This window comes from Flavobacterium sp. 1, assembly GCF_002797935.1.
Lineage (GTDB): Bacteria > Bacteroidota > Bacteroidia > Flavobacteriales > Flavobacteriaceae > Flavobacterium.
Map to the genome: position 1 here is coordinate 2,249,182 of NZ_PGER01000001.1, position 57,671 is coordinate 2,306,852.

Sequence of the window (57,671 nt, forward strand, 5' to 3'; positions counted from 1 at the left end):
AGGCTTTAAAATCTGAAAAAGCTTCCCTTGAGCCTCCCCGCCAGCAGTATCTGCCACAAGGTCAATATCCCGAGCAATATTGGTCAGGTCCTGTAACTTATAATCAATCACTAAATCAGCACCAAGTTTTTCTGCCAAAGCCACGCCATCACCAGATGCAGTTGCAATAACGTATGCGCCTGCGGCTTTTGCCATTTGCACCATAATACCGCCAACAGCGCCGGCGCCTCCCTGGATTAAAACTTTTTGGCCTTTTTCTAGTTTCCCCTCTGTGAATAGCACCGATTGTGCAGTTCCTATAGTGACAACAATTGATGCTGCCTTCTCGAAGGACAGACCTTGGGGTTTTGGCAAAACAAGATTTTGGTTTACACTCACATATTGGGCATAAGCGTTTTTCCTTGTTAGGGCGATGACCTGGTCACCTACCTTAAATTTGGTTACACCTGCGCCAACGGCAGCAATTATTCCAGCGGCTTCACCGCCCGGTATAAAAGGCAGTTCTACAGGACGGGTCTCTTTCATAATTCCCATTCGTATTTTCATATCGATCGGATTTATGCCTGCTGCCTTAACTTTGATTAAGACTTCATTTTCACTCTGGATTGATGGAATTGGAACTTCAACCTGTTCTATTACATCTGAACTTCCATAAGTTCTGTATTGGATTGCTTTCATTATTTTAAAGTATAAATTGAATAATCAGTTTAGTATTGTTCATCCGGAGAATACAATGAGTTGCAGTTAAAATGATTAAGGAGAATATTTTTTTCGATACAGCTAACAAAGTCCCTTCTGATTATGGAGGGCCATCACCCAGATTATTTTTTGATTTTAAGAAGCCTTTCTAAAAGGAGTAATAACTTTTTCATTTTTTCATGCTTAATTACATGGACAAATTTAAAAGCTATTTAATAGGTAAAATAACCGAAAAAGACACAAGAATAGTCCTATCCGACAAACAAGATTAAAAGTAGAGAAAAAAAATTATGCAGTATAAGAATACTTCTTGGGTGTAATACCATACTGCTTCTGAAATAGCCTGCTGAAGTGGCTAAGATTTGAAAATCCCAATTCATAGCCTACCTCAGAAACGGAGTGTTTGGCCTGCTTCAATAAAAAGGCGGCTTCTTCCATTCTTGCTTTCTGATAATAGTTATAAATGGTATCTCCAAATGTCTGCTTGAAGAGCTGTTTGAGTTTGGTTTCGCTCATCGAAGCAATAACAGCTAATTCACCCAAAACAGGCGGTGTGCTCAGGTCACTCAGAATTTCGTTCCGAATAACTAAAAGTTTTTCTGCATCATTACTATTTATATTTTTAAAAGTTGTATTCTCTCTCAGTGACAGCTTGCTAAAAAGCAGGTACATCAATTCCTGAACCTTAATTTGTACATAGAAATTATTCATGGAGTTGTTCATATCCACCGATACAATATTTTTAAGAAGCAATTGCATTTCTGTATCTAAACTTTCGAAAAAGAGAAATGAAGCGTTTTCCCCTGTGATGGTTTTAATTGTACTATTAGGGTTTTCAATGGAAAGAATCGAGCGCAGTCTATCGACAGCAACTGCAACTACAACATATTGGATACTAATGTTGGCAAGAAAACGGATTTCTGTCCTTAAGTCATTTGTAGATAAGAGTATGGAAGCATCATTTTTTTGAGAAAATGGTATATTCTCTTCATTCTCATATTTTAATTCAAGATCCTGTTTGGTATTATAAAAGAAAAAAGTGCGTACACTGCTGGTCTCTGGGGAAGGATTGCGTTTGATAATTAAATCTTCTTTCAATGTATAGCGATGTATCGTTAATTTAAAATCACTTCCAAAGCCAACTTTACGAACATAGCCTTCTCCCAATGAATTTGGGATTTCCATGAAATTATCTCTTACAGGAGCATTGATATGTCTTGCAAAAAATGTAATAAAGTCAAATCCAGGGGCTGTCGTAAATTCGAAGATCATTTCAGTAAAATATATTTAAATCACTAAATTACTTCAAAACTGCAATAAAAAGATTCATGGATCTGCTTTTTATACAATTAATTAAAAAAATACTTTTACTAACGGCACTGATAAAGCAGTTGGGAGAAAAGAATGCCATTGCCAATCTGCGAAAAATAATACTGCTAAGTAGTGCTTTTACCGAACAGATAGTATTTTGAATTGACAAGCTCATTAATCTTTAATGATTTTACCATTACTTAGGTGATGAAGATATTACCGATCTCTCTTACCCATTGATTTTGCAACCAAATCATAAGAATTTTTAACCATTAACTTTATTTCATCATCTGAGATATCCTCATTAAACTTAACACTGACCCAATGCTTATGGCTGAGATTGAATGGCTTGCTAATGGCACTATAGTTTTGCTTTAATTCTCCAATTTTCGAACTATCGCTTTTTATAGTGATACTATCAAATGAATCAATATCTAAAAGACAGAAAATTTTGTTTTTTACATAGAATACAAGAATGGATTTTGAATTTCTAAAAAATCCTGCAAAGGGCATTTTTTCGGATGTCTGTTCAAACGAAAGACAATAGTCACGAAATTGTTCAATATTCATTTTTAAACATTTTTCTTACTGCTGGGAGTGGTATCTTCCAAATCCTGCTTTTCCTTCATAGTTAGTGTAGCCACCACTAGGTCATAAGATTTTCTAACCAGATCTTTAATGAGCTTATCGGGAACTTTGCCATTAAACCCCAAACTTATCCAGTGCTTTTTATTCATATGGTAGCCAGGAGTAATCTCCTCATATTTTGCCTGCAGCTCCTGAGATTCCTGAGGATCACACTTTAAATTGCAAAAGTCAAAAACTTCTATATTAGCAAACGCAAACCATTTTTCAGCTACTGAAAAGACAAGTAAATCCTTGTCATATTCTGAATTTGAGTTTTTAAAAGTAAGTTTGTCATGGGCGCCTTTCAGAGATAGGCAATATTCCCTAAAGTCTTCAACATTCATATTAATTTACTATTTTAATTATATAACAGAATACTTGTGATCATTAACATAATTCCTAAGCTATTCTCTAGAAAGCTACAGATTTCATTTCAGATTGGTTTCTGAAATAAAATCTGTGCTATGATCACTATACAATTTCTTTCTCAGGATCAAATACAATATCCATCGGACGCATAAACGCCCAGTGAGAGTGTAGTATTTTCCAATTGTTTTCCGAAGTTAGTCGAAAAACCTCAGTCGAATTCCATTTGTTTATATCTGATCCTACGTGGGCAATAATGTTGCAGCAGAATACTGCTGTGTTATCAAAGATCTGAACACTTGGATCAACAATTGAGTAGTCCGTTGAATATATGACTCCTTTTATTGTGTCATAAAATGCCTTAATATTATTAAAACCATCCAATCTTGCAGTTTTTGACGGATCAAAGTACGAATAATTATCCTGATCATATAATTCTAAATATCCATAAGGGTCTCCTTTATACCATCTTGCTAAAGCTCCTTCAACAAGGCTCAATAGCAGGTTCGCAATCTCTTGCTGTTTATCTGCATCTAAATTACCTGTAATTTTCATATCTGTAAAATTTCTTTATTTATACAAAATTAATAATACAAAACAGTAATTTTACAATGCAAAACAGTGTAAAAATGTCACTTTCTAGCTATCTTGTTATTTTGTTTGTTTATTTCCCTCAATACTTAGATTCCATAAAATTCATTAATACTAGACCTTAATATGAGTAAGTCAATACATCTTTTCAAATTTTTTAAGGCTAAGTATGGAAAAGAATTGTTAATAGATATTGTCGCTATTGATGAAATGAGACGCTATATACATAAGCGGCCTGTTCATCAGCTTTCCTATTACGACCTCACACTAATAACAGATGGGGAAGAGCGAATATCATTAAATGGTAAAACATTACTTGTCAAGAAAGGTGATTTGATATGTTCAATTCCTGGAGATGTTTGGAAATGGCAAGAAAATAGTTCTTTGAAAGGATTTGCGATTGTATTTGATGAAGAATTTTTACTTTCCTTTTTCAATGACCATCTTTTTCTGGAAAAATTCACCTACTTAAGCCGGCATCGAAGTTCCCCATTCCTAAGACTCAATGATAATCTCTTTCAGGAAATTATAATGCTGCTCTTAAAGATAAGGGAAGAAATTGGAACTTACATTGAAAAGAATGACCATGTATTACGAGCGTTGATATATTTAGTGCTTGGTCTGCTGGAAAGGGCGCAAACAATTATTCTAGAAGATGAAATCCTAACAGCCACCTCAATAAACCGACATGCAGAAAGATTCGTAGAATTGGTAGAATCAAATTATAGAACCATACAGAACGTAAATTATTATGCTGAACGCCTATTTATCACCCCTAACTATTTAAATAAAGTGGTTAGGCAATCACTAGGAAGCAGTGCAAAGGCTTACATAATGAAAATAGTATTGCAGGAAGCTAAAAATTTAATCTCATATACTACAATGTCTGTGGAAGAAATCAGCCGCGAACTGAAATTCAATACTTCCTCTTATTTTATACGGATGTTCCAAAAAGAGACAGGCACTACCCCTAGAAAATACAGGGAGTTGGGCAAATAGCAGCCATATTCGTTGATAATTTTAAAATAGTCCGTCAGCTTGTTGTCAAATGACAGCACTTTTTATTTTCATGTGTAATATTTTAAAAACTGTTAGCGTTGCAAATTCACTTCATTAAATAAAATTGTATTCTCACTATGATTGATTGAAAAGTATCATTTCTCTCCGATTTTGTGATACATTTCAAAACTTCTCTCTTCCTAACTTTGCAACAGAAATCAACAGAATATTTTGATGCTCTGTTCTTCTTCTTTATTGTACACCGTTTAATAAAAAGTTATAAAAATGAAACACGAAGTAGTATTTGCACCTTCTTTCGAACTTTTAAGTGAGAAAGAAAAAATTGAAGGAAATAAAATTGTTGATCTTCTTGGTATAGCGATGGACGAATATTATGAGGGTAATCCCTTTGCATTTCTTAAAATCTACAGCCCAGATAATTTTACATATTTGGATTCAGGAACTGTCAAGAGACGCAACTCTGTACAGGAAATGTCCGAATTTTTCGAAAAGATAAATGGAAAAATCATTGCAGAAAAAGAATATATTTTTAAAGATGTAGCGATCCAGTTTACAAAAGATGTGGCTGTGGTCTCTTTCCAGATGTTTGTAAAAGCTTTAGATTTTGACTTTGAATGGAATGTTTCAGAGATCTTTCAAAAAACTGAAAACGGAGATTGGCTTGTGATCCATTCTCACTATTCATTTGTAAGACCGATGGATATAGGATTTAACCCCGGTCAATTTCCAATTATTTAACTTAGAAAAGGGCTTTGTATTTTTGCAAGCCCTTTCTATTTTAATATTTCACATTTGTTATTCAGCTTCAGTCATGCGCTGTATGCTTTTTGGATAGATGTAAACCCTCAGCTTTTTAAATTCCATACATTATCTATGCCTTAGATTAAGTGTCAACGCATTGAATAGTTGGAAAAAATTATTACATTTGAAATCAATGTCATTTTTTACTTATAATGTTCCACATACTACGAAAAATTATTTTAATTAGTTTTTTATCTTTTTCCTACATTTTAATAGCACAAGAAAAAGATAAAAGTTCCAATCATAGATTAAAGACGAATACTCTTGAACTTCAGGAAAAAAAAATTACGGACGAAGCGTTTAATTTACTCAATCATAACGAGGACAAAAAAGCATACAAAACCGCACACCTGCTTTTAAATAAATCTAAAATAAAACGTACTTTAATTAATGCCAACTTAATTTTAGCTCATTATTTTAATAATAAATCCAGCATTGATTCCTCTCTTTTTTATACCAATCAAGCCTTAAAATTTAATGTCATTGACAATGATTCTCTTCGGAATCGACTGTATGCCGTGGGGTATAATTTATTGGCAATCAACAACCGAAAAAAAGGACTTTTGGACGAATCCAAAAAATGGCATCTCAAAGGAATTGAAGCCTCCCAAAAACACAAAGAAACCGAATTGTATTATACCCATTTGCACGGTTTAGCACTAATTTATAGTGATTTGGGCGACTATACAAATGCACTCAAACTGTTTAAACAATGTCTGGACTATAAGAAGCAGGATCCTGAAATAATTCTGGGAAGTTACATCAATATTAGCGATATTTATAGCGAATGGAAGGAATTTGATAAATCAAATTCCTATTTGCATAAAGCAAAAATACTAAGCGAAAAAAATAATAACTACCAAGGAAAAGCAGTTGTATGCATTAGTTTGGCAACCAATTATCAATTGCAAAACAAAATAAAAGAAGCCATTCCTTTATTTAATGAAACCATCAAAATTGCCGACAAAAACGAATTGCCTCAAATAGCCATTATCGCGCGGTTGAATTTAGGCAAAATACTTTTGGATCAAAACAAATTAGATGAAGCCAAAATTATTTTTACCAGCGCATTAGATGATACCGTCAAATTAGGTTATTTAAATGAACAAAATCAGATTTATAATTACCTGAAAGACATTTCTATTGCCCAAAATGATTATAAAACCGCATATCATTTTACCAATAAATCCTCTGAAATAAAAGATTCAATTGCTCATCTTCAAAAGGATAAAGAAATTAATGAGTTGGAAATCAAATACAAAACATGGCAAAATGAAAAAGAAATAAAAGTATTGCAGGTCGAAAATAAAGCCAAAATATTGGAACTGAAAAATAATGAAGAAACGTTGGCTTACCTAAACCTTCAAAAAGAAATTAATCAAAAGAAGAACGAAAATAAAATTTTAAGTCTGCATAATATTTCGCAAAAGAAAGCCAGTGAAATTACTTCACTCAAAAAAGATCAACTGCTGAAAACAGCTGAAATTAATTCGGAAAAACAAACTAAAAAAATAACTTTTATTTCTTTTACGGCTCTTTTAATTCCGATTATTGGGTTGCTTTTTTTATACTATCAAAGACTAAAAACCCAACGATTGCTTAACCAAAATGAGAAAGAAATTAGCGAACAAAAAATAATTTCGCTCGTAAAAGACCAAGAATTAAAGTTAATAAAAGCAGCCGTAAAAGGGCAGGACAAAGCACGAACTAAAATTGCCAAGGAACTGCACGATAGCATCGGCGGTAATCTCGCCGCTATAAAATTACAGCTCAACTCCATTTCTACCAAACCCGATACCGTTGAAAACATACAAAAACAATTGGACGAAACCTATCAGCAAGTTCGGGATTTGTCTCATAATTTGATTCCGGAAAAATTCAGTCAAAATAATTTTTCTAATCTATTGGAAGAATATCTAAAAAATCTGGCGGGAATCAACAACTTAAAAACTTCCTTCTCCGCTTATCCAAAAACGAAGATTGATTTGATAGCCGATAATCTGCAAATGGAAATTTACAAAATCATTCAAGAATTGGTAACCAATACGCTCAAACATGCCAAGGCAACCACTATTGATTTGCAACTGAACTATATAGAAGACAACCTCAATATTTTATTTGAAGATAACGGAATTGGATTTGATTCGCAAAAAAAAGAGGGCGGAATTGGTTTCAAAAACATCCATAGCCGATTGAGTACTATTTCTAGTTCGATGGAAATTGACTCGATGCTAAAACGGGGAACTATTATAAACATTGATATTCCGTTAAATAACTCCCATTTTAAGACCAACACATAAAACATGGAAAAAATTAAAATCATTATTGCCGATGATCATACCATGTTTCTTCAAGGTATCGTTTCATTATTAGAAAATGAAGAAAACATTACCATTTTGGGGAAAGCGGAAAACGGGAAAGCGGTTTTCAAAATAATAGAAAATTCCATTCCTGATATTATATTGCTGGACATAAGCATGCCCGAAATGGACGGAATTGAAGTGACCAAAATTATAAAACAAAAATTCCCTTCCATCAAAATATTGATTGTAAGCACACACAGCAACATACAAATGATTGCCAAACTCATACGTATGGGAGTGGATGGTTATTTGCTAAAAAATGCTGAAAAACAAGAACTCCTCCACGCTATTGAAACTATTCAAAACGGAGCCACTTATTTTTGTAAGGAAGTCACAGAAAAAAATGACGATAACAATTCTAAAATAAAAAGTGAAACCCTCCAAATAACTGAATTGAGCAATAGAGAAAAAGAAATCCTTATTCTTATTGCCCAAGAGTTTACGGGTAATGAAATTGCAGAAAAAACTTTTATTAGCCTTAATACAGTCAATACCCACCGTCGGAATTTAATTTCGAAACTCAATGTAAAAAACACGGCAGGATTAGTAAAATATGCTATAGAATACGGGTTGCTGGATTGAACCAAACTACCTTTCAAATCCTTTTCCAAGACGATAGTTTAAAACAAGACTATGTGTGTTATTAATAGTAGCACTTTCTAATGAATAGTTGTACGAATACATAATTCTCCAGTGATCGAATAAATAAAAACCAGCAAGGAAATTCAAGGCTGAACTGCTTCTGTAACCTGCTCCGACTTCGACTATGTTTTTATAATTAACCATTAAATTAAAATCGACTTGAAGCGGAGCTCCAGAGACGCATTTTATCAAAGTGCTTGGGTTAATCAGTACTTCTTCAAATTGATTGGTAAAAAAACGATAGCCCAGATACCCATAATAATTGTTTTTTATATTTAGATTCGTCTCATTAGATAAAGAAGAACCAAATAGATTGGGAGCAGAGAGACCTAAATAAATATGGTCTTTATTATACAAAAAACCAACGCCCATATTGGGTATTAACGTATGAATGTTTTCTTGAAAATTAGGGTCATTTTCAATTCCTAATTCCAGTAAATTTTCATCATATATGGAGGCTCCTGCGGTAATTCCAAAAGAAATAATATTAGGATCATAAGCCCACCATTTGCCTTGAGCATATTCGGAATCAAAAAAAATCTTATAGGAGTAAGCGCCAAAAAAATTGGTGACACTCGAAACTCCTATTTGATCTCTAGACACTCCAGCAGCTAGCCCCACATGTTTGGATCTTAAGGGAGCGTTCACTGTTAATTGCGTATCTCTTGCGCCACCCTCAACGGAATAAAAATTACCAGTACTTATTAATGTAATGTCAATATCTTCATAATAGCCCGCATGGGCAGGATTAATGACGACTGTATTGTAATTATAATTTGCAAAAATTGGCGTTTGCTGTCCTTGAATGCTATTGGAAACTATTCCAAATGCAATCAGAATAGTTAGCTTAAAATAATTTGGATTCATTAATTATCGTTTTAAAACAAGGTAACCCTTGTGCTTTTTTAAATGAGATGCTGCTTCGGTTTTTATTTCAAAAAAGTAAGTTCCTTCTGGAAGCAAATCGGCTCCAAGGTTTCTTTTCCTGTTAGCAACACCGGTAAAAACGTTGGTGGTATTGTTATATCCTTTTATTTGGAATACTAAGTCTCCCCATCGATTGTAAATGGAGACTTCATTTTTTGGAAACTGGTCGATTGTATCGATGTACCAAAAATCATTTATTCCGTCGTTATCTGGTGAAAAACCATATTTTGTGTCGTCTTTTTGTCGCTGTTCTACATAAATGGTAATAGCATCTTCAGCTGTACAGCCCTCAATATTTTTGAAAATAACGGTATATGTAGTCGTTTCTAATGGACTGGCAATAGGATTACTGATTGATGAATTATTCAATCCTGTCATTGAATTCCAATTAAAACTTCCTTCGGTAGTTGCAACTGCCTGGAGATAAACTTGTTCTCCTTCTTGAATATAAACATCGCTGCCTGCATTTACCGAAACTGAATTTTCGAATAATTTGAAACTGCACTTTGAATTATTTTTACTGGCATCTGTTGCCGTTATCGTAACTGTCATCCCAACTGTAAAAGGACTTCCTGCCAGTGGACTTTGTGTAACAATAGGATTGGCGTCTTGATTGTCTTTAACTGTTACTAACGTTGTATAATCAGGAATTTTTGTTATCGAGCAAGCTATGTATTGGTCAGACAAACATGTTATTTTTGGAGATTCCATATCTGCTATTTCATTTACGACCAAAGAGCAAGAGCCTATATTTCCCGAAGCATCTTTGGCCGAAATCACGACCGTCATTCCATTTGTAAAAGGACTACCGGCTACTGGACTTTGAGTAATTATTGGTAAAGCATCACAATTATCGCTAACTGTAACGGTAGAAATATAACTTGGCAGCACTGCTCCTGAAATGAGGATTTTGTTTCCCGAGCAAGTAATGTTAGGCTTTATAATATCTGCGGAAGCATTAATAATAAAACTACAATTAGAACTATTATTTGAAGCATCTTTGGCGGTCATTGTAATTGTCATTCCATCCACAAAAGGGCTTCCTGCGATTGGACTTTGAGTGATTATTGGCGAAGGGTCGCAATTATCGGTGGCAATGATTAATGGGATATAATTTGGAATTGTTGCACCGCAGGATAATATTTGATTTCCAATGCAGGTGATGACTGGCTTTGTAACATCTGCGGAAGCGATAACCAAAAAACTACACACTTCTGAATTATTCGAAACATCTTTGGCGGTCATTGTAATTTTCATTCCAGGCACAAAAGGACTTCCAGCTATTGGATTCTGCGTGATTATTGGCGAAGGGTCGCAATTATCAGTGGCAATGATTAATGGAATATAATTTGGAACTGTTGCACCGCAGGATAATATTTGATTTCCAATACAAGTGATGACTGGCTTCGTAACATCTGCGGATGCGTTAACCAAAAAGCTACAAGTTTGGGTGTTATTTGAAGCATCTTTGGCGGTCATTGTAATTGTCATTCCATCCACAAAAGGGCTTCCAGCGATTGGACTTTGAGTGATTGTTGGCGAAGCATCGCAATTATCAGTGGCAGTGATTAATGGGATATAATTTGGAATTGTTGCACCGCAGGATAATATTTGATTTCCAATGCAGGTGATGACTGGCTTTGTAACATCTGCGGAAGCGTTAATCAAAAAGCTACAAGTTTGAGTGTTATTTGAAGCATCTTTGGCGGTCATTGTAATTGTCATTCCAGACACAAAAGGACTTCCTGCTATTGGACTTTGAGTGATTGTTGGCGAAGCATCGCAATTGTCTGTGGCTGTAATTAATGGAATATAATTTGGAACTGTTGCACCGCAAGATAATGTTTGGTTGCCAATACAAGTGATGACTGGCTTAGTCACATCTGCGGAAGCGTTAACTAAAAAACTGCAGGTTTGGGTGTTCTTTGAAGCGTCTTTGGCGGTCATTGTAATTGTCATTCCAGACACAAAAGGGCTTCCAGCAATTGGATTCTGCGTGATTATTGGCGAAGCATCGCAATTATCAGTGGCAATGATTAATGGAATATAATTTGGAACTGTTGCACCGCAACTTAATGTTTGGTTGCCAATGCAAGTGATGACTGGCTTTGTAACATCTGCGGAAGCGTTAATCAAAAAGCTACAAGTTTGGGTGTTATTCGAAGCGTCTTTGGCGGTCATTGTAATTGTCATTCCAGACACAAAAGGACTTCCTGCTGCTGGACTTTGCGTGATTGTCGGAGAAGCGTCGCAATTATCAGTGGCAGTGATTGATGGAATGTAATTTGGAATTGTTGAACCGCAACTTAATGTTTGGTTGCCAATGCAAGTGATGACTGGCTTAGTCACATCTGCGGAAGCATTAATCAAAAAGCTACAAGTTTGGGTGTTATTCGAAACATCTTTGGCAGTCATTGTAATTGTCATTCCATCCACAAAAGGGCTTCCTGCTATGGGACTTTGAGTGATTGTTGGTGAAGCATCGCAATTATCGGTCACGGTGATTAATGGAATGTAACTTGGAATTGTTGTACCGCAAGATAATGTTTGGTTGCCAATGCAGGTGATGACTGGCTTAGTCACATCTGCGGAAGCGTTAATCAAAAAGCTACAAGTTTGGGTGTTATTCGAAGCGTCTTTGGCGGTCATTGTAATTGTCATTCCAGACACAAAAGGACTTCCTGCTGCGGGACTTTGAGTGATTGTTGGTGAAGGGTCTGTGTTGTCAGAAACCGTTACCATGCTTATATAATTTGGGATTGTTGCGCTTCCGCAAGCTAGTAGCTGATTGGAAGGACATATTATCGTTGGTGCTTGTGTATCTCCAACGGATGAAATGGTAAAACTGCAAGTAGAAAAATTAGATTTAGCATCAGTAGCGGTAAGCGTTATGGTTTGTAAACCGCCTGCAAAAATAGTTCCTGCTACTGGATCTTGTGTAACTACAGGACTGCTGTCACAATTGTCCGTAACTGTGATGTCTGTTTTGTAATTTGGTATTGCTGAGCCAACAGCCAAAACCTTATTATTTGGACAATCGGTTATTACTGGTTTTTCCGTGTCTGGAGCAATTTGTTTTCCAAAAACTACATAGGCAAAACCAGGTGATCTATTAATTCGCAGCCAACTTCCATAAGAATCAATACTATTTCCTATAATTATATCGCTTATACCATCATTATTTACATCTCCAGCATAATTTACGGAGTAATTAGCCGAAGAACCATCAGAACTTATTATAAGCACATCTTTAGCACCAAGCGTAGCACGGTTAACTATTGGAGTCCAGATATTTTTCCCAAATAATATATTAAAATCAGGACCATTTTGAAAAACATAATCTCCAAATCCATCTTTATTAAAATCTCCCGCAGTACCAAATGAATCTCCCCAATAAATGTTAGTGATTTTAAAACCATTAGTCCCATTCAAATTTTTTAGATCCATTAATGCAGGAATAGTTGTGCCACCAAAAAGGATATAATCTCTGGCAACTGCTATATCATTATATCCATCGCCATTGATATCTCCTGCCTTTGAAATACCAAGATAAGAAGCCAAAGGATTACTGCTGTTTTCCAGAACAAACCCGTTGCTGCCATTTAGCGTAGATAGATCAAATACCGCTGGAAAATTTGAAGAACGTCCATAAATGACAAATTTGCGAATCTGACCACTTCCGTTATAACCGCCTAGTCCCATATCCGAAATTCCATCTCCATTTATATCTCCTAAGCCCGAAATGGCATCTCCAACCGCACCAGCAGTAGCATCACCTTGTATTGAAAAACCGTTAGTCCCATTAATTTGATTGGTTCTTAATACTGCAGGAAATGTAGAATGCGAACCATAGACAACAAAACATTTTCCGTTTACTGCACTAGAACCACCAGTAATTGCAGCTATATCTTGTATTCCGTCGCCATTTATATCTCCTATTTTATCTGTATTAATCCCCACAGCTTCAGAGTCATCTGATCCAATAAGTGAAAACCCATTGGTGCCATCCAAAGTGGACAAAAAGAATTCTGCTGGGAAACCACCTGCTTTTCCAAAAACAATATAAGTGTAACCGACTTGGGAACCCGTATTATATTGATCTCGAAAAGGATCACTAATCATAAAATCTCCAATTCCATCTCCATTTATATCTCCCGCACTCCCTACTTTATGACCTGTTGCGGTGGAATATAGGAATGGATTGTCATTTCGAATAGCAAACCCGTTTGTGCCATTGAGCAATCCTAAATCTACATTGGGAGGAAAACCAGCCGAAGTGCCATAAACTACATAAGCTGCTCCTTTGACAATTCGAAATTCATTGAAATATTTGCCATAGCTAGCGTTATAATTTCCGGGAGCTCCAATAATAAAATCATCAATTCCATCTCCGTTGACATCTCCAGCTGAATTCACACTGAAACCAACTTCTCTACTGGCTATTTCTCCGTAAATTCTAAAACCATTGTTGCCATTAAGATCACTTATATCAAGAGTAGTGGTTTTACAATTAATTTCGACCATATCAGTTCTTACCTTTATCAAAAAAGTACAGGAGTTAGTATTTCCCGATTTATCTGCAACTGTAATAGTCACATTGGTATCAGCTGTAAACAAAGTACCTTGTGGTGGATTTTGAGTGAAAATCAAATCCATATTGTCTGTACAATTATCATATACATTATCTAAAAAAGAAACATAATTGGGTAATGTTGAATTTACATATAATAATCTTTCACTTTGAGGACTACTTATAGTGGGAACTTCGTTATCGATACGGTTAAGTTTTTCACCATAAAAAACATAAGCGTTCCCGTTTACCAAAGGCGAATAGGATTTTGGTATAGAACCAACTATAAAATCATTGGTTCCATCCTTATTAAAATCGCCGATTCCTCCTGCATCTTGACCAAAATAATCCGTACTATAATACTTATCATCATTAAATACCTGATAACCTTTAGTGCCAAAAATCATATTTTCATTTAGGATTCCTGTAGCAGTTGTACCGCCGAAAACAACAAAAACGGCACCATTAAGAGCCAATCCACCTTTGCGTGAAGCTATGATTACATCGTCTTTACCATCATTGTTGACATCTTTCAAACTATTAACGACAGTTCCCAATTCGCCAAAGGCTTTTTTCCCTTGAAACACAACTCCTGTACTTGCATTTAAACTGCTGGTGGGAAAAGTGGCTGGAAAAGGAGTGTTTCTGCCAAAAACAATATAGGCTTCGCCAACTGAACTCAACCCATTAATCTTTTTGCCCGGTGCTCCAACAACAACATCATCTATACCGTCATTATTAAAATCTCCTGCAGACGCTACTGATGTTCCGAGCGCTTCATAATCAAAAGCTCCGTCATTTGTTATAACTGTACCATCTGTTGCGGTCATGGTGCCTAATCCATATAATGGAGCAAAAGCCGTACTTTTTCCGTACCAAATTATAGCTCTTCCAGAATATTGAACACTTCCTTCATTGTAATGTGAAATTCCTAAAATTAAATCATCAACACCATCATTGTTAATATCCCCTGCATTTCTTCCTATTGAAGACCATCCTGAATAATAGATTTGATATCCATCGATACGAAACCCATTAGTACCATTTAAAGAGTTGCTATTCAAACTTGAAATTCCAGATTTACCAAAAACAATAAAATACTGTCCATACGATCCTGTACCCACATTTATGATAACATCATTAATTCCGTCCTTATTGACATCTCCAGCAGTACTCACATCAATAACATAGGTATTTGCAACAAAATTTGCAGTAAAAACAACACTATTGGAAGCATTCAAATCAGATCTATTATACAATGGTAGAAAAGCTGCAGCTGAGCCAAATAAAACAAATGCCGTTCCCTGTGTGGCAAAATTATCTCCTACAATAATATCATCAATACCATCATTATTAAGGTCTCCCGCAGTACTTATTGTAGTTCCTAATTTCTCATTAGCAACAACTCCCCGAATCACAAAGCCATTGGTTCCGTCAAGGGCTGTAACATCAAAATTGTTTATTGAAAGACCTGCTTTTCCATATATAACATAAATTTCCCCAACATTATTTAATCCTCCAAAATCGGCGCCAGGAGCACCAATCATAATATCTGGAATTCCATCGTGGTTGATGTCTCCTGCACTTTTTGTAGTCGTTCCAAGTTCATCTGCAGAAGCTTTTCCTTCAATAGAGAAACCATTGGTTCCGTTTAGAATGGATTTTGGGACTTCGGGACAGCCTTGGCTATAGGAAACCAGACTATTAGCTAACAAAAAAAGAATCGTGATTACATAAAATATTCGTGATTTCTGAACTGAAATGACATTGTTTCTCATTGTGAAATTTTCCTTTTAATTTAAAAAGCAAAACTAAAAGTTGAAAAAATCATATCCATCACTATAAATGATGATTTTGTATTTTGAAAAGAAGATTATTCAGAGTAATTTATATCTTCATTATGCTGCAAGATACTAAAAAGCTCTTATAGCACGTATTCTGTTTGAATTTGATTTTGATGTAGAAACAATAGATCCTCCGCCAAAATAAAAAGCTTCTGCAATGCTAGCCAAAAGTTCGGTACTACTCCAATAAGTCGAAGTACCGTCTATTGGCAATAAGGTGTTGCCCGCTGATCGTAATGTTTTTTGAACATAAAAACGATGTTGATACAACAAACTTAATTCATCAATGCTAGGCAAATACCAACCAGTTCCCAGAGTAGCAATATAGGTTGGTATTGTTCCTGCTGTAATTAAAGAAGTATTATAAGCACCATCTTCAGTACGGTCGGCACCAAACCAATAACCTCCAGCACCATTTAGCCAAACTCCTGTTGTCTCTGTGTTGGCAACTATTAACCCGTGTTCCAAACCATCGCTTCCTCGGTAAATTTCAAAAATAATGCCTCCATTAAAAGGTTCACCAAGATAATGGGCAAAACCAGACACTGTACTGCTCGAATTTTTAGCATACAAAGCATAAGGAACACTCAACAATTGGCTCGATCCAGAAATAGTATATGAACTGCCTCCTGCTGGGTCAGTTTCTGTTTTTATAAAATAAGATCCTGCTCCCCAGTTTATAGCAGCAAACGTACCTGACGTTACTGTTCCAGTACCTATTTCAACACTAACCAAACCATTTGCGTTTGTGGTTGCAGTTTGTGTTTCTACATACACTGGAGTTCCTGTGTCCGAGGTACGCAGAATGCTTATTCGCATTCCTATTGTTTGATTGCTAATTAGCGAATTATTTGCATTACGAATTACGGCTTGGTAACTCATTTTATTTGGTGCTTGGGCAAAAGAAACTGTACTTATTAGTACTATTATTGCTATAATGATCAGTATTTTTTTCATAATATTAGACGCTAATTTTTAATAATTTTAAATGTTTTCATTATTTTATTATTTTGATTTACGTTTAACAAATAACTTGCTCGGCTAAATCCTGACATTTCAACTTCAGTCTTTTCATTTTGAATTTTACCCTCTAAAAGTAATCTTCCGAATAAATCATATAATTGATACGTTAAACCTATAATTTCGGTATTTTCTATAACTATGTTTAACACATCGGTAGTTGGATTAGGATATATTTTTCCCTCTAACTTTATATCAAACTCCTGGTTTCCCAATACAACTTGAATTTCAAGAGGCTGTTGTACTCCAGTAACCACAGATTCTTTAATACCGATAATGTTAGCATACACCATTTGCCCCACAGAATAACTTACACTCCCACCTGTACCCAAAATATTCTTACCCGAAGCCGTTGTATTGCTTTGTGCATTTGCGGTTGCAATTCCCAATCCAAGCTGCAGTAAGGGAATAAAAAATCTATTTTTCATAATGCTTAAATATTTATATTACAATCTATCCGTTTTTTTTCAGCAAATCTAAAAGCATTGCATTTTTATAAAGTCAAATTTTCTTTTTTCAAAAAAATAGATATTGAGTTTTTTTTTGTTATAGTAGATTTTCAATAGCCGTTTTTATTCTCTCTTTCTCTTTAGATTCAAGAATTGATAAAGGCGAAAGGATTTCCAGCAGTAATGTTTGCTCGTTTAGTATAGTAGTATTGGTTGTTCCAATAGTAATTTGAATATTTTTAATGGCGTTTTGAACCAGTTTTTTACCCAATTCATCTGCAGTGAGGGTTTCAAAAATTATGGGAAGATATCCAATGGCGCGCAATACATCACCACGTGAGCTTTCGGGAAAAGAATCAACATCTAAAAGTAATTGGGTTTTCTCTCCGATGATTTTTTCCAATTCGGTTTCACTATTTTTGATGGCTCGTTTCAGTTCCAAACTTCCAACGATAGCTGTGTTTTCGGGAGCGGCAAAAAACTTTAAATAATGACTAGGTTCGACGAGTGTAAGAGCTACAACTTGGCTACTAGAGACCAAAGTAATTTCGGATTTTGAATAGGAATCGGGAATTCCCAAAATCATCAATAAATGCTCGTTAGCCGTTTTTCTGGAATGAATAATACTGCCACGAAGCGTGTTTCCTGTATGCAACAATAATTCCAGTTTGGGTAAACTGGAATTATCTTCTGTATTTTGAGCCAAATCAGCAAGTTCTGTAAACCAACTGGAGAAGTCTTTGAACAGATTTTTTTTGTAAGAGGCAATCATAATTACAATAAAGCTTCTACATAGTTGGCAATTTGAGAATCGGTTTGAGAACTAAAAGATCCTTGTACTAATTGAACTGTCAATGCTAATGTTTTGTCTTTCAATTCCATTTTTACATCATCATTATTATCTGAATTGGTTAATTGAATGGTTGACATTTTGTCCTGTAAAGCCTCTTTCCCCATATCATCAGAACATATTTTTTTTACGAATGACTCTAAATCATCAAAAACAATATCTAATCTTGTAAGTGGATATTGATCATAAGCGGTAAATGTATCCCAGTTGATATCAACTTTAATATCATAACCTGCTTTGTCTTTTAGTTTTGCTTCAAAAGCTGGAAGTTTTTCTGTTTTAATTGATTCTGCTGTACGTTTTTCTGCTAATCCCATAGGTTAAATTTTTTATTATTAGTTAATTGTTAAACTTTTATAATGCAAATCTAATCTTGTGTTTTTTAGAAACACTCACTATTTATAGTGATTTTGTACTGGAGGTTTTAGCCTAAACTTAAATTATTTTTTTTTGCTAAAGCCCATTCCTATTGCTATTTTACTAAAAAACTTTCAAAATTTAAGTAACAGGACTCATCAACTCTTCCTGAAGTTTTATTGGCAGTGAGTTGAAATGTTTTTCCGTCATATCCGATGGTATATCCTCCGATGGATTCTTATTTGTAGCGGGACGCACCACAAACACACCGCCACCCAAACGGTTGTCGCCACAATCTTGTACTGATTCCATAAATACTAGCGAATTCTTAGTGCGGATAGTTGCAGGCAATTGAAAAGTACGAAGCCCTAAATTATAGACAGGTCCAAATTTTTCGACATTTAAAATCTTGATTCTAAAAGTCTCGCCTTTTGTTTTAAAACGTACATAAGTCGTACTCCAAGCTTCTATAAGTACATTATTTGGAATTCCATTCCTACTAGAAGAAATACCGATGTGTTTTTTGATTTGAAACTCCCGAAATAAACCTGTTCGACAATGCACAAAAGGATTCGCATCGCTAGTTTCGAGCGAAATCATTTCTGTCGAAGGCTCTGATTGTGGGAAGGTTTCTTTTTTTGAAATATCGGGCAGATAATAATCCTCCCGATTATTAGTCGTTCTATTTTCTTGAGAACAACAAATCATGCGACTGTCTCTTACTCCCGAAAGCAAAATTTCTAGTTTGCCTTGGCGTTTAAAAACCACACCCGCTTCATGAATTTGGTCTCCCATAACCCGAAGATTTATAAACTCTATATATTCGGCTGAAGTGTATAATTGTATAAAAAGTTTTTCGAAATCTCTTGCGCCCAAATCCAATTTTGAGTTGTGTATTTGATTGTAAGGAAGAGCATCTTTTTTTCCTGTTTCTAATAATGGGATGTATGAAGTTGGTCCATAGAAACAACCACTTCGGCTGGAAAAGGACAGGGGCGTTTCGAATGTAACAATATTGTTTCCGTTTTCATCCAGTAGCGAGTAGGCTTTCCCATAAGGCTTGGTTTCCTTTTCATATACTCTAAAAGGTCCCGTTCCATCCAGATCCGAATAAACTATATATTGTTTTACGGACGGAATATAAAAGTAGCGCGGATAATACACACGCCCACGAAGCACTGGTGCCAATTCATACTTTTTCGATTTACTTAATATCGTATTACGAAACATAAATTTATATTTTGAGGAATTCACGGTTTTCGGTAACAAAAAAAAGACAAAAAGAAAAATAGGAATTAGTATGTAAAGGTTGATTGTTTCAATCATCGGTATGAATAGGGATGTCGGGTTGCTTTTCTTTCAAAATATCAAGAGCAAGCTGAATGAGTTCTTTTAAGACCAAATCTGAATTTATTGAAATATTATTCCTCCAGCTGCTGAATCTCTTCAAAAAAAATATCTTCATATTTTGCTTTTAGATACCTGTATATAGGCTCAGTAACCAGAATATAGCCTGGGTCTTCCTTTATCAAAAACATGTTCAGGTGTTCGGGTACTTTATTGGCATAAATTCCTACTTCGTAGTCATTAAGTGTTTTGGTACAATCAATTCGCCCCAGAATATTTAAAAAAAGGTAATTGTCTATGATTACCTCATTTTTCAGATCTCGAATAATGACAGGATGCATCTCAATATTGTCTATTCCAATTTCAAGAAGATCATTATAAAATTGTTTGGTTCCAATGAGTCCCGGGGAGGTGAAAAAAGTGGGGAATATACCTGTTTCTTCTTCATCGTCTAAATCACAAATTAGAGGACCTTTGAAAGGTTCTCCATTATCACAGTCGTTTGTATAGTCAATAAGAAGATTTCCTGTATGTGTAATCAACATGCTGTGACTACGCATGAACAATGTGGCAGGCTCCGTGCCATCGTAACGGTACAATGGAATTTTGTCCGACATTGCATAATATTTCTTGGTTTTAGTCTTCATATTTAGTTTTGTTTTTTCTTATTCTCACCTTTCAACTGATATTGTTTTACCAAGCGATTGTCTATATATAAATCGACTTTGTTTCCAGGAAGAAAGAATATTTTTATGGGTAAAATGCCTTTTTCGTGAATCCAAAAGCTGAGATTGTCGAGTAATCCTGATTTTGGGAGATCCTTTTCCTTACACAAACTGTAATCAAACTGAAACTCTTGCAAAGGCATACTATTGGTTTTATCCAAAAAACACTCAAATGTAATTTTGTTGGCAAATCTTGGAATATTCCTCAAATTAGGTTGGTTGTAGATAAGAACCTCATCTTTGTTCAATTCTTCTGTGTCTGACTCCAGTTGGATATAGGTTTCGGAGTAATCGGACGTGTTTGTAAAAATAATTTTATGTGCAATTGGCATGCTACCCGACTCATTTTTTACCTCAACTTGGCATATACTGAATGATTTGTAATGATATGATATATACTCAGCCTCCTCAATGTAATGATATACAAATTGACCTATCATAATTAATGCAATTAGACTCAAAGGGAGTACAAAAGCCGTTTTGGGTACTTGGCTTTTACTTAAATAACAAACCAAGCAAAAACCGCAAAACAATACAGAAAAAACCACAAGCGTTGGCGTGATAAATTCCGAACCGTTTGGGCCATTACTGCCTCCATTGGGTGTGGCATGTGACAGTGTTACATAAAAGAATGAAATAACAAATGCAATCAAACCTGTAACCACCAGCGCAACCGACCAATGTGTAAATCGTACAAAAAACCACTGCACACCCGAAATAATCAGCACGAGGACGATTAACATCCCTATTATTTCTTTGATATCTTCTCCCATTTGTTTAAAATTTATTTAAAATCTTTGTATTACCATTTTGACAAGTTTTATTACTACTGAAATAAATATGAGAAGTGGTAAAAAATAACCAGGCAACAAAAGTATTATTCCACTATCTCCATTATAAGGTTTGCCGTAACGGCCACAAATGTAAATTAGTACACACCAGAAAGTAAAGAAACTGATTGATGATAAAAACCAATGCAGTATAAAATACCTGTAATTGTCTGTAAAAAGAGAAAGCAGGAAGTTAATAATCAAACAACCAACAAACATATAGGCTCCGTAGCTAATTACAATAGTTTTTGAAAAAAGAGAGATCAACATTATCACTGCCAGCAAAATACATGTAATCAACAATTGATAATAAACATAATAATCGTTGGTAAAAAAAGCTGTTTTAAAATTATTCATAGTCATAACTTATAATAAAATTTGATTGATTTTATATACTACTCAGTTCTGCTGGAGTTTTTTTTTTCGGTAATGTATGTTTTAGAATGCTGAATATTATCAATCCTTGCACTATCAAATAAATTCTTTAAACGTTCAGATACAATTGAGCAATCCATATGATGATGTTTTAATTTCATACCCAATTAATTTTCAAGTTTGTTTAGTTCGACTCAATCTTGCTTCAATTCTTCCTGATGTTTTTATTTCATTGAAAATTTCTGGCAAGTCTTCAGTCTTTCCTGAAAAAATGAGCCTATGTCTAAACCTTAAAAGTTTTATTTCCTTATCTTCCTTACTTATAGGGACTTCTTTGTTATTGGCAGAGTCTATCAGTAGTACCCCTTCTTTATTAAAAAGCTTTATTCCGCCATTTAAATAAATATGAAGAAGTAAAGGCTTTGTTTCTTTGCCTCTAAGCATTCTCAATTTACTTTCAGGATACTTTTCCTGTTCTATTTTAAGTTTCTTAAAAGGGAATGGAATTTCGGCGGAGTAACATTTATCTTCCACAAACGAAAACCAAGTGATTAAAAGCATATCAGTATCAAAAGGAATTTGTACTAATTCTCTAAAAACTGCTTTATTTGTATAATAAATTTTGTCCATAACCTCAATTGTTTGGGGAGAATAATAGTCGAGATAATTATTTATTTTAAAATTAGAAGATTTTCTATTTAAAGTATTTACAAACTGAATGTTATCTACGCAACAAATCAACTCCAGATCATGTTTAACATCTAAAATTAAAGTTACATACGCTACTGCTTGTCGCCATTTGATATAATAATAGTTACTTATTTTTATAGCAAAATATAAAACAGGTAATCCGAACAAAGTAAACAACCATAAATAGAAATAAAGAGGATTAAATTGGTTTGTTTTTTGATATACAACCAATAAGTAAAAACCAAAATCTGTAATAAATAAGACAATAAATACCGTTAAAAAAGTACTGAAATAATAAATAATTTCGAAGAAAATTGATAAAACCCCTAAGCTATTATTTCCGTTATTCCCATTACTTCCATTTGGAGTAGCATTTTTTAAACCATTATAAAAAAAATTAGCAACCAAAGCAAGAATGACATTAAAAATAATTGTAGCCTTAACGTCTAACAAATATAGTATTGGATAAGAAATACATGATGCTAACATAATGGGGAAAAACAGGTAACATATAAATTCTTTTGAATCAAAATATACTGGTTCTATTTTTTTATAAAATTTATATTTTTTCATGTGATAAATTGTTTTTTAACTGCAAAAGCCCAATATCGTAGTTTTCGTAATCGAAACTATCATTTCCAAACCAAATTTATAGGTATTGATTTTCTCTAACATCACTATTTATAGTGATTTTCGTTAGTTTCTAAAATAGTATGTCAAGTTCCGTTTTGGTGCTTGGCGAAGAAACGGATTTCGAAGCACTAAACTGTCTGCCAGCACTGAACTTGATTCGAAACACCAATCTTCATTTAAGCACAGAACCCGCTTTTTTGCCAAACGTCTGTTAGTTTTCTATTGTCTATTGAGTCCATTTTTTAATTCCTTCAGATAGTTTAAAATAGCTTGTCGTTTTACTTGGTCATTACTGTTTAATTCCCTTTTGAAAAGGTCGTAATTAATGTTTACGAATAGTAATTCATTCTCTGCGTGGAAATAAGTCAATAGTTTCAGCCTATTGAGTTTAACGTCACTAAACTCGGGTTCGTAAATTTTCTTATTTGTGTCGAATTTATATTTGATTTCTGTTGAGTCGTTTATAAATTCAATTTGATTTCCTAATGTGTCTGTAAACTGATTTCTAAACACAAATTTAAGTTTCAATGGTTTCGTGTCCAAAATTGTTGATTCAATCCAATAAGTCCTTATGCTCCAAGAATTTTGCAGATTTATGTTTTCAATTTCTGTCAATGTCGGCAATAGTTCCTCTTTGTCATAGCGGTAAAAATTAAATTGATTCCACCAAATACCTGTTCCACTTTCATAATTTACCTTATAATATAGTACTGTTTCATTGATTTCATTCTTGAAGTGTTTAAGTTCAAGCCCGTAACGGTGAAAAATTTTATGCTTTGCAATAACCTTGTCAGATTTTAAAAAGTAAACATCATTATTCCAAGCTAGTCCACCGTCATAGCCAATTGAGATTGCAAATTCGTTAAAGTCTTTTTTGTTGTTGTCAAACGAGTAAAAGCCAATTGTTAATTTTTTGTTCTCCGAATTTGAAGCTAAGTTACTGCCTATTTCAAGTTGAGGGAAAATTCGTCTTGCTACATCCAAATCTATTTCACCGCTTTTAGTTGCTGTCTTTAACACCTTAAAATCAGTCCGACTTAATTTGTTGTTTAGCTTTATTTGATTGTTTAAAGTAGAGTCAACTTGGAATGTAAGTTTTTCAGTCCAACCATTTGAATTTAAATTCCCAATACTGTCGAGTAATGTAATAAGTTCCTTTTCAGAATATTGAACGGTCGGAATAGAATTCGTTGAGTCTTTGTCGGCTGAAACATTTCGTTTATTGACAGTTTGATTTTTACAAGCTGTTAACCCAAGTAATGCGAAAAAAAATATTGTCCATTTCATCGTTGGTGTCGTTTTATAAGCTTACCGCTAACTTTCGCATTGTATTACAATGAATACTAACACATTAATTAAAAACCATTTTCTTTTTTGTAAGCTGAAAGTTCTTTGTAGAAAACCGCTTCATTGCATTGTTCGAAATCGCGAGCCATTATCAAAAAATAGTCTGTTTTGATAAATGACTTTGAAAAATCAAAATACATTAATCGTTTGCATACTTTCATATAAGTCTCCATTACTTGTCTTGCCCAAACCTCGCAAGCCTCATCGTCTTGCCACGGAATTTTTTCGCCATGTGCATTTGTAACCATATAATTAGACTGAATTTCTATTGGATAAAAATCAATAGCAATTGAATTGGGTTCCTCGTTTTCAGAAAAATACCGCATGTCTGGCGCATTATATAACTCATACAATTCCTTGTCCTCAAAATTGCCGTCTATTTCTGAAGCTACACCAAAAGCAATGGTTGGCGGGAATGGCCCTTGCATGCTGTATTCAAACAATAGGCAATATACAGGCTCTTCGATTTTTACTTTTTCAAGAATCTGATCGGCTATGTTTTCTACTAAAAAATCTTCTAACTCGGCCAGGATTTTTTCGACATCTTTAGTTTCCAAATCTTTTTCGAACAGTATACGAATTCTTCCATCAGAGGCTGTTTCTGTAATACGTGCTAAATTGCCTTCGGCATCATAATCCAATTCGCCAATGCAATGATGATCGTAATTGGGCCACTCCAATTTGTAACTTTTAATGAATTGTCCCTCGCAGGTATAGGTTTTTAGCGAAATACCATACTCAGTGCATTCTACAAACTGATGAGGCATGCCGTCTTTTAAATACAGATAACTCAGGTTGATTGCCTTTAAATCTTCATTGTTTTGGTAAACACAAAAACTCTTTTGGTACGCTTCTGTATATTCATAGATTGTGGTATAGAAAATATCGTCTCCGTAATGTTGTTTTTTAAAATACGCTTTTCTGTTTTCGAGATTGATTTTGTATTCATACAAATCATCTGTTTCAGGATCAAAATCTTCCTCATTTTCTATGAATAACTTTGCGTCTGGAGATAAAACTTCGTTGGCAATCTGGGAAAAATAGGGTTGTATTTCAAACAGATTGTATATCGACTGAACTGTAATCCTATTTTTATCTAATAAAACAACGCTCTCTTTTTCGCTGAATGTGCTGGCTATACAATTAAATTCTTCTTGTATTTTGGTATATAATATCTCGTTCATGCTATTTTTATTCAATAGTAAAACAGGCTTTTAAAACTGTTAGGTCTAACTTAAAATAATATCATGGAATTACTTCATATTTTTCATATAATCAAACAAATCTTTGTACTCAGGAGGCATTTTATTTTCCAGGACTCTTCCGTCATAGATATAAAGTTTCTTCATTTTAATCATGGAACTTGGTAAAGTAGTAATGTTTGTAAGTACCATATCCAAATTTTCCAGTTCTTCTAATCTATCCATTTCTTCTGGCAAAGTTGAAATTTCATTGGCTCCAATATTCAAACGTTTTAATTTTTTTAGTTCTAAAAGAACGGCTGGAAATTCAGTTAATTTATTCGAAAAAAGATCTAAGTCACTTAACTCTGTCAGTTTTGCCAGTTGATGAGATATTTTCTGGATGTTGCAGTTTTTCAGTGACAATTGCTCCAGCTTAGGAAATTTTGAAATCGCATCCGGAATTTCTGTTATTCCGATACTTATTTCCAAATGGGTAAGATTTTTTAAACGCTCTATTTCAGGAATCCATTCGCTGCCATTTTTATCAATCAATTTGAGCGATGTTACCGCATCGGGGTGCAATAAGGCTTCCTGCAAAGTTATAGGCAGTGTGTTGAAATGTTCTTCTGTCATATCAGATGGTATATCCGCCGATGGATTCGGATTCATAGTAGGACGCACCACAAATACACCACCGCCTAAACGATTATCGCCCCGATCTTGCGCAGATTCCATAAATACCAATGAATTCTTGGTGCGAATAGTTGCAGGCAATTGAAAGGTGCGAAGCCCTAAATTATAAGCTGGTATCAAACTTGTTTTTTCTACATCTAAAATTTTGATCCTGAAAGTTTCACCTTTGGTTTTAAAACGGACATACGTAGTACCCAAAGATTCTCCCAAAACATAAATAGGAATAATACCCAACTTTGCTACACCTTGCAAGCCCGAAGAATACTTGGTTTTATATTTTTTGATGGCAAACTCGGGATTTAAACCCGTTCGCCAATGTAGAAAAGGGTTGGTATCGGTGGTTTCGAGCGAAATCATTTCTATCGAAGGTTCTGACTGTGGGAAGGTCTCTGTTTTTGGAATATCGGGCAGATAATAATCCTCACTACTATTCGTCGTTTTATTCTCTTGAAAACGACGAATCATACGGCTGTCCTGTAATCCTGAAAGCAAAATGGAAACCTTGCCTTGGCGTTTGAAAATTATACCTGCTTGATGAAGATCGTCACCCGAAGACCTAAGGTCAATGAATTCTATATATTCGGATGAGGTGTATAATTGTATAAAAAGTTTTTCGAAATCTCTTTTTCCTAAATTCAAGTTTGAGTTGTGTATTTCATCGTAAGGGAGAGCTTCTTTTTTTCCTGTTTCTAAAAAAGGAATGTACGATGTAGACCCGTAGAAACAGCCACTTCGACAAGAAAAGTTCAAGGGTGTTTTGAATCTAACAACATTGTTTCCTGTTTCATCCAGTAAAGAGTATGCTTTTCCTGTGGGCTTTGTGTTTTTTTCATATACTCTAAAAGGTCCCGTTTCGTCCAAATTTGAATAAACCATATATTTTTTTAAGGACGGGATATAAAAGTAACGCGGATAATACACACGCCCACGAAGCACAGAAGCCAATTCATACTTTTGGGATTGGCTTAAAATCGTATTGCGAAATAGGTATTTGTATTTTGAGGTGTTTTGGGCTTTCGCCACTAATATTCCGAGTAAAAATACTGGAATGAGTATATAAAGTGCTGTCATTTTTATCATTTTTAATTTCTTTCGGATTACTGTTCTACACTCATTTTTATAAAATCATGAGTTCCTTTACTTGCTAAAATAATATTCAGCGTTTCGGATTTATGCCCTAATTTTTTGGATTTTTCTGCCAATTCCAATGCTTTTTTGGGATCTTTTAATTTACAATACACTTCGGCTAGATTACATACATAAGTACCCTCTTTTGGATAGGTTTCTATTGCTTTTTCAAAATAGGATTTGGATTCCTCGTAGCGCAGTTCCTCGTCCAATATGCATCCATACATATTATAAATATGTGCCAATGCACCTGGTTCGTGCTTTGTTTTTGCAATAAAATAATCCTTTTTGGCATAGCAGGCATCAAACCCTTCTTTGTACCACAATAATCTGGACGCTAAAAAATAAGCAAAGCCATATCTCGGGTCTAATGTTAATACTGCATCGCATTTTTCTTGTGCCAAAGCGTATTTTTTGTTTCCAACCAATGCCCAAGCTTCTTTCAAAAGGGTCTGTTTTTGCTCGTCTTCGCTTTCGTCGAGCAAATGATCCTGCATACTTTGTTTGCGGGCTTTATCAATTTGAATCTCCCAATCGGTAAACGCCATCGATTTTCCATTCGCGCTAAGCGTAAATTTCAAGTCGGTTTTTTTTGATGAGTTCTCAAAAACAAGGTCAAACAAAACAGGACTTTCTCCATTCCCATCCGTTAGTTTTTGAATACATTGATAGAGATTTTGATAATTAATTCGTAAAGTCAACCAACGGTATAAATAATCGCCTCGATAAACGATTTCTAGTTTTTTTGGTAAAAATCGCAACATGGTTAACTCTAAAGTTTCCTTCTCACTTTCGTATTCCTGAAAAGAAACATCAAACACATCCAAATAATTATCGCCTTCAAGTCCCGAAATACTCATGTTCCAAGGAACTAATTTATTTTGTATTTGAAAGCGTTCTTCAATTCCCCCAGACCCTTTAATCGTTTCTATCAAACCCGAAAAGGTTTTTGGGTTGTTATAATATTCGTGTGAATACCGATGGCGTTTTATTTTTTCATTTCGTACTTCTTCCGTAATTGAAGTTGGAATACTGTTTATATGATTAATTAAAACAGTGTCGCTATTAAAAAGTTTTATCCCTCCATTGGCATGAATGTGAAGATTCAGGCGTTTGGTTTTCTTTCCTCTCAAAATTCCAGAAACATTTGTGGGGTATTTTTCTCGTTCCAGAATCATTTTCTCGAAAGGAAATGGCAATTCGATATCATAATATTTATCCTCCACAATCGAATACCAAGACATAAAAAATTTATTTGTACCAAAAGGCAAATGTATGGTATCGCTAAAAGCACTTTTTTCTAAATAATAATTTCTAGTACTGTTGTCTTCCATTTTTTTTAACTCTGCTTCCGAATAATAACAAGGAGCTTTTTCTAGTTTGATGTCTGACATGGTACGTTTTGAAGTGTTTACAAACTGTATGGCATCAATATGAGTAAGCAATTGGTTATCATAATCTACTTTCAGTGATACTTTTAGATAATTTACCACCATTTTTCTTTCCTGAAAATAAAAACGACCATATTTAAAAATATAATAAACAGTGGGAGTCCCAAGCAAAATCAACAACCATAATTGAAAATAAAGTCTATTGAAGATTCCCGTTTTTTGATAAACTACCAGTGTATAAACTCCGTAATCGATAAACAGTAATAAGCCAAATATAAGGATGACTCCTGTCAAAAATTCAAAGGTTATTCGTTGACGATTTCTTGCATAATAATACCAATACAAATAAGAAAAAAAAGAGATAAAAAGATTAAAAAACAAGGCTATCCCCATACCTAGAAAATAGTGCAATACATAAGTGATAACGGAGGCTATAAAAATTAATGCTATTGGAAAAGCACTATCTCTACTAATATAGACTTCTTTTGTTTTTTGGTAAGAATTGTAATTTTTCATAATGAAAATAATATTTTTTTTACTGGAGTATGTAATTACTCTTCATCAGTTTCATATACCGTAGCATCAATAGCCAGTTTTTGTTGTGCTCTTTTAACAAAAACATTGTCTGACTCAGCACCTAATGCACGCTGAGTTGGAGTTAAATTTCCGTTGAGCCAAATCATTCTATCCTCATTATTGGCAATTTGATATTTTGTACTCAATCGATGAATTGCTTCTTGGTACACTTCCCAAACTACCGGATTCTTTTCCCCTTTTTGTTTTTCGATTAAAAAAGGCAAAGCCTCTTGCCAACCTAAATCAGCCAATGCTAAGATGGCAAAAGTTGGCCAGCCGGCATTTTCATCATTTTGTAAATAAGCAAGCGCTTCGGTATGATTTTTTTCCAGATACCATTTGGCATACAATATCTGATGCACATAAATATTTTCTTTGTAATGCTTTAGTTTTTTTGCAATTGTATCATTCAAAAACGTAATCTTATCAATTGTAGCAGAATATAAAGTAAGCAGTAGTGCGATAAAACCCGAAGCTTGATTCATTCCATAACTTCTTTTTTCGTTACTACTAAACGCATAAATTTCAAAAACAAGATTGGAAAATTGTTCCCTGTCCTCTTCCTTCAAAGAAGAGATAGCCTGAGCCAATTCCAATAATGTACTGCCATCTGGGTCTGCACTTGAGCTATTGTAGTGGTTGTCATTTTCTTTCGCATAATTTTTGACATAATCAAAAGAGGTTTCAAAAAACAAAATAACGGCTTGTTTAAACTTTGGGTTATAATAGGCTTTCGCTAATGCAAAAAGGGATTGCTCGTTTACATACAATTGCTGAAAATATAAAAAATCTTCACCTTTCAAACAATCAGTGGCGTATCCTAAAACTTTATTAAATGCTTCCTCATCGTCCAGCGCAATCATCACGTCATAGCGTCTGTCTATCATATAATCGGCAATAGCAATAATCTCATTTCGAAGATTTTCGTTTTTAGAAATGTGATAATCCTCTAAAGCCTGATTAAGGTAAATTTCTTTTATTTGATTTTTAAACACCTGAAAAGAATAAAAATCATCGGTATAGTCACTGCGATTATAGGAAGTTATTTTATCTATGATTGTCTTGTATTCATTTGGATGTTTTGAGGCAAAATCGGTTATTTCCTGCTCTATTTTAATTTGAAAATTTTTCATCTTATTGCTTTGTATTAAAAATCAATTCTTTTATAGATTCCAAGGTAAACTCATCACTATTGGCAACTACTTTAGATTCCAAATATTGAGCATATTTATAGTTGTCCGATTGCTCTTCTTTTTCTATAAAAAAACCATCTACAGGATTCCCATTTTCTCCCAAATGGAGAGAGACCATTTTAGCATAATCGTTCTCCATTTTTATAAAGTAATAATCATTATCTCCATTTGCCAAAAAACGGGGAGTGAGCTGAATATTTATCGCTGAAAAAATCAGAGAAATATAACTACGATTGGAAATAAAATTTTCAACGTATAATTGTTCATTTATTTCAAAATTATAGTGTTGCGTTAATTTAGTGCTGTTGTCATTGAAAAGAAAGTAACATATAAATCCTTTGCCTTTGTAAGGCTTAATTTTTTGAGACAAACTGGCATTGCTGAATTGGTATTTAATAACTAATTTATCGGCTGTCTCATAAAGAACAGTTCCATTTTCATTGTCTTTAAATTCAACCGTTATGGTTCCAAATCTAAGTTCACGGTTATTGACTTCTTCATTATGAAAGTTTTGTTCATGAATTTTATAACCATTGGGTAACAGCACTATTTTAACTGCTTGAAGCACACTTCCTATAATCATCCATAAATAGGTATATGTAATTTTGCCCTCTTCATAATATTCAGAAGCACAAAAATTCATTCCATTTACACTAATACTCTCCTTATGAATTAATCCTTGTAGAGGCATCTTGTTTTTATAAGTCGTTTTGCTCAATTGAACTTCGGCGGGGTTTTCAGAAGCAATTAAATCTAATAATGAATACGAATAATGAGTCTTTAATTCTCCGTTTTCATAATAATCTATAAGCGGACTTCTGAATTCATGATAGTAAACAAAATACCCATCAAAAGGATTTCCATCTTTGTATTTGCCAATTAAAGGTTTTTTGCCTTCTACAGTAATGAGGTAGTTTGTTGCTTCAACAAGTTTTCCTGCATTGTAAATGTGTTTGTATTCCATGTTTTCGTCAGAGGTAAGTGTCAATTCTCCCTCTCGCTGTCCAGCTTTATTTAGTTTTTCCTGATCATATTGGTATTGAAATTCCATAATTTTGTTTTAGATTTTACTAATTGTAACCACAAAAATTAGAATTAGTATTATTTTGATTTCTATTATTTTAACCCTAAATCTATTTTAACAGACCAAACCATTCCGTTATCGCGATTGTGGCCATGATTTACATTTCCGAAAATTATAATTTCATTCAAATCTTCCAGTTTAAAACTTTGAGGATAGACTCCTTTTATATCTAAATAATATTCTTGAAATGATGGAATATCGCTTATAGAAAGTTGCAGGTCATCTATATTGAAATTCAAATATTGGATGTCTGCAGAAAAAATACCACTCGAAAAATGCACGTGGAGCAAGAATAACCCCGTGCCTTCGCCTATGCGTAATGTTTCTCCAATCAATAAACAATTGCTGTCTGTTCCTGAAACTATGGCGTGAATTTTATAGACTTCTGGAAAATCATATAAAATTTGAGTAAACGAAAGTATAGTTCCGCTAGCAGTAACTCTTCCAAACAAAGGGTCTTCGACAGCTCTGTCTGCATAAGTGTAATCGATACCAGAAAACCAAACACCATCAGTAACCGTTATGCCGTTTTGTGTTTTATAATAAGGAGCTATTTTATTCAATGGCATCAAACCTTCCAGCCCAAAATGACCCAGCCCTTGATTCCAAATACGTTCTCCTTTAACCGAATACTTAGAAATGCCATGACTTTCTAAAACATAAAAATTCCCAAAATTTGAATCTAAAATCGATGCCGAAAAATAGCTTTGTTTTAGTGCTGGGTTTTCTGCATCTAAAAAGTCTTGACCCTCTTTTGTGATTTTAGTTTTCCATCTTTCTGGATAAAAATCATCGTGTCCTCCTGCAGGCACACATTGGTACCAATTGCCATTTATCAAAATAGCATCACCATTGGCACTTTCAATTTTGGTGATTTCGGTGCTGTAGCCTTTGTCAAATGTGCGGGATGTTAACAATTTATCTTCTTTGAATAAGGCTAATTTCGCCCCCCAATTCAAACTCGAATAACCACTGCCTAATAAATAGTTACCGTTCTCTAAACCATAAATACATTTCCATAATGTGCCTTTTTCAAAAATGTCTTTATAAATGGCAACTATTTTAACTCCCTCAAAATAAACAACAACTTGCTCTATTGACTGATAATTTTCGGTTATCCAAATGTTTAATAAAGCAATATAAATGGCATCACAAGATGTAACTGATACGATTTGAACGCCATGCGGATTTTCGAATTCTGTTTTTAAATCAGTTGTATGTAATAGTGTCGATAACATTCGTACTTTTTTTCAAAATTCGGGCTATTCCTTTTAATGGGTCTCACTATTTATGATGATTTTATAATGGATATACAAATAAAAACAGCACATTAAGTTAAGCTACATTTTTGCAATTAATTTGATTTTTAAATTCTTCAATGTTTTTTGTAATTTAAAGCAGGATGTCTTCTTTTTCGGTTGTACCAAATTTCAATATATTTAAAGATCTCCAATTTCATTTGTTCTTTAGAAATCATTTTGTTTCCAAAAAGAAAAACGCTTATAACAGATGTTTGAAATCCTGTTACAAGCGTTTTTTACTGTCTAAAAAATGATGCTAATCAAAATAAGCGGTGTTTTTCAATGACATCCGCTTCTGCACGAGCATGATTATAGAACAAAACTAAAAAGCTAAAAAAGAAATATTTGCAGATTATTCTTTTATAAATGACTTATTTACAGTGTTACCCCCTGTTTGAATGCTTAAAAAATAAACACCTTTAAGCAAATAACCGCAATTGTATGGAATATCGATTTTGCCTGCCTCATAAGTCTTGTCAGTAATAACATCTAATTTATGTCCATTAATATCAAACAATAAAACGGTAACTTTTTCTTGTTGAGTTTGCATAAAGGAAATGGTTAAGTTTCCTTCTGTTGGATTTGGATAGATTTTTAAATCAAAGTCAAAATCAGCATTTACCTTAGAAGCAGCAATCTTTTTGGTTGTATTTGGAACAAATTCAATATAATCCAAAATACACGGTTCAGCTGAATTAACACGCGTCGCATAAATTTCAATGCTGTCACCATTAGCAACAGCTACATTGGAGATACTCTTCATATACCAACCAATACTTGTTGCATTGCAATTCCACGACTGGTCAAGTTTTACAGTTGTACCTGTTTTAATAACAAGTCTAAAAGTTCCGCTGTAAGCAGTTGATTTATCATACCATGGAACATTTATATTGTAATTACCTGTAGTTCCGTTAAATGTTGCAGCGCTTCCACGAACACCGCTTCCACCACTATATTTACCATTTCCTCCTGAAAATTGACTGGATGGAAGGCCACTTATTCCATTTGATAAATTTGAATATCCCGATATAGCAGACAAATTTTCAAACTCTATGCGCGTTGTGGTGCCACCAGTTTGTATCAAGTTAAAATTTGCAGTAATACTTTGGTTTGCTGTCATGCTAACACCTATAGATGAAGTCGTTCCTAAAACAGTCGTTCCCGAAGTCCAATTTACAAACTGATAACCAGTTGCTGCTGTTGCAGTTAAAGTAACACTTGTTCCACTAGCAAAAGTACCCGAAGATGGAGAAACCGATCCTGAACCTGTTGGTGTAACAGTAGTAGAAAGAGAATAAGTGCCAGTGCTATTCGTACATGCAGGCGTTGCAGCAAAAGCCATTTGTGCAGCTGTAAAATTTGTGAATGTTGTATTTATATCGATATTGGAAGAGTCAGCAGCACCTTTACCGTCACAATCTGTTCTACCATTTCTCCAGTAAGGGAACTGCAAATAAACACCTGTGGTGGAACAACTGCCAATTTCGGCGTCGCCACCAACTACAACCGAACCACCATAATTTCCTGCAAATAACATCGCATTTCCTTTAATATTGGCCGTATTTCCAACCGACCCCCCTTCCATCCATGCGTTTCCTTCAACTATTGCACTGCTTGATAAAGTTGCATTGTATACACATGCATTATCTCTAACAACAGCATTACCGCTAATAGTACCTCCATCAACCATTGCATACCCATCTATACGGGCATTCCCCGAAATAGTACCACCTCTAACAACTGCATAAGGACCAACATATACTGTTGAAGCTACAGTAGCATTATTGGATACCCATCCTCCACCGTTAGAATGTAAATGTCCATTTGTTTTAAGGAATGACCTAAAATCGGCAGCTGGCTGATATCCTTCTGGAGCTGCATTGGCAATTTTTAACTCATACGGATATCTTCTTTGTTTGGGATACCCCTCATCCATGTTGTAGTTTACATGTACTTTTGGTGCAGAGGACACTACTAGGAAAATATTAGATTCCGTCGAAGTATCAAGAGTAAATGATGCTTCTCCATCAGAATTATACATGGGGCTGTAACGAGAGATTGTACCATCGGATTTTGTGGTTACAAAACCATACCTCCATCCGGCTTGGGTCGGATTTACCTCTGCGTGTCCTTTAAATTTAATAGTAACTTTCTTTTGAGTACCCGCACATGTTGGATATAACGGAATTACATTCATTCCATAATCTTGTGGAGCCCAGTCATTATTGGTATAATATTGGTCGGTTGTACCAGCTACTTTGGTAAGAAGAGTGTACTGTCTGCTAGTATAACGAGGCATATTATCTTTTATGCTTTTGTAAACTTTTCTGATTGTCATTCCAAAATTACTGGTCGTATTTATTTGAGAATTCCACTGAATAGGATAATCAAATGCTGGCTGGCGTTGCGCATAACTCCAAAGATAATCGTCGAGTTGTTCCTGCGTAAAGCCTTTTAGTCTCTTTATAGTTTCCAGTGGATGTTCTTCATTTTTAGATTCGGCCCACATTCTTCTTGTGAAATCAAAACCCTCTTTTTCCTGAACATAATACATGAGATGAAAATTGGTATAATGATGTCGATTTGATGACCACATAAAATGCCTAGTCTGTATCCATCGGGTTAAAGTACCATCAATCTCTGACCATTGAGGGTAAGCTTGAGCACGCATAAAATTGGCATGGCCTTCAAAGAACGGACCTGCCCAATCATAACCCGTAAATGCAGTTCCATTACCAGGGTTTTCCTGAATATGCATCATCATCTGTAGCGTGTGGGCAAACTCATGAGATAATGCCCCACCATCTCTGGTTGCCTCAGGGTGTACGAACATAGCACCGATGGTGTTACTAAACGAGCTGGCTTGTGCAAAAGCCTCCAACCGAGGATCAGTAGAATTCCAAGTATTCATCATCATAATAATAATTTTGTACTTGCCTAAATTGGTTGTAGGAGCATTGCTGACAAAATGCAAATCGGTTATGTATCGCTTAAAAGTGTATTCAAGTGTATCGGCTACCGATTGAGGATTAAACCGTAAAGAGGCATCAGAATATGTAGATGGATTCGTACCAACTTTATCACCCCAGTAAAGCACAAAATTCGAAGACTCATATTTTCTAGAGTTTGATACTTTATTATAAAATTCATTATTTGGATCGCTCCATTCTGTGGGAGTAAAGAGCGTTTTCTGCGCAATTGCAAAATAACTGCAAAGAAAAAGGACGACTAGCAAAAACAGTTTTTTCATAGTATATCTATTTATTAGTTACGAACATAAAGTTCTTTGTAAATATAAATATTTAATTGTCATTTTTATAAGACAATATTAACCATATTTAATACTATTTTACTTAATTTCATTAGTTATACTGAAAAAACCTGTCAAATTGACCGCCACTTTCCAATTCAAATTGATCACCTAATTTTGGGCTAAATTGATTGTTAAAAACTACTGACTTTTCATGTTGTTGAAACCATACATTCGTTTAAAAAAAACGGATTATAACAAACAAAGTAACAGACATGAGAAAATTAGAAAAGTAATTAAATTCTATTGTGATGAAAAGAGTAAACTATTCATAAGCAGTTATTTATCCCTTTCCAGGAATACGGCAAAGAAGTATATTTCTTTATCTGAAGTTCTCGGATTATTAACAGAAACAGGTAACCTTGTTGTTGGAGAAGAAATTAAACTATATTTTGATATTCAGGCAAATCATTAACACCATTTTTTAAAGAACGTATTAGCACAAGTGCATCTTTAGACGTGGCAAAGCCAAATTTGGAAATTAATCGATGGAAATCTAAACCTTCATTTCTTTTTTAGAATTAAGAAAGTTCCATCGATAAAATCCTCTTCATTATATACAAAATAACGGCAGACTTCTACTTCATTATTATATCCTTCCCTTTAATCATTTCTTTGGACTATAAAATTCAAAGAAATGAAAAAAATAATCATAACAATGCTGATACTTTTCCAAGTAGGTCTCGTTACGGCACAGGAAGAAAAACCAAAAATATGGAGTTTAGAAGATTGCATTTCATACGCAATCAAAAATAACATTACGGTAAAGCAAGCACAGCTTACTGAGAACAGTGCCGAAATTAATTACAAACAATCCAAATATGAACGTTTGCCAAGCATAACTGCAAATGCTTCGCAAAGTATGAATAACGGGAGCAGTATTGACCCCATTACAAGCAGTTATGTTACCCAATTGGTTCATTCAACAAGTGCTGGAGTAAATGCTTCGCTAACTTTGTTCAAAGGCAATTACATCAACAATACGATTAAGCAGAACGAGCTTTTAGTAAAACAAAACGAGTTCTTTGTTTCCGAAGCAAAAAACAATGTCCTTTTGAGCGTGGCACAAGCCTATCTGCAAGCTCTTTATTACAAAGAAGGCATTGAAGTTTCTAAAAACATTATTGCTTCTTCCAAAGAACAGCTTAATCAAATGAATACCAAATACAAAGCGGGTTCCGTTGCTGGAATAGACGCAGCCAATTTGGAAACCCAGCTCAAAAATGACGAAGTAACTCTGATTACGGTACAAAACAACTACCGTCAACAACTTATCGCCTTAAAACAACTATTAGAATTAAACCCTGAAGATTCCTTTGATATTGCAGCAACAAAATTAACTACTGAACAATTTGCAATTCCCGAATTAAAAAAAGTATACAGTTATGCTTCCGAAAATCTTCCTGAAATAAAAAGTGCAGCCATTCAAACTTCAATTAAAGAGCTCGAATTATCCAAAGCAAAATCAGGCTATTTACCCACATTGAGTTTAAACGCCGGATTAAATTCGGGATATACCAACACGCAGCCTTATAATTTCATTAATCAATTTGATGGAAATTTTTACCAAAGCGTGGGACTGTCCTTAAGCATTCCAATTTTTAGCAAATACCAAAACAAAGCGAAAATCGAAAATACCAAAATTGAAATTGAAAACTCCAAACTTTCAGTTCAATCCGCAAATAAACAATTGTATCTAAAAATTGAAAGTGCCTGGCAAAATGCAATTTCGAGCCAAAGCCAGATGGAAGCCGCTATTGCATTGAAAAACTCTTCAAAATTGGCATACGATATGTCCCTAAAAAAATCAGAATTGGGAGCATTAAGTTCAACCGATTTACTGGTGAGTAAAAACACTTATCTCAATGCAGAACAAACTTATTTACAAGCAAAATTATCACTGGCATTATACTATCAGCTGCTTCAATTTTATCAAGGAAACCAAATTCAAATTTAAATCTAACAGTCATGAATAAAAAAACAAAAATAATTCTAGCTTTTGCTTTTATAGCAATAGCCATTGGCACAGCCATCTTTGCTTTTACCAACAAAGAAGCAGTACTTCAAATCGAAACGGTACAAGTTAAAAAAGGAAATATCAGCAATGTGATCACTGCAACAGGAACTATTGAAGCTACAAAACAAGTGGAAGTTGGAACACAAGTTTCCGGCGTGGTTCAAAAAATTTATGTAGATTACAATTCTACCGTAAAAGCAGGTCAGCTTATTGCCGAACTAGACAAAGAAAACCTTCTGGAAATATTACAGCAGGCAAAATCAGCCTATAATGTTGCTTTGCAGGATCAAAATTACAAACAAGTCATTTACGACAGACAGTATTCGCTTTTAAAAGCCAATGTCATCAGTAAAGCCGATTATCAAGAAGCGCTTTTTAACTTAAATACTGCGAAAGGTACAGCTCAACAACAAAATTCGAACTTACGAAAAGCACAGACAAATTTGGGTTATGCCAATATTTATTCGCCAATTGATGGTGTTGTCCTTTCCAAAGCTGTTGACGAAGGACAAACCGTAGCTGCAAGTTACAGCACTCCTACCCTTTTTACCATTGCAAAAGATTTAAAGGAAATGCAGGTCGAAGCCAATGTTGATGAAGCCGACATCGGCAGCGTGAAAGAAGGTCAGAGAGTAACGTTCATGGTAGATGCATATCCTGATGAAGAATTTTCAGGTTCCGTAACTCAAGTGCGTTTGAATTCAACCGTAACTTCAAATGTAGTGACTTACACTGTAATCATAAGAGCCGATAATCCTGAAGAAAAATTAAAACCGGGACTTACAGCTACTGTATCCATTTTCACAATGGAATTAAAAGATGTCCTGACTCTGGAAGCAAAAGCATTTTCTTTTGAACCCGATATGAACTTGGTAACCCAATACATTACGGATAAAAAAGGAACTGCATCAGAACAAAAATTAGCTCTAACACCTTCAAAAGATAAAAATTCCAAAACCATTTGGGTAAAAGACAACAGCGGAATCCATCAGCAAAAAATTACCGTAGGCAGGAACGATGGAATTAATTATGAAATAATCAGCGGTTTGACAAAAGGGAACGAAGTGGTAACTGCTTTGAAAAATGAACAAGCAGTAACTGGAACATCTGAAAACTCTTCCAGCCCATTTATGCCAAAACCACCTGGAAAAAAATAAGTCATGAAAACAAAAATTATAAATATTCAGGATTTAAAACGAGAGTTTAAAATGGGCGACGAGATTGTACGCGCCATTAAAGGAATTTCGTTTTCTATTGAAGAAGGAGAATTCGTGACTATCATGGGTTCTTCAGGTTCTGGGAAATCAACTTTGCTCAATATTTTGGGCTGTCTTGACCAGCCATCTTCAGGACTTTATGAAATTGACGAAACTTCTGTTCGAAACTTAGATAAAAACCAATTGGCAAAAATCAGAAACGAAAAAATTGGTTTTATTTTTCAGTCCTATAATCTTCTGCCAAGAACAACGGCTATAGAAAATGCAGAGCTCCCTTTGCTTTACAACCGAAAAATTCAAGCACAGGAAAGACGCCAAAAAGCAATTGCTTCTTTGGATCTTGTGGGGCTGTCGGAACGTTTACATCATACCCCAAGCCAGCTTTCGGGCGGACAGCAGCAGCGTGTCGCCATTGCAAGGTCGCTGGTAAATGACCCAGTTGTGATTCTGGCCGATGAAGCCACAGGAAATTTAGACACCCGAACTTCGTATGAAATCATGGTGCTTTTCCAGAAACTAAATGCAGAAGGAAAAACGATTGTATTTGTAACTCACGAACCTGATATTGCTTTATTCAGCGGACGGACAATTGTTTTGAAAGACGGACACATTATCAAGGATTACAAAAACGAGAACATTCTAAATGCTGCCGAAGCAATAAAAAACATGGGAAATGACAACGATTAACCGCACTAAAAAACATAAATTATGAATCTTTCCGGTTTATTAAAAATAGCACTCAAAGCACTTCAGATTAACAAAATGAGAGCTTTTCTGACGATGCTCGGAATTATTATCGGTGTTGCTTCGGTCATAGCCATGCTCGCTATTGGTGAAGGTTCCAAAGAGAGCATCAAATCGCAAATTTCCAGTATGGGATCTAATATGCTTACCATTCGCCCTGGAGCGGGAATGCAGGGCGGCGTGAGAATGGACGTGAGTTCTATGCAGACATTGACAATCAAAGATCTAGAATCGATTCAAAAAAACGGAACTTTAGTAGAAAACACCTCTCCAGTAGTAAACGGCAACGGTCATGCCATAAAAGGTTCCAAAAACTGGCCGACATCTATTTATGGTGTGGCTCCAAACTATTTAAAAGTAAGGGTTTTGACCGTTCAAGACGGTACAATGTTTACAGATGAAGACGTAAAAGCTTCCGCAAAAGTAGCCGTTATCGGTAAAACAATTGTTGAAAATTTATTTAGTGCTGGTGAAAACCCAATTGGAGCAACCATCCGTTTCAATAAAATTCCGTTTAAAGTTATAGGTGTCCTTTCGGAAAAAGGAGAAAATACTTTTGGGCAAGACCAGGACGATGTAATTTTAGCACCTTATACAGCTGTTCAAAAAAGAGTGCTCGCCATAACCTATCTGCAATCCATCGCTACTTCATCAAAAAGTGAAGATAAAGCCCCAGAAGCTGTCGAGGAAGTTTCAAAAATTCTGAGAGAAAACCATAAGCTGGTAAACACTGATGATGATTTTAATGTATTTTCGCAACAAGAGCTAATCTCCATGTTCAGCTCTACGAGCGAAATGATGACGTTACTTTTGGTCGCCATTGCAGGGATTTCCCTTTTGATTGGCGGAATCGGAATTATGAATATCATGTATGTTTCAGTTAAGGAAAGAACCCGTGAAATTGGTTTAAGAATGGCCGTGGGAGGCACAGGAAGAGATATTTTGATGCAATTTTTGACCGAAGCCATTATTATCAGTATTACAGGTGGAATAATTGGAGTAACTTTAGGCTTGTTTTCGACTGTTTTTATTGCAAAAGTTTTAAATTGGCCAACAAGCGTCACCTTGTTTTCCATATTACTATCATTTGCGGTTTGTGCCATAACCGGAATATTTTTCGGATGGTATCCTGCAAGAAAAGCAGCAACCCTAGATCCTATAAACGCTTTACGTTATGAATGATTTTATAAAAAACAACCGCCTATTCACAGCCTTTACACACGTTTTGGTTTGGGCGGTTTTATTTAGCCTGCCCTATCTTTTATCCTCAGGACAATCCTTTGATTTACACAAAATAATAGAACATTCCTGGATTCCCTTGGCTTTTTATGCGGTTATTTTTTATCTGAATTATTTCTTTTTAATAGATGGTTTTCTGCTCAAAAGGAAAGTGATTCTTTATTTCATCGTTAATGCGCTGCTAATCGCTTTCTTTATTTGGCTGAAATTCCAGCTTCGTGATTTTTTTATGGAGGAAGATCAAAATGACATGCCAAAAATTGATTTTCCGCCAAAAAGATTCTTTATTTATATTGACACACTTTCTCTTATCATTCCGCTGATTTTTTCAATCACTTTGCGCATTTATGAACGCTGGGTTAAAACCGAAGCCGAAAAAAAAGAATCGAAGAATACCCAATTGGAGTCAGAATTACAGCATTTGAAATACCAGCTGCAACCTCATTTTTTCTTTAATTCGCTGAACAATATTTATTCATTGGTTGATATTTCGCCCAAAAAAGCAAAGGAAACCATCCACAGTTTGAGTATTTTAATGCGGTATCTTCTATACGAATCCAATGTTGAAAAAGTTAGCCTCAAAAAAGAAATCGAGTTTATGAAACAATACATTGAATTGATGGATTTGAGAACATCAGAAAAAACGATTGTCAAAGCCGATTTTCCTGTTATCACCGAAGATTTGCAAGTAGCACCGCTTCTGTTTATTTCATTGATTGAAAACGCTTTCAAACATGGCGTTTCGGCAGTTAAATACTCAAATATTTATTTTTCAATGCAAATAGACGGACAAAAAATAAGGTTTGAAACCAAAAATAATAATTTCAAAAAGAACGATTTGGACAAAAGCGGTTCTGGAATCGGGCTGAAAAATATTAAAAAAAGACTGGAATTATTATATCCTGAAAAACATCTTTTTAAAATTCAGGAATCCGATGAACTTTTTACCGCACAATTGGAAATTAATACGCAGAAATAATGGCTATACAGGAAAACAAAATCAGCTGTATTATTGTAGATGACGAACCATTTGCATTGGAACTTATTCAAAATTACGTTTCCAAAACGCCATTTCTGGAATTAAAAGGAAAATGCAGCAATGCCTTTGATGCTTTAGAATTATTAAATACCGAAAAAATCGATTTGGTTTTCCTAGATATCCAAATGCCCGAATTATCAGGACTGGAACTTTCAAAAACGATTTCAAAAGAAACCAAAATCATTTTCACCACAGCATTCAGTGAATATGCGCTTGATGGTTTCAAGGCCGATGCCTTAGATTATTTGATGAAACCGTTCAATTTTGAAGAGTTTTATAACGCTGCCGCAAAAGCCAAAGAATGGTTTGCATTGAAAAGAAAAGAAACTCCGGAAAATCCCAAAAACGCCGATTTTATTTTTGTGAAATCCGAATACAAACAGTTGAAAATCAATTTTTATGAAGTGCTGTATTTTGAAGGATTGAAAGATTACATCAAAATCTGGCTCGTGAATCAGCCCAAAGCCATACTAACTTTAATGAGTTTAAAATCATTGGAAGAAGAATTACCCAAATCCAAATTCATGAGAATCCACCGTTCTTTCATCGTAGCTTTGGACAAGATTGAAGAAATAGAACGAAACCAAGTTATCATCAACAAACAGCGGATTACTGTCGCCGAACAATACAAAAACAAATTCCAGCAATTCATCAGTAAAAATTCTATTCATTAGATTTCTTTAAAAATTTATCATCTGCAAATGCCAGCGAACAAACTAATCCTGCTGGAAATTGGAGCAGGTTCTATAACCAAATCTGAACCTATGATCGAAATTCAAGCAAAAGTTTAAACAGCAGCTTATTCTAAAAATGAAGCTGCCTGATTGGACTGCTTTATTACTTTATGTAATTCGAATTTATTCTTTATATAGTTAACTCTTGATTTTATAATCCTTAATTTACTTCTTTACAAATAATGTAACCTAATAGGCTGCATGCAGTATGACCAATATTAATTCAACATCGTATTAACTTAAAGCAAACTTAATTCTATCTAAAAATTATAAAATTAATGGGATAATAAAATTTAAATTTAAATTTCCAAAGGCAGATTTATTCTCGAACGCGGCATCCCTACATCATAGTATTAATACGAATACTTGCTTTTATAAGCGCCAATGCAGATATTTTTGAAACATGAATATCTTTAGACTGGTGGTGGGAATTCTGACTTACCAATTTTACAAAGTCCTGCCCCAGCTCTGATTTCTGAACATATTTTACTGTAATATACTCTTCCCAATCATTTAACTTAACGCTCAAAAGATACATTTCTCCAAAAAAGATATTCTCAAATTCGGTTTCTTTATACAGAATTATATCTCCGGACTTTAACAATGGATACATACTATCTCCTGTTACAGAAATGGCTCCGTCACATTTTGGCAGATTCGGAATTTTTATAGTATCCAGTACTCTTTGCGGTTTACCACTGCTAAACAATTCCCGTAATCCCGCCACAGCTTCCAAATCATATAATGGTATCTCCTGATTCACATGAAGTGAGTCAAGCGTTTTTCTGTCGTTATTCATTACTACAATATTAGTATCTTCTTTTATCATTGATCCATTACCAGTTAATAACCACTCTGAGTTTATTTCCGGATATTGGTGTAATATTTTACACGCCTTGTCAGTTCCCATATTACTGCTATTATCTAAAAATTTATTAGAAAAGCCCAAATCATTACAAAACTTATACTTCGTTATTCCCTTATAATCAAGGTATTCTCTCATTCTTTCTGTTGATCCCATAAAAAGATGTATTATTTTACGTTAAAAATTTGTTTTGATGTATTATTTTACATTATATTTGCAAAGTAAAGAAAAATAATAATCAAAAACAAATGCAATTAGAAGCATACTGAAATATTCAAAAGAAATGAAAAAAAATTAAACAACTGATTATCAATGTAAAAAAAACCTTTCAGAATAAAAAAAAATGAATATAATCTAAAAACACAAAGCAGGAATAAAACTACGAATTAGGCGTAGTAAATCAAAATAGAAGTTTTAATATCAAATTCATTAATAACTTTTAATTAATATAAAATGCAAACAATTGAAATCAAGGAAAAAATCCAAGAGTTAGAAAACTGGCTGATTGAAAATCCAAATAGTCTGGAAAGAAATTTAATCGAGTCTGACATCAAAAAATTACGAACCCAATTAAAAAAAAATCATGAGTAAAAAACAAATCGAAGAACGCATTGCTTTGTTATATCTGGCACTTCAATATTGCTCAGAACGTACAAAAACTTTTACTGCCGGAGAAAGAATCTGCATTAATCAGGAACGTTTTCAATGGATGCACATTCTGGACGACGAAACGGCTTCTCCCCGTCCTGTTCCGCAAAATATTGAGAACAAGCTAAAAGAGGTTTCGAGACTTGCCGTACAGCATAATTTCACACCTTATTATGATGATCCTTTTAAAAACGAAACAGAAATTTTATTACAAAACTAAAAACGAAACATTTATGAACAATTCATTATCAAACGCAATCACCCCATCTATGGACTTATCACAATTCTCTGCACAACAATTAAAAGAAGCTTTAAACAGAATAGAGAACAAAAAAAATGAAGAAAGAGACGCTTACAAAAAACTGGTAGCCGAAACGATTCCGAGAGCTCTTTTAAGATTACAAAAAACATCTGAAATGATGAGGAATGTAAAGACAGAAACATTTCAGCTGTTTGAAACTATTCTGGATTTAAAGAATCAGGTGTATGGCTTTAAAGAAAAACAAATGTCACATACTTTCTCTAACGATAAGGAAGAAATCACTATTGGATACCGCATCAACGAAGGCTGGGATGATACAGTAACAATTGGTATTGAGAAAGTGCAAAATTTTATTTCGTCACTTTCTACAAGTAAAGAAACCGCATCGCTGGTAAAAATTGTTTTCAACCTTTTAAAAAAAGATGCAAAGGGAAATTTAAAAGGTTCCAGAGTTTTGGAACTTCAAAAACTGACTAAAGAATTCAATAATGAAGAATTTACCGATGGAGTTGAAATTATAGCTTCCTCCTTTAAGCCTGTGCGTTCCAGCTGGTTTATAGAGGCAGCTACAATTGATGAAAATGGTGTTCGAACCAACATTCCTTTATCTATGTCCTCAGTAGATTTTTTACACGGATACGCCTTTAATTTCTTTAACCAGCAAAACGAACACATCAATGCAGCCTAACAACGATATGTACACATCAGTACTTTTAGCCATTTTACTCATTGCAACCAACTTAAAGCCAATATTACTATACCGGGAATGGTTTTGTTTTAGAGTTAAAACAATCTTTAAGCAATACTGCAATGAGCGTAAAAACAAGATCAATACAGATCATAAAACGGCAAGGTAAAGAACTTGCAATTTTAATAATAGTCTCAGCAACAGGATTTATAAAATAATTATCAAATAAAAAAGTATCATTCATCTAATCAATATGAAAAAACTATGCACTTCTAATCATTCTTTTTACTTCCTGAAAATACCGCATGCTGTACAAAATAAATAATTCTTCATTTTCATTTAAACTCTTCTTCATTTTCCTTCACTCTTAATACTCTATCACCATGCCTATAACTGCAAAAAGAAGCCTCGGAATTCAAAAAAACAAATTACTCCGCTACAAACTTGTCAAAGAATTGTATCAAAAATACAAAACTGAAGATATTCCTACTACGGTAGTATGGCGCAAATATATTTGCCCTGTTTATCCAATATCACGAACAACTTTGTATGAAATTCTTTGTACGCCCATCACTTCAGAATTAAAAAGAATTGAAGAACTACTTCTGAGTACCACCAAAAAATCTTCTTAATCAGCATAAAATAAAACGAATTTTTTAGCCTGTAAAGCCTCATCCTGTTATAATCTAGGATGAGGCTTTACTTTGCTCTGAATTGATTTTCATTCGCTTTCTGTACAACTATGTAAAGCCTTAGAATACAAATGTTCGCACTCCTTGCATTCGTTTTTTTAAGGCTTTTTTTCGGCTGATCTTTGTCGTCTCAAAAGAAAACAACAGCTGAAATCAAAGCGAGAATCAAAACTCAAACTACTATCATTTGCCCTAAATAATATAAATATATTGAATTCTTATAACAAACATTAAATGGAACAATTTCTTTACCCGACTCTTACCGCATTTTTTGCCTCTTTTATTACTTGGTTATTCTCTGTGAGAAAATCATTAGCTCAAGACAGAGCTGCCGAACTTGACAATGCAGTTAATGCCGTAAAATATTACCGTGATTTACTTGATGATATTACTGCCAGATTAACAGCTGCAACAGAAACAATAAAAACTATGGAAATACAACACAGAGAATTAATGGTAGTCAACCAACAGTTAGTAGATGAGTTACAAAAATTCAAACAATTAAACGGAAAACAACAATGACACTTGCTCAAAAAACATTAGAAATTGCCATCGCACAAATTGGCGTAGAAGAAATTCCAAAATATACCAATTCAGGTCCTGAAGTAGAAATTTATTTAAAAAGTGTAGGACTCGGAAAAGGATATTCATGGTGCATGGCCTTTATTTACTGGTGCACTCAAAATGCTTCCAAACAAACAGCTATTAACAATCCCTTAAAAAAAACCGGAGGCGTATTAGATCAATACAATTCGAGACCGCTTTTAGTACAAACCATTCCAAATGCAGGTGATATTTTTATTCTGGATCTAGGAAAAGGCCTAGGACACACTGGTATTGTTGAAAAAGTTGCCGGTGATATTATTCACACTATTGAAGGAAATACTAACGACATAGGGAGTCGAGAGGGCTACAAGGTTTGCAGAAGAAAAAGAGAAATTAAAACTATAAAAGGATTTCTCAGACTACAGCCCTAACAGAATCAATAATCAGGGCATTCGCATTTAAAAAAAGTTAAACACTAATTACACAAATTTACACGAATTACAATCTGTTTTAATTACACGAACTCCTAAAACGGGTAGAATTTGTTCAATTCAATTTTTAAAATTTGTGATAATCTGTGTAATTTGTGGCAGAAAATTTTAAAAGCGATGCCCTGATCAATAATAAAGTAAACCACTTTATCTAAAAATTTTAAAAAAACTTTACGGTTTTTGAAAATCCTAATACTTAAAAACATCCAGCTTAAAATCTGTAGAGAGATGATTTATTGCGGCCGCAAACAGGAGTGGAAATTATATCTTAAACCTCATCCTTGGTACTTACAACAATTCTTTGTACCTAATATGAAATACTTTATATGGAGGTTTATGCAATAGTGTTTCCTATCACTAATTCTACTCCTGTAATCATCTGGCAATAATGAAATTAGACTATGTTATCGAATGCTGTTTTTTCAAACTGAATTTATAAAGAATAAAAAAATAAGGAAATGCTAACCTGAAATTACCGCTGATCCAGCATGTCAGAACATTGGGGTATTTTTCCATTAAAAATGCGGTAGAACTATTATGGTTTATTGTTCCTGTAGGTATTGTAACAGCAGTTGCCTCAGGAACAAAAACCAACATATAGCACCTGAACAGCAAATACGCAGCATTTCTTTTCAACAAATTACACTTATCAAATCCAATTTTGTCTGCAGCCCGCTAAAACAGACATGCTCCAATTCTATAAACTATAAATTCTACCCTAAATCGTATGTCAGTATCAATAAACAGAAGCTTGGGCACGCAAAGAAATAAATTGCTGCGCTACAAACTCATTAAAGAACTTTATTATAAACACAAGACAGAAGATATTCCGACTACGGTAGTCTGGCGAAAATATATTTGCCCTGTTTATCCTATTTCGCGCACTACTCTTTACGAAATTTTGTGTACTCCTGTAACGACCGAACTAAAAAAAGTAGAAGAAGCGATCAACAAGCAGGCAAAACTTTAATTAAAAAGTCTTCCATATTTAATAGCGCAGCCACTAATTATAACCTTCAAAAAAGAGCCGGTGCTTACTTGCTTTACAACGCTGTACAGTTTTAGAACAGATGAGTGCAAACACCGTGCATCTGTTTTTTTAACCCCGGATTTCGGCTAATCTTTGCCATAACAAAAGGATAAAACTCCTAAAATTCCAAACCTAATTATAATTTTTTAAATCCATATACAGAGATGAACAAGAATCTAAACCGAATTGTTTTTTTGTTTTTTTCAGTCTTAGTCCTGGTTTCGTGCAGCAGCCCGAAACCGGTTCTAAGCGAAGAAAAAGCGAAAACCATTACCATCACAGAAACACTGCACGATACCATTTTTAAAATCGAGAAAGACAGCAGTTCCTACAGGGCACTATTAGAATGTCAAAACGGAAAAGTTATCCTAAAAAATGTTACTCAGGCCGAACCAGGGCGCAGCTTAAAAAGCCCAAAGGTTCGACTTGATAACAATAAACTTAGTGTGGACTGCGAATTAAACAAACAGGAACTCTATGCTTTTTGGAAATCCAAGCAGGTAAAAGAGGTGGAATTTAAAACCATTCGAATTACAGAATACACCAACGTGCTGACCTTTTGGCAAAAAGTACAAATCTGGTTAGGCAGAATTTTTCTAATCATTCTAGTCTATTATGCAATCAAGCTTGTATCTAAATTCTACAAGCCCTTTTAAAGATAAGAACACATTTTTTAAAATCATTTCATACAACTATTTATATGTCAGTACAGTCTCATTTTTTCATGGAGTCAGGAGGTTTTCCGGCACAGACCGAAGCACAATCATTTGGATCCGTTTCGCCTGATAAATTTAGGTTGACTTCAAAATTTACTTTAACGAGCGCCAAAAAAGCCTTTTCTATCTGCAAAGGGGTAGCTTTAGTACAACCGCAAACAGGAAGCTCAACCAAAGTAAACCTTATCCTTCGTCCTTACAAACAGCCTTTCCCTGGGTTGAACATCAAATATTTTATTTACAGAGGTTTGCAGAAAAGTGATTTTTTCACGACAGATTCTGATGCTTTGATCATCGATAATGATGGCACGGCAACCTCTGATTTCATCAACAAGATCAATGCCGATTTTCATGCATTTCATGACAATCGCAAAGATGCGCAAAACAATCCTATACCAGTGCCCGTATTTACAGCCAAGTACATAGGTTTTGACACCGCAGTTGTGGGGTCTGTACCACTATCGAACTTATTTTTTAAAGAATCGGAGTTTGTTACCGCAGGAAATACTTTTGACGAAAAAGATAATTTCGAATTGCCGTTAATTGATATCGGCAAATCATTGGGGAGTTTTGCCTCTGGCGAATGTGGTATTGATGTAGTTCTAAATTACGGCGACTACAAACACAATTTTAACAATAGCGAATTTGTTTTCGATCTAGAGTATGCGCGTAAAGCTGAAGCTAATATTATTCTTAGCGGCAGTGATGTCGAGCAAAAATTACAACGCGAACAAAGTACGCAGTTCATTGATATTGCCGCTTTTTATGGCTTATATACCTCAGACGGCAAAGTAACTGTAGATGCTGCAGGGACTAAAACCGATAAAAAAGGTGTAGAAATATACAATGATGTTATCAATAATTTTGCGACAAAAAACAATTGGTATATCTACATACATGGGGACCGTACCCGCAGCTATGATTTTTATGGCGACTATAAAATAATCAAGGGAACAGGAACTGCTAACATCAAAACAGGTTTACTGGCAGATTCAGATACACACCTAGTTGCAATGACCGAAGGGCAATATCGGACTAATGGCTGGCCAGTTATGATTAATACCCAAGAACAAGCCACACATCCTGCAAAAAACAGCCTATACCTGCAGCTGGTAACAGACAATAATAATAACACCGCCTTATACGGACAAATAGCCAATATTGCCAACGCACAGAAAGACAATTTCTTTAATGCTGACGGCTTACGATTGCCAGCAGATGCTGATGGCAACTACGGCCGACTCACCTCGACAGTACAGCTTACGACTCCCGCAGCAACAGATGGCAAAAACATAGCAAATCTTAGCATATTACTCTATCAAGGCGTAGTTTATGAATACAAAGCAGGGACTGCACTTGACACAAATGGAGAAACGGTTATTATAAATGGACAGCCTAACTTTTTTGATGATGTGTTTAGTTTAATAGACGCTGAACCCTTACTAAAATTGAATGACAACAGTGATTTCTCCAAAATGACGGCGGAAAAGCTCAATCTCATAAACCAGTATTACGACAAAAAACAGCAGGGAATCACAGCAGTGCAAACCCTCACGGTAAACGATGTGATTGAGACAGGAATTGGGGCCACACCAACAGTAGCCCGCGTGACCTACCTTACAGAAGCCGGCGATGTCATGAACAATGCCGTCTCTGCAACTGGAAGCACAACGCCCGATACCAAAACCAGTGCCTCAGCCAGTGGTGCGGTGACCAAAAGCAAAACCTACCAGCTGCCAGATCCATACTACTATAGTCTACAGCTATTTACAGACAGTACACAGACTATTACAGGATTAGAGCTCAAAACGCTGGATGGAAGCACACCTAACAAAATTATTTTGGGTTTGACCAAAACTGAAAACGACAGCATAAAAGCGTTGATTACAGATGGTCTAAAAAACCCGCGCCTGTTTTTGATTGATTTATTTGAAGACGGCAATGAACTGCTCTCACCCGAAAATATAAAATACCAGAAATACAAAGTGGGAATTGTGGCTGAAAACACAAGTGGGGAAAAAGAACTCTTTAAACCAGAAACCGATGTTTTTGTGTATTCGCTGGACAGGAAATATCATTTTAGTAAGGGGTACAGTGAATATATGCCAGAGTACTCAAAAAAAGAATTAATGTTAGATTTAGATTTATCGATATAATGGAACAAGCCGCAATTTTAAAAACAGGACAAGTTGTTAAACTAACTGATATAATTAACCCAAAATATAGTATATATGGCTTTTTAAATTCGTTTGAAGTTATCACCAATAAAGTGACGAAAAAATTCAGAGATACAGAAGAAAAAGATTTCAGAGATGCAGATCTATCCGGTCAAATAAACAAAGATGTTGTTCGTGGTTTTTATGAGGAGCAGTTTTTTTTAGAATACCTTGTAGGCAAACACGAACTATACGAATTAAAAAATCATAAATATACCCTCAAACCAGCATCAGCAGGAGATGAAATAATCGTTAAAAAACTAAAAGTTGTCGCGCCTTATACTGATTTCTGTAAAATCGAAACATATAAATGGACTTATCAACTTAATGTCCCTGTTTTTGATTATTATGAAACTTTACAAATAATTGTACCCAGTGGATTATCCCCAATAAAAGAAGAGAATATTCAATTATTCAGTACTGCTATGCTCTTTTATTCAGACAAAATCAGAAGATTTGTAACACCTGCAGATACAGACAATAAACAAGAAAAAGCATTTATAATTGCTAAAATTGCCATTCTTATTAACTCAATAATAAAAGATTTATTCTCTAAATTTTTAACTGAACCTGAATTTCAAACATATCTAAGTCATCAATCTCTTGAGTGGACGGATAATTCAATGTTTGTCAATCCAACTGTAGAAATATTAGAAGACTATTTAGGAAATTTACGTTCTTACTACGAAAGCTTTTATGCAAATCAACTTTTAGTTAAAGATGCTTCAACAAAAGATAAATTTTATTGGTTAGCAACAGTTTTATCGGCCGAGGCATTAGCAACTGTGCCTGCAATTGACAAATTTGAGTTACTTTATAATTTAAGTAAACAAAATGTTACATTGACTGAACGCAATCACGGTGAATCATTAGCACTAAAAATTATTGAGTCATTTACTTTTGAATCTGTTTCTTCAGCTGATAGAAATGACTTATTAAATGATTTAGTAAATTTTCATAATTACATAACATTACAAGGAGGAAATGGTCCCCATTCCGTAGAATCAAAATCCACACTTTTTGAAATATTATATAGAGACATTGATGACGATAGGTATTCCAGATATACATTTGGATTATGGAATTCATACAATAATAGAATGAAATTTATTATACTATTGTACAGAATATGGTTCAACTCAACATACAATCCCATATATCCTGATCCTTCTTACATTAAACAATTGAACGCTTGTGGCGTATATGAAGAATCGCCATATATGAAATTAAAAAATAATCCAGATCCAAATAACAGCATAAAAGTTCCTAAATATTATAATGATACTACTACCCCGTCTTTTATTATTTATGAAAGTGTTACAGGTAGTCGCAATGGGGCAAAAATTGAAACTTCAACTAATTATAGTTATAAAATGGTTGGCAAATCAATTGAAGTATATGAATATAAAATCGAATCAAGAAAAGGATATGATGATCATTATTCAGATTCAGTGCTGTATGGTACTTATGAATTTCTACAACCCATAACTGTTATGGGGCTCAAACCTGATTTAGATTTAGTTGAAACATTGGGAGATTTACAAACAGGCGAAAGTATTGGAAATCAAAAGATCCACACAATTCCAGCTTTCCTATTATTTTATATGGAAGATTACAGCAGTTTAAAAAAAATCGATTTTGGTGTAATGCTTGCTGCTGAAATTGCATTAAATTTAATAGGTGCAGGTGCCTTAGCCGATTTACGATATTTAGGATATCTTTCTAAAATGAGATCTCTGTGGACGACAGAATCAGTTGTAGCATCAGATGTTGTTTTAAGTTGGAAAGCAGTAAGCGGAGTCGTAAATGCTTTTGAATTTTCAGCCATTAATGCAATCGCTTTAAACAATTATGTAATTCATACAACTAACGATTCTTTAACAAAAAAAATTGCTGAAAAAGCTAATACCTATCTTATATGGGCAACTATTGGTTCTATGATAGCAAGACCATATATACAATCAAAGATAATCGAATCTGCTTTTGAATTAAATGGTATCGTAAAACAATTTAACGATGATGGTATTTCTATTTATAGACCAGAAATGACACCCTCCCAAATTTCTGAATTTGATCAAGCTCTGATTGTCGTTAAAGACATAGCGGGTAATAGAGAATTAGTTGTAAACACAATGATTCAGAAACTAGAAGCTTATGGTAGCGACTCATCGGAAATTCTACAGAAATATACGCAAATTACTAATAGTGCTGAGAAATATGCTTTTTATGTTGATTATGGAGTATTAAAAGATCCTAAGATAAGACAACTATTAAACGCAAATAATAGTAAAGCTTTTGATAATTGGAGGCTTCTTTATTCCAAGAATGTAATTGTTGATAGAAAATATGTTGAGATTTTAGCTGATCAGACTTATATAAATGACCTATTTCGATATTATAATGAAGATCCTTTACGAAAAGTTATAGAACCATTAAATTTTAAGAGCAGATTAAATTTTATCCGTAAATTCGGAAAATTAGATCCTATTGTTTTTGAGAAATTAATAGAAACTCCAAATGGAGTTATTTTATTAAATGAATCCCCTTCTTTTTCTAGTATGCCAGATCTTTTGACTTCTGAAGATGTTATAGAATTTTTGAAAACAGGTCCAACTAAAGATATTATTGGAGTTCGAATTGAGACACAAAGATTGAATTGGAGTACTTCTATAAGAATGTATCAAGAAAACATTTCATTTCAAGCAATGTCAATTCAGGAGCTTTCAGATTTTCATAGCATTTTTAAAAATTATTTTAGAACTGACAAAGAGAAACTTAGTAGTTATCTTAAAAGTAATAGAGCAAGAATTAAAATTAACTGTTATAACAATTCCGAATTAATTGAGCCAACAATTGTAGAGTGGTATATTTCGGGAACCCCAGAATCATTTGTAGAATTATTTAATGATGTCCCTGATGAGATCACTGAAATGTTCATTCAAAGTTCAAATGCAGAAGGCTACAATGCTTTTGCTAAAAATGCCTTTGATTTCGATGGAAGAATTAGAGCTAACGATACCGAAGTTAAGTTTTTATATAATTTTTTTCAAAATCATTTCCATAAAGGTAATAAATTTGTGATTGAAATAGAATCAACATTATACACTTGTACATCTTGCCAAAAATATTTACAGGCAGCACAAAAATATGCAAAAGCTGAGGGGAAAATATTAGAAATTAAATTTATTGCCCATCCAAGAGCTAGTAATTCAGTAGAAGTATTCAAATTAGTAAAGTCATTAAAAAAGTAAATCATGGACATAAAATTTTTAGAGCAATTAAAGGATTATCCATCTGCATATCCAAATGATATAGATTATCAAGGAACAATTGAACCCATTTCTTTACAAGAAATAGAAACTTTAGAACAATTATATAATAATGGTAATACTTTTCCAAAGGCATTACGCGAATTACTCTTTTTGGCAGGTAACTATTGTTATGTTTTGGATTATGGCTGGAATGAAACAGAGGAAGAAATACAGAATGAATTGCAAATTTATGCCAGGAAATGGCTACTTAAATATAATAAAAACATATCCAGGCCTTTCTTTGTTATTGATGTTTATAACGGACCTGAACAATTTCTATATGTTTATTTAGATGAAGGGAATAACCCATTTGTTTATCAGGCTTTTCTTCCTGAACAAAATAATATTAAACATTTCGCAAGTTTAAATAAAAGCCTCTCTGAATATATAAACAGTCTTATTGATAGAGTAAAACAAGGTTATAACCCGTTTTAATCTCCTCTCTAGTCCTGAAAAAAATTACATATTTACAACTTCCTTGTAAACCTGTACCGACACAAGACTCTTAAAAAAAAACAGCTCAAAGACTAAAATCCTTGAGCTGTTTTTAAAACTACATTTTCAGTAAAAATACTGACTCAAATGATCCTAAAAACTGTCATTCTTACGACAGAAAATCACGATCTGACAAACCCAAAAAATTACATTCTACACTCAAATGGAAACTTAAAACCATAAGTTTCCCTTATATTTTATTGGCTTTTTTCTACAGCCAAAACTCATACGTTATCCAATTACTTTACAACTCTGTAAAGTAATAGAACATCACTGTTAAACCGCTAAGCACAAATTTTTCAAACCATAATTTTAGGCTAATCTTTGCTCTATCAAAAGGAAAAAACGCTATTAGAATGCCCTTTTAGGAACTATTATATAAGCCTGAATAATGGATTAATTATTTGATTACGCTGATTGGTTATAACAGCTCAAATAATCATTTAAAATACGAACAAAAATTAAAGTCAAAAAAAAATTAGCATATGCCAACTAATCCAATTACAGCGGTTCCCATTCCTACAGCTACAGCAAGATATTACCCTCGATTATCTGAGGTAATCACTGTAGATGATTTACCTGAGTTTTTGTCATTTGTTCAAGATGGGTTAAACTCCATTTTTGACAACATTCATTATAAAAACCTGCAATATTCCAAAGGGTATCGCGGTGACTCGGCCTTTTACAGCCTCGATATTGTAACGAGCAAAAAACTGGCTGTTCCTTTGCCTTTTGACCTGGCTCTTGTGCTTAATCCAGACATCACAGGCAGGGATTCGAGTATATCATCGTTTCCTATCACACTGGAGTATCAGTGGGAGATTTTAGCGTTTTTAAAAACGTTTAGCTCCGCCAGTTTTTCATTTTCTCCCGAAGATTTCTATTCGGTAGGACTACAGGTTTTCCGTATCAGCGAAGAACAGGCAATCGCTCACATGCTTAATATTTTTGTAGAACCCGCTGATGCAATTACAAAATACGAACAGCTTTTAGCTGATATCAATGATTTATATGCGATTACTCAAACACCAGACTATCAGGAATTAGAATTCCCTGTGGGAGTGGAGCAGTCAATTGGAAGTGTTGTTGCGCTGATCCAAAACAATCCTAAAATCACAAAATCAATTCCGCTGCTTTTGTTTGCAGTTTATATTCTGCGATCGGATTTAGACGAAACCAAACAACGCCTACAGGAATTTTACAATATCATCGCTCCCGATGGAATTGAAACTCACATCAAAAGAATCATTACGCCAAAAGCCAAAGCTACTTTAGCCTTGAGCGCTGGTATTGAATTCCCTCAAAATGTATTAAGACCAGTTAATTCAGACGGTTCAGATTATAAAAATCCCACAACCAATCTAGTTGACCCAACAGCCAAATCATTATTTGTTTTTGCAGAAGCACAATTGTATGCCGATACCGAGGCTGGAATTGGCTACCAGCTGGAAATGGGAGGTTCTTTAAGTCCTTCTCCTTACGCCATGATTGGCAAAACAGGATTGATCCTGCAGTTAGATACTTTAAAACTTGATTTAAGCAAAAAAACAAATATTCCTGAAGCCGATGCCGATGGCAGATCTAATGATTTTGTCGGGGCGTATGCACGTGCCGTATCGGTAACCTTACCTTCAAAATGGTTTCATAAACCCACAGGGGAAGATGGAGATACTGAGCCTACCTTAAAAATTGGTGCGTCTGATTTATTGGTGGGAACAGGAGGTCTGTCCGGAAATATTTATCTGGAAACAGTTCCTGTGGCTACTGGCGGTACCTTTAATTATTTTAATGATAAATTCGATTTCATTTATCCAGTCACGATGTTCGAAAAGAACGAAGAAAGCGGTGTTGTTGAAGATAAAGAAATTGCCAATTATGCTGATTTAATAACCTTTTTACTAAAATTAAACACAGCAAAACTGCCGTATGCCTTTAAATATCCATTAGTACTAAAGACTAAAGAAAATTTAATAGCGGCAGCAGTAAGCGCTAATACAATTTATACTTTTAATACTGCTCAAGAGTACCAAGCCTTTTTATCACAGCTAATTGAAAATACCCTTTGGAAAACTATCGGTTCAGCCGAAAAAGGTTTCAAAGTGGGCTTCAATAAATTTGATATTACCTTCAAACAGAACAAGGTTGTCAACTCTAATATCAAAGGGGCATTAGAGATTAAGAAGTTCAAAAATAAAGTCACAGGAGATCCTTTGCAAATAGGTATTGAAGGACATTTATACGATGACGGCGATTTTAACCTTACTGCTTCATTTGCAAAAGAAAGTGAGATTGAAGCCAACTTGCTTGACGTGGTAGATTTTAAATTTAACAGCATTGAATTAGGTAAACAAGACGATGATTTCTATATAGGGACATCTTGCGAAATTTCGTTTACCAACGAAACAATGAAAAATTTACTAAAAGACCAAAAAATCATCCTTGATAAACTTCGTATTTATAGCGACGGAAGTATAGAA

General features: G+C 34.4%; 48 protein-coding genes (2 of these 48 only partly in view). 23 read left to right on the forward strand and 25 right to left on the reverse strand.

Annotation, left to right across the window (positions count from 1 at the left end; genetic code table 11):
• From CLU83_RS08945 to CLU83_RS08965, 5 genes are all read right to left on the reverse strand, one after another.
• Positions 1 to 678: the 5' portion of an NADP-dependent oxidoreductase gene (locus CLU83_RS08945; RefSeq protein ID WP_100431281.1), read on the reverse strand. The gene continues 246 nt to the left of window position 1, outside the view; 678 of the gene's 924 nt are visible here — the first part of the coding sequence; the start codon lies at positions 676 to 678; the stop codon falls past the left edge of the window.
• Positions 679 to 987: 309 nt separating this feature from the next.
• Positions 988 to 1,971 carry an AraC family transcriptional regulator gene (locus CLU83_RS08950; RefSeq protein ID WP_100431282.1) on the reverse strand — a complete coding sequence of 328 codons (984 nt, stop codon included), beginning with the start codon at positions 1,969 to 1,971 and terminating at the stop codon, positions 988 to 990.
• A gap of 255 nt (positions 1,972 to 2,226) precedes the next feature.
• The gene (locus CLU83_RS08955; protein WP_100431283.1) at positions 2,227 to 2,580 is read right to left on the reverse strand and encodes an MmcQ/YjbR family DNA-binding protein; all 354 of its coding nucleotides are present in this window, start codon (positions 2,578 to 2,580) and stop codon (positions 2,227 to 2,229) included.
• A 2-nt stretch (positions 2,581 to 2,582) separates the two neighbouring features.
• Positions 2,583 to 2,981: an MmcQ/YjbR family DNA-binding protein gene (locus CLU83_RS08960; protein WP_100431284.1), complete on the reverse strand. Its 399-nt coding sequence runs from the start codon at positions 2,979 to 2,981 to the stop codon at positions 2,583 to 2,585.
• A gap of 127 nt (positions 2,982 to 3,108) precedes the next feature.
• A complete protein-coding gene (locus CLU83_RS08965; protein ID WP_100431285.1) occupies positions 3,109 to 3,558 on the reverse strand; it encodes a nuclear transport factor 2 family protein in 450 nt (149 codons plus the stop codon).
• A gap of 162 nt (positions 3,559 to 3,720) precedes the next feature.
• Here CLU83_RS08965 and CLU83_RS08970 point away from each other — a divergent pair, with 162 nt between their 5' ends.
• The 4 genes from CLU83_RS08970 to CLU83_RS08985 all read left to right on the forward strand — a co-directional run bounded on the left by CLU83_RS08970 (position 3,721) and on the right by CLU83_RS08985 (position 8,360).
• The gene (locus CLU83_RS08970; protein WP_100431286.1) at positions 3,721 to 4,593 is read left to right on the forward strand and encodes an AraC family transcriptional regulator; all 873 of its coding nucleotides are present in this window, start codon (positions 3,721 to 3,723) and stop codon (positions 4,591 to 4,593) included.
• A gap of 285 nt (positions 4,594 to 4,878) precedes the next feature.
• The gene (locus tag CLU83_RS08975) at positions 4,879 to 5,352 is read left to right on the forward strand and encodes a hypothetical protein (RefSeq protein WP_100431287.1); all 474 of its coding nucleotides are present in this window, start codon (positions 4,879 to 4,881) and stop codon (positions 5,350 to 5,352) included.
• 215 nt (positions 5,353 to 5,567) lie between these two features.
• Positions 5,568 to 7,715, forward strand: coding sequence for a tetratricopeptide repeat-containing sensor histidine kinase (locus CLU83_RS08980; RefSeq protein ID WP_100431288.1), 2,148 nt, complete (start codon positions 5,568 to 5,570; stop codon positions 7,713 to 7,715).
• A gap of 3 nt (positions 7,716 to 7,718) precedes the next feature.
• Positions 7,719 to 8,360, forward strand: coding sequence for a response regulator transcription factor (locus tag CLU83_RS08985; RefSeq protein ID WP_100431289.1), 642 nt, complete (start codon positions 7,719 to 7,721; stop codon positions 8,358 to 8,360).
• A gap of 6 nt (positions 8,361 to 8,366) precedes the next feature.
• On the opposite strand, the gene CLU83_RS08990 is transcribed toward CLU83_RS08985, so the two are convergent.
• The 10 genes from CLU83_RS08990 to CLU83_RS09040 form a co-directional block, all read right to left on the reverse strand.
• Positions 8,367 to 9,287, reverse strand: coding sequence for a PorP/SprF family type IX secretion system membrane protein (locus CLU83_RS08990; RefSeq protein WP_100431290.1), 921 nt, complete (start codon positions 9,285 to 9,287; stop codon positions 8,367 to 8,369).
• A 3-nt stretch (positions 9,288 to 9,290) separates the two neighbouring features.
• Positions 9,291 to 15,695: an HYR domain-containing protein gene (locus CLU83_RS08995; RefSeq protein WP_100431291.1), complete on the reverse strand. Its 6,405-nt coding sequence runs from the start codon at positions 15,693 to 15,695 to the stop codon at positions 9,291 to 9,293.
• A gap of 135 nt (positions 15,696 to 15,830) precedes the next feature.
• Positions 15,831 to 16,718, reverse strand: a complete 888-nt coding sequence (locus CLU83_RS09000; RefSeq protein ID WP_100431292.1) for a DUF1566 domain-containing protein — start codon at positions 16,716 to 16,718, stop codon at positions 15,831 to 15,833.
• A gap of 11 nt (positions 16,719 to 16,729) precedes the next feature.
• Positions 16,730 to 17,209 carry a T9SS type A sorting domain-containing protein gene (locus CLU83_RS09005; protein WP_100431293.1) on the reverse strand — a complete coding sequence of 160 codons (480 nt, stop codon included), beginning with the start codon at positions 17,207 to 17,209 and terminating at the stop codon, positions 16,730 to 16,732.
• Between the two features lie 118 nt (positions 17,210 to 17,327).
• A complete protein-coding gene (locus CLU83_RS09010) occupies positions 17,328 to 18,002 on the reverse strand; it encodes a hypothetical protein (RefSeq protein WP_100431294.1) in 675 nt (224 codons plus the stop codon).
• A gap of 2 nt (positions 18,003 to 18,004) precedes the next feature.
• Complete coding sequence (locus tag CLU83_RS09015) at positions 18,005 to 18,397, reverse strand: hypothetical protein (RefSeq protein WP_100431295.1); 393 nt, start codon at positions 18,395 to 18,397, stop codon at positions 18,005 to 18,007.
• A gap of 181 nt (positions 18,398 to 18,578) precedes the next feature.
• A complete protein-coding gene (locus CLU83_RS09020) occupies positions 18,579 to 19,667 on the reverse strand; it encodes a hypothetical protein (protein WP_198512274.1) in 1,089 nt (362 codons plus the stop codon).
• A gap of 191 nt (positions 19,668 to 19,858) precedes the next feature.
• Positions 19,859 to 20,431: a hypothetical protein gene (locus tag CLU83_RS09025; protein ID WP_100431296.1), complete on the reverse strand. Its 573-nt coding sequence runs from the start codon at positions 20,429 to 20,431 to the stop codon at positions 19,859 to 19,861.
• A 2-nt stretch (positions 20,432 to 20,433) separates the two neighbouring features.
• On the reverse strand, positions 20,434 to 21,282 hold the full coding sequence (locus CLU83_RS09030; RefSeq protein ID WP_100431297.1) for a hypothetical protein: 849 nt from the start codon (positions 21,280 to 21,282) through the stop codon (positions 20,434 to 20,436).
• Positions 21,283 to 21,888: 606 nt separating this feature from the next.
• A complete protein-coding gene (locus CLU83_RS09040) occupies positions 21,889 to 22,977 on the reverse strand; it encodes a hypothetical protein (RefSeq protein ID WP_100431299.1) in 1,089 nt (362 codons plus the stop codon).
• A 140-nt stretch (positions 22,978 to 23,117) separates the two neighbouring features.
• Between CLU83_RS09040 and CLU83_RS22665 the strand changes: the two genes are divergently transcribed.
• The gene (locus CLU83_RS22665) at positions 23,118 to 23,252 is read left to right on the forward strand and encodes a hypothetical protein (protein ID WP_255410945.1); all 135 of its coding nucleotides are present in this window, start codon (positions 23,118 to 23,120) and stop codon (positions 23,250 to 23,252) included.
• A 4-nt stretch (positions 23,253 to 23,256) separates the two neighbouring features.
• On the opposite strand, the gene CLU83_RS09045 is transcribed toward CLU83_RS22665, so the two are convergent.
• The 9 genes from CLU83_RS09045 to CLU83_RS22445 all read right to left on the reverse strand — a co-directional run bounded on the left by CLU83_RS09045 (position 23,257) and on the right by CLU83_RS22445 (position 36,184).
• Positions 23,257 to 24,324, reverse strand: a complete 1,068-nt coding sequence (locus tag CLU83_RS09045; protein ID WP_100431300.1) for a hypothetical protein — start codon at positions 24,322 to 24,324, stop codon at positions 23,257 to 23,259.
• Positions 24,325 to 24,392: 68 nt separating this feature from the next.
• Positions 24,393 to 25,568: a hypothetical protein gene (locus tag CLU83_RS09050; protein WP_100431301.1), complete on the reverse strand. Its 1,176-nt coding sequence runs from the start codon at positions 25,566 to 25,568 to the stop codon at positions 24,393 to 24,395.
• Between the two features lie 69 nt (positions 25,569 to 25,637).
• Positions 25,638 to 27,332, reverse strand: coding sequence for a leucine-rich repeat domain-containing protein (locus tag CLU83_RS09055; protein WP_100433684.1), 1,695 nt, complete (start codon positions 27,330 to 27,332; stop codon positions 25,638 to 25,640).
• Positions 27,333 to 27,358: 26 nt separating this feature from the next.
• Entirely contained in the window at positions 27,359 to 29,296 is a 1,938-nt protein-coding gene (locus tag CLU83_RS09060) for a hypothetical protein (protein WP_232727033.1), read from the reverse strand.
• Between the two features lie 35 nt (positions 29,297 to 29,331).
• Positions 29,332 to 30,489: a hypothetical protein gene (locus tag CLU83_RS09065; RefSeq protein ID WP_100431303.1), complete on the reverse strand. Its 1,158-nt coding sequence runs from the start codon at positions 30,487 to 30,489 to the stop codon at positions 29,332 to 29,334.
• A 1-nt stretch (position 30,490) separates the two neighbouring features.
• On the reverse strand, positions 30,491 to 31,600 hold the full coding sequence (locus tag CLU83_RS09070; protein WP_100431304.1) for a hypothetical protein: 1,110 nt from the start codon (positions 31,598 to 31,600) through the stop codon (positions 30,491 to 30,493).
• Positions 31,601 to 31,665: 65 nt separating this feature from the next.
• Positions 31,666 to 32,871 (reverse strand): hypothetical protein, encoded by a 1,206-nt coding sequence (locus tag CLU83_RS09075; protein WP_100431305.1) that lies wholly within the window; start codon positions 32,869 to 32,871, stop codon positions 31,666 to 31,668.
• 137 nt (positions 32,872 to 33,008) lie between these two features.
• Positions 33,009 to 33,137 (reverse strand): IS3 family transposase, encoded by a 129-nt coding sequence (locus tag CLU83_RS22825; protein WP_369828800.1) that lies wholly within the window; start codon positions 33,135 to 33,137, stop codon positions 33,009 to 33,011.
• Positions 33,138 to 33,286: 149 nt separating this feature from the next.
• Positions 33,287 to 36,184 carry a DUF6055 domain-containing protein gene (locus CLU83_RS22445; RefSeq protein ID WP_232727034.1) on the reverse strand — a complete coding sequence of 966 codons (2,898 nt, stop codon included), beginning with the start codon at positions 36,182 to 36,184 and terminating at the stop codon, positions 33,287 to 33,289.
• Positions 36,185 to 36,881: 697 nt separating this feature from the next.
• Between CLU83_RS22445 and CLU83_RS09095 the strand changes: the two genes are divergently transcribed.
• From CLU83_RS09095 to CLU83_RS09120, 6 genes are read left to right on the forward strand one after another with little or no spacing between them, the layout of a single operon-like run.
• Positions 36,882 to 38,201, forward strand: coding sequence for a TolC family protein (locus CLU83_RS09095; protein WP_100431307.1), 1,320 nt, complete (start codon positions 36,882 to 36,884; stop codon positions 38,199 to 38,201).
• Between the two features lie 11 nt (positions 38,202 to 38,212).
• Entirely contained in the window at positions 38,213 to 39,418 is a 1,206-nt protein-coding gene (locus CLU83_RS09100) for an efflux RND transporter periplasmic adaptor subunit (RefSeq protein ID WP_100431308.1), read from the forward strand.
• Positions 39,419 to 39,421: 3 nt separating this feature from the next.
• A complete protein-coding gene (locus CLU83_RS09105) occupies positions 39,422 to 40,165 on the forward strand; it encodes an ABC transporter ATP-binding protein (RefSeq protein ID WP_100431309.1) in 744 nt (247 codons plus the stop codon).
• A 21-nt stretch (positions 40,166 to 40,186) separates the two neighbouring features.
• Positions 40,187 to 41,404, forward strand: coding sequence for an ABC transporter permease (locus CLU83_RS09110; RefSeq protein WP_100431310.1), 1,218 nt, complete (start codon positions 40,187 to 40,189; stop codon positions 41,402 to 41,404).
• Entirely contained in the window at positions 41,397 to 42,440 is a 1,044-nt protein-coding gene (locus CLU83_RS09115) for a sensor histidine kinase (protein WP_100431311.1), read from the forward strand. The genes CLU83_RS09110 and CLU83_RS09115 overlap by 8 nt, the downstream gene beginning before the upstream one ends.
• Complete coding sequence (locus CLU83_RS09120) at positions 42,440 to 43,174, forward strand: LytTR family DNA-binding domain-containing protein (protein WP_100431312.1); 735 nt, start codon at positions 42,440 to 42,442, stop codon at positions 43,172 to 43,174. Before CLU83_RS09115 ends, CLU83_RS09120 begins: the two co-directional genes overlap by 1 nt.
• 400 nt (positions 43,175 to 43,574) lie before the next feature.
• On the opposite strand, the gene CLU83_RS09125 is transcribed toward CLU83_RS09120, so the two are convergent.
• A complete protein-coding gene (locus tag CLU83_RS09125; RefSeq protein ID WP_232727035.1) occupies positions 43,575 to 44,255 on the reverse strand; it encodes a S24 family peptidase in 681 nt (226 codons plus the stop codon).
• Positions 44,256 to 44,552: 297 nt separating this feature from the next.
• Here CLU83_RS09125 and CLU83_RS22055 point away from each other — a divergent pair, with 297 nt between their 5' ends.
• The 12 genes from CLU83_RS22055 to CLU83_RS09185 all read left to right on the forward strand — a co-directional run.
• Positions 44,553 to 44,690 carry a hypothetical protein gene (locus CLU83_RS22055; RefSeq protein WP_157802045.1) on the forward strand — a complete coding sequence of 46 codons (138 nt, stop codon included), beginning with the start codon at positions 44,553 to 44,555 and terminating at the stop codon, positions 44,688 to 44,690.
• A complete protein-coding gene (locus tag CLU83_RS09130) occupies positions 44,683 to 44,967 on the forward strand; it encodes a hypothetical protein (RefSeq protein ID WP_100431313.1) in 285 nt (94 codons plus the stop codon). The genes CLU83_RS22055 and CLU83_RS09130 overlap by 8 nt, the downstream gene beginning before the upstream one ends.
• A gap of 13 nt (positions 44,968 to 44,980) precedes the next feature.
• Positions 44,981 to 45,697 carry a DUF3164 family protein gene (locus CLU83_RS09135; RefSeq protein WP_157802046.1) on the forward strand — a complete coding sequence of 239 codons (717 nt, stop codon included), beginning with the start codon at positions 44,981 to 44,983 and terminating at the stop codon, positions 45,695 to 45,697.
• Positions 45,698 to 46,080: 383 nt separating this feature from the next.
• A complete protein-coding gene (locus CLU83_RS09140; protein ID WP_100431315.1) occupies positions 46,081 to 46,329 on the forward strand; it encodes a hypothetical protein in 249 nt (82 codons plus the stop codon).
• Positions 46,330 to 46,623: 294 nt separating this feature from the next.
• Positions 46,624 to 46,911, forward strand: coding sequence for a methyl-accepting chemotaxis protein (locus tag CLU83_RS09145; protein ID WP_100431316.1), 288 nt, complete (start codon positions 46,624 to 46,626; stop codon positions 46,909 to 46,911).
• Positions 46,908 to 47,366: a CHAP domain-containing protein gene (locus CLU83_RS09150; RefSeq protein ID WP_100431317.1), complete on the forward strand. Its 459-nt coding sequence runs from the start codon at positions 46,908 to 46,910 to the stop codon at positions 47,364 to 47,366. Before CLU83_RS09145 ends, CLU83_RS09150 begins: the two co-directional genes overlap by 4 nt.
• 787 nt (positions 47,367 to 48,153) lie before the next feature.
• On the forward strand, positions 48,154 to 48,396 hold the full coding sequence (locus CLU83_RS09160) for a hypothetical protein (RefSeq protein WP_100431319.1): 243 nt from the start codon (positions 48,154 to 48,156) through the stop codon (positions 48,394 to 48,396).
• Between the two features lie 224 nt (positions 48,397 to 48,620).
• Positions 48,621 to 49,112, forward strand: coding sequence for a hypothetical protein (locus CLU83_RS09165; protein WP_100431320.1), 492 nt, complete (start codon positions 48,621 to 48,623; stop codon positions 49,110 to 49,112).
• Positions 49,113 to 49,156: 44 nt separating this feature from the next.
• Positions 49,157 to 51,328 (forward strand): hypothetical protein, encoded by a 2,172-nt coding sequence (locus CLU83_RS09170; RefSeq protein ID WP_157802047.1) that lies wholly within the window; start codon positions 49,157 to 49,159, stop codon positions 51,326 to 51,328.
• Entirely contained in the window at positions 51,328 to 54,639 is a 3,312-nt protein-coding gene (locus tag CLU83_RS09175; RefSeq protein ID WP_100431322.1) for a hypothetical protein, read from the forward strand. The genes CLU83_RS09170 and CLU83_RS09175 overlap by 1 nt, the downstream gene beginning before the upstream one ends.
• 3 nt (positions 54,640 to 54,642) lie before the next feature.
• The gene (locus tag CLU83_RS09180) at positions 54,643 to 55,134 is read left to right on the forward strand and encodes a hypothetical protein (RefSeq protein ID WP_100431323.1); all 492 of its coding nucleotides are present in this window, start codon (positions 54,643 to 54,645) and stop codon (positions 55,132 to 55,134) included.
• A 545-nt stretch (positions 55,135 to 55,679) separates the two neighbouring features.
• Positions 55,680 to 57,671, forward strand: partial view of a hypothetical protein gene (locus CLU83_RS09185; RefSeq protein ID WP_100431324.1) — the beginning only. Its footprint extends 5,568 nt past the window's final position; 1,992 of the gene's 7,560 nt are visible here — the first part of the coding sequence; the start codon lies at positions 55,680 to 55,682; its stop codon lies beyond the right edge, outside the window.

Bases quoted from the DNA above. Each gene is read 5' to 3' on its own strand.
- CLU83_RS08950 (WP_100431282.1), bottom strand. From the start codon at position 1,971: ATGATCTTCGAATTTACGACAGCCCCTGGATTTGACTTTATTACATTT.
- CLU83_RS08955 (WP_100431283.1), bottom strand. From the start codon at position 2,580: ATGAATATTGAACAATTTCGTGACTATTGTCTTTCGTTTGAACAGACA.
- CLU83_RS08960 (WP_100431284.1), bottom strand. From the start codon at position 2,981: ATGAATGTTGAAGACTTTAGGGAATATTGCCTATCTCTGAAAGGCGCC.
- CLU83_RS08965 (WP_100431285.1), bottom strand. From the start codon at position 3,558: ATGAAAATTACAGGTAATTTAGATGCAGATAAACAGCAAGAGATTGCG.
- CLU83_RS08970 (WP_100431286.1), top strand. From the start codon at position 3,721: ATGAGTAAGTCAATACATCTTTTCAAATTTTTTAAGGCTAAGTATGGA.
- CLU83_RS08975 (WP_100431287.1), top strand. From the start codon at position 4,879: ATGAAACACGAAGTAGTATTTGCACCTTCTTTCGAACTTTTAAGTGAG.
- CLU83_RS08980 (WP_100431288.1), top strand. From the start codon at position 5,568: ATGTTCCACATACTACGAAAAATTATTTTAATTAGTTTTTTATCTTTT.
- CLU83_RS08985 (WP_100431289.1), top strand. From the start codon at position 7,719: ATGGAAAAAATTAAAATCATTATTGCCGATGATCATACCATGTTTCTT.
- CLU83_RS08990 (WP_100431290.1), bottom strand. From the start codon at position 9,287: ATGAATCCAAATTATTTTAAGCTAACTATTCTGATTGCATTTGGAATA.
- CLU83_RS08995 (WP_100431291.1), bottom strand. From the start codon at position 15,695: ATGAGAAACAATGTCATTTCAGTTCAGAAATCACGAATATTTTATGTA.
- CLU83_RS09000 (WP_100431292.1), bottom strand. From the start codon at position 16,718: ATGAAAAAAATACTGATCATTATAGCAATAATAGTACTAATAAGTACA.
- CLU83_RS09005 (WP_100431293.1), bottom strand. From the start codon at position 17,209: ATGAAAAATAGATTTTTTATTCCCTTACTGCAGCTTGGATTGGGAATT.
- CLU83_RS09010 (WP_100431294.1), bottom strand. From the start codon at position 18,002: ATGATTGCCTCTTACAAAAAAAATCTGTTCAAAGACTTCTCCAGTTGG.
- CLU83_RS09015 (WP_100431295.1), bottom strand. From the start codon at position 18,397: ATGGGATTAGCAGAAAAACGTACAGCAGAATCAATTAAAACAGAAAAA.
- CLU83_RS09020 (WP_198512274.1), bottom strand. From the start codon at position 19,667: ATGTTTCGTAATACGATATTAAGTAAATCGAAAAAGTATGAATTGGCA.
- CLU83_RS09025 (WP_100431296.1), bottom strand. From the start codon at position 20,431: ATGAAGACTAAAACCAAGAAATATTATGCAATGTCGGACAAAATTCCA.
- CLU83_RS09030 (WP_100431297.1), bottom strand. From the start codon at position 21,282: ATGGGAGAAGATATCAAAGAAATAATAGGGATGTTAATCGTCCTCGTG.
- CLU83_RS09040 (WP_100431299.1), bottom strand. From the start codon at position 22,977: ATGAAAAAATATAAATTTTATAAAAAAATAGAACCAGTATATTTTGAT.
- CLU83_RS22665 (WP_255410945.1), top strand. From the start codon at position 23,118: ATGTCAAGTTCCGTTTTGGTGCTTGGCGAAGAAACGGATTTCGAAGCA.
- CLU83_RS09045 (WP_100431300.1), bottom strand. From the start codon at position 24,324: ATGAAATGGACAATATTTTTTTTCGCATTACTTGGGTTAACAGCTTGT.
- CLU83_RS09050 (WP_100431301.1), bottom strand. From the start codon at position 25,568: ATGAACGAGATATTATATACCAAAATACAAGAAGAATTTAATTGTATA.
- CLU83_RS09055 (WP_100433684.1), bottom strand. From the start codon at position 27,332: ATGACAGCACTTTATATACTCATTCCAGTATTTTTACTCGGAATATTA.
- CLU83_RS09060 (WP_232727033.1), bottom strand. From the start codon at position 29,296: ATGAAAAATTACAATTCTTACCAAAAAACAAAAGAAGTCTATATTAGT.
- CLU83_RS09065 (WP_100431303.1), bottom strand. From the start codon at position 30,489: ATGAAAAATTTTCAAATTAAAATAGAGCAGGAAATAACCGATTTTGCC.
- CLU83_RS09070 (WP_100431304.1), bottom strand. From the start codon at position 31,600: ATGGAATTTCAATACCAATATGATCAGGAAAAACTAAATAAAGCTGGA.
- CLU83_RS09075 (WP_100431305.1), bottom strand. From the start codon at position 32,871: ATGTTATCGACACTATTACATACAACTGATTTAAAAACAGAATTCGAA.
- CLU83_RS22445 (WP_232727034.1), bottom strand. From the start codon at position 36,184: ATGAAAAAACTGTTTTTGCTAGTCGTCCTTTTTCTTTGCAGTTATTTT.
- CLU83_RS09095 (WP_100431307.1), top strand. From the start codon at position 36,882: ATGAAAAAAATAATCATAACAATGCTGATACTTTTCCAAGTAGGTCTC.
- CLU83_RS09100 (WP_100431308.1), top strand. From the start codon at position 38,213: ATGAATAAAAAAACAAAAATAATTCTAGCTTTTGCTTTTATAGCAATA.
- CLU83_RS09105 (WP_100431309.1), top strand. From the start codon at position 39,422: ATGAAAACAAAAATTATAAATATTCAGGATTTAAAACGAGAGTTTAAA.
- CLU83_RS09110 (WP_100431310.1), top strand. From the start codon at position 40,187: ATGAATCTTTCCGGTTTATTAAAAATAGCACTCAAAGCACTTCAGATT.
- CLU83_RS09115 (WP_100431311.1), top strand. From the start codon at position 41,397: ATGAATGATTTTATAAAAAACAACCGCCTATTCACAGCCTTTACACAC.
- CLU83_RS09120 (WP_100431312.1), top strand. From the start codon at position 42,440: ATGGCTATACAGGAAAACAAAATCAGCTGTATTATTGTAGATGACGAA.
- CLU83_RS09125 (WP_232727035.1), bottom strand. From the start codon at position 44,255: ATGGGATCAACAGAAAGAATGAGAGAATACCTTGATTATAAGGGAATA.
- CLU83_RS22055 (WP_157802045.1), top strand. From the start codon at position 44,553: ATGCAAACAATTGAAATCAAGGAAAAAATCCAAGAGTTAGAAAACTGG.
- CLU83_RS09130 (WP_100431313.1), top strand. From the start codon at position 44,683: ATGAGTAAAAAACAAATCGAAGAACGCATTGCTTTGTTATATCTGGCA.
- CLU83_RS09135 (WP_157802046.1), top strand. From the start codon at position 44,981: ATGAACAATTCATTATCAAACGCAATCACCCCATCTATGGACTTATCA.
- CLU83_RS09140 (WP_100431315.1), top strand. From the start codon at position 46,081: ATGCCTATAACTGCAAAAAGAAGCCTCGGAATTCAAAAAAACAAATTA.
- CLU83_RS09145 (WP_100431316.1), top strand. From the start codon at position 46,624: ATGGAACAATTTCTTTACCCGACTCTTACCGCATTTTTTGCCTCTTTT.
- CLU83_RS09150 (WP_100431317.1), top strand. From the start codon at position 46,908: ATGACACTTGCTCAAAAAACATTAGAAATTGCCATCGCACAAATTGGC.
- CLU83_RS09160 (WP_100431319.1), top strand. From the start codon at position 48,154: ATGTCAGTATCAATAAACAGAAGCTTGGGCACGCAAAGAAATAAATTG.
- CLU83_RS09165 (WP_100431320.1), top strand. From the start codon at position 48,621: ATGAACAAGAATCTAAACCGAATTGTTTTTTTGTTTTTTTCAGTCTTA.
- CLU83_RS09170 (WP_157802047.1), top strand. From the start codon at position 49,157: ATGTCAGTACAGTCTCATTTTTTCATGGAGTCAGGAGGTTTTCCGGCA.
- CLU83_RS09175 (WP_100431322.1), top strand. From the start codon at position 51,328: ATGGAACAAGCCGCAATTTTAAAAACAGGACAAGTTGTTAAACTAACT.
- CLU83_RS09180 (WP_100431323.1), top strand. From the start codon at position 54,643: ATGGACATAAAATTTTTAGAGCAATTAAAGGATTATCCATCTGCATAT.